We start from the raw sequence: 55,124 nt of genomic DNA, 5'->3' as shown, positions 1-55,124 counted from the left end.
GCGATGACGATCCAGAGTATAACTTTCAGCACCTCGGCGTGTACCTCTCCCGTGCGGTCGTAACCGAAGTAGAACGCTGCCATCCCGCTGATCGGCAATGCGAAAAGAAGCAGGTAAAGCGTCGCGTGGGCGCCTTTGGCTGCAAAGGTCAGGACGTAAGGTTCCTCGGCGGGCGCGGAAGGCGTTCCCTGAATGAAGCGCAGCACGAGGCGGATACTGATCAGCAACAGTATCGAAATTCCGACATACGCATGGAGATCGGCGCCTGCCAATTGCGCATCAGTTGCCGAACCGGTGTGTTCGATCGCCCGCTGCCACTCGCTCATGCCGTCAGGCAAAAGCAGATTGTAGAAGACGAGCAGCGCCGACAGCCAATGAAGGATGCGTTGCGGCAAGGAGTACGCCGTCGGGTTTTGTGTCAATTTCTTCATCGTCGTCTCCCTGCCACTGATTCTGCTTATACTTATCTTTGACGGGGAAGCCCCTATTTCGTGACGGTCAACATCGCATGCATGCCGGCCTCATAGTGGCCCTTGATATTGCACAGAAGGAGATAGGAGCCAGCAGTGAGGTTCGCCTTCAACTGCCCGTCAGCGCCAGGCTTGAGCTCGGAGACCTCCCCCATGCTCTTCAACTGCTTTTCATCGACGCGATGTTTGCCGGCGACAACGTGGACGGTCGCGTCGGGGGACTTCAATTTGACCAAAACCATCTCGTGTTCCTCCGTCACCGCATCATTATGCACCATGAACACGGTATCGCCGGCCTTGATGGTTGGCTGATCAACTGACAGAGTCATCGGACCACCTCCCTCCCCTCCCTCAACGACCCTGACTGTGGTCGCTGCCAAAGCTGGGGTGACAGCGCCGGCCAGTGCGAAAGCCACCAGAACTCCTCGTATAATCTTCACGTCAGTCGCCTCTCGGTGGTTGAACCAGACCCGCCTAGCCAGTGAATCTGACGCCTTCCTGAACGTCATTGCTTAATCACCGACCCGCGGTACCTGCCCCACGCCAACGCCAGTTCAGTATCTCCGGCATGTCCTCCCCATGGTCTCGCACATATGCGCGGTGCCGGGCGAGTTTTTCATGCAGAAAGGCGACGGCTTGAGGGTGTTTCTCGGCTAGACCAGGAACTCGCGCGATGGCTTCAAGGGCCAAATTACCTTGCTAAGTATCTGGAAAGATTGGTTGCGGGGGCAGGATTTGAACCTGCGGTCGTCAGGTTATGAGCAAAGAGATCCGCTCTAATGGAACACCCTGATCGAGAAGCCGTTTCTCCAAGCTGGTAAAGTCGCCAGCGAGAGAATGGCAGGTTCCTGTGAGCGTCGTTGAGTCCAGAGATGAAGATGCCTCCACGCTCCCTGATCGGGCCGATCACGCCCAAGTCTGCAACCCTCCGCCGGGTGTCGTAGCGACTAGGCTGGCTGCAGCTTTACAAAGCTTCGAGCTCCCCCTGTGCTATGTGGCACTAAGCGAAGGCGCGGCTGCCAGAATTGCTGAGGCACTCAGTGCGCTGGTTCCTGAGATCGAGGTGATCGTTTTTCCGCCTTGGGACTGCCTGCCCTATGACCGGGTGCCACCATCGGCACATTGTATGGGCCTGCGAATGGATGCTCTACGCATTTGGAGCACGCGGAGCGGCGGGCCGCGGCTGTTTTTGACCTCGTTGGACGCAACACTCCAACGTATTCCGCCAGCGACCGTCATCTCGAAAAGCCATATCGAGCTTGTAGTGGGAAAGCCGTTCGATCGTGATGCGTTTTCCGACTTCGTCCAGCGGGCCAACTATCAGGAAGAAGGTGTCGCGGACGACCCAGGCGAGCTGGCGGTTAGAGAAGGCGTCATCGACATCTACCCTGCCGGCGCGCCCGGTCCGATGCGCATCGTTCTGTCGGAGGATGAGAAGGTCGAGGAACTCAGAGGTTTTGACCGGATAACGCAGCGGACAGAAAGCTATCTCGACCAAGTGACGTTCGGTCCGGCATCCGAAGCCATTTATTATGATCGTTTTACAGAAGACAATGCTCCGGCTCTGGAGACGATGGAACAACTGCTGCTGCGCCTTTATCGAGACATGCCGACCGTGTTTGACGTACTCGGCGATGCCACTTTCCTTCTGGCTCCCGGCGCAACCGAACGTGTGGAACGCCACCTCGAGATTATCGAAGATGCTCGCCAGTCCCGCGAGGCGTTCGACGATAAGGAGCACCCCTCCTCCCGTTCTCTCTATCTGGATAGGGACGAGTGGAAACGGCTCTCCACCAACGTTTTCACAAACGGATTTGATCTCGGAAAGGGACATAAGGTTCCAAAAGAAATATCACGCGCAGACCAGCGCAAAGCCTTGGTCGAATTCGCGCAAGGTCATCTGCACAACGGGCTGAAGGTTTTGATTGCTGGGCAGGGCAAAACGGCCGAAGCGATCGGTCGGCGTTTGGCAAAATCAGCCGGGAAAGCGCCAAGGTCCGTCGACACATGGGAGGCGGTCTTGGAGGCACAGCCTGGCACCCTCTTAAGCTTGGCCTGCGACTTAGAGCAAGGTTTTGTCGACGTCGGGCAGAATGTCGTCGTCATTGCCGCAACCGATAGAGCGGGTGGGATAGCGAATTCGAGTGCCGTTCTGGCGGCAGCAGAGCTTCGAATAGGCGACGTTGTCGTTCACGAAGACCATGGCATCGGCGTCCTGAAAAATTTGGAAAACATCACCGTGGACGACGTCTCTCGGGACGCGGCTCGCTTGGAATATCGCGATGGCGGCTCTCTCCTCGTGCCGATGGAGGAGTTTGGAAAATTATGGCGTTACGGCGCCGAGCCCGAAGCAATCACACTCGATCGCCTCCGCACGGACGTCTGGCAGAGGAGACGCGACGAAATCCAGGCAGACATTCAGTCTACCGCGCGTCATTTTATGACGGTTGCGAAACAGAGGCAGGCTGCGCAAGCAGAAAGATTTGTGCCACCGCGTCTCGAATTTTCTGCCTTCGCCCGTCGTTTTCCATTTTCCGAAACTCCTGATCAGGCCGACGCCATCCAGGCTGTCCTCTCCGATCTCGCCTCCGGACAAGCCATGAACCGGCTCGTTTGCGGAGATGTCGGCTTCGGCAAGACCGAAGTCGCGTTACGCGCAGCAGCAGCGGTCGCACTTTGCGGTGGACAGGTGGCTGTCATTGCACCAACCACAGTGCTCGCTCGACAACACTTTGCCACCTTCAAACATCGGTTCGCGGGGACCGGCATCGCGGTCGGCATGCTGTCTCGACTGCTCAAGCCAAGTGAGGCGAAAAAGACCAGGGCTGCACTTGCCGAGGGCGAGATCCGCATCATCATCGCGACCCAGGCGATCCTTTCGAAAGAGGTTCGTTTCGCACGTCTTTCCCTGGTGATCGTGGACGAGGAGCACCGGTTTGGCCTGAAAGAAAAGCGGGCGATGAACAGCCTCGCGCCATCTCTTCACACTCTGTCCATGTCGGCCACGCCGATCCCGCGGACATTGCAATTGGCGATGGTGGGCGTTCAAGAGGTCAGCCTGCTGACCACGCCACCATCTAGGCGCAGGCCCGTCCGCACGTCAATTGCGCCGTTCGACCCGGCGTCCTTGCGGACAGGCCTGATGAGGGAATACCGGCGCCGCGGCCAGAGCTTTGTCGTAGTGCCGCGTATCGAGGACATAGAACAGGTCGAAATACTGTTGCAGAAGATCGTTCCGGGACTTTCGGTCAAGGTCGCGCACGGCAAGATGCCGGCAGCGGCTATGGATGAAGCAATAGTCGGTTTTGCGCAAGGCGATGGCGACGTCCTTCTCGCCACGAACATCATTGAAAATGGCCTCGATGTCCCGCGCGCCAACACGATGTTTATCTGGCAAGCCGATCGGTTCGGCCTCGCTCAGCTCCATCAGTTGCGCGGACGTGTCGGGCGCGGAGCGGTCCAGGGCATCGTTACTCTTTTCACCCAACAGGACGCTGAGCTGGCTGAGGAAACGCGCTTACGGCTTTCAACCTTGGTCGAAAACGACCGACTGGGCGCTGGGGTCGCAATCAGCCTCCGCGATCTCGATCTTCGCGGCGGCGGCGATATCGCTGGCGAAGATCAGGCGGGCCATATGAAAGCGATCGGTATCGAGCTCTATCAAAAGCTGCTTGCAGACGCCGTCGCAAGATTTCGCTGGCAGCCGTCAGGCGTGCAACAGCGCGCGATCGTCAACCTAGGAAACGTCGGGACAATCCCGTCGGACTATGTGTCGGATCCAGCAGTCAGACTTAACCTCTACGCCAAACTGCTGCGGGCATCCGCGGTCAGTGAATTGAACGATCTCGCAGACGAATTCGAAGATAGGTTTGGCCAACCGCCGCACGACGTACTGCTTCTCTTGAGGACGGCAAGACTGCAGCTTATCGCGGGACGGTTGGGTGTTGCCAAGCTTGAAGCCGGGCCAAAAGCGCTTGCAATGACCTTGACAGAGAAGACGTCGGCGAAGCTTGTGGCAGCGTCGACGAAAGCCGGGGCGGTTCGGCGAGAGGAGCGGCTGATATTCGACACCTCAAGCCTGGCCGGCGAGGACCCCTCCCATTTCTTCGACCGGGTTCTATCGGCAGTAACAGGATAGGGGTTGCAAGAAACATCGAAACAGAAAGACTCAGAAGAGCGGACCGCTCTTGACGGGAGGCGAACCGGCAGCCCCGCTGTCAAGCTACTTTTGCGCGCGCGGTGGAGGCCATTCGTCCTCGCCTCTAAGCAAATATCGTACGTAGTCAGCGCTCGTCAGCCAAGACTGACACCAGTGATCTCGGCAAGCCTCATTATCAGGCGATCTTGATAACCGACGTCGCCAACGGCGGCCGAGGGCGGTTGCAGTTGGCGATGGTACCAATATTGACCGCTCACCTTGGCCCTTGCGTCGTCGCTGACGGACAGCCATACCTGCGTGCGATGGCCGTCCTCGAGATCGCCAGGCGCGCCTGCTCCGCCCATCTTCGTCGGAACCCAGCCTGGATCAACCGCGCTGCTGACGACGCCAGGCCGATATCTCGCGACTGCTGCAGCGAGGGTTGCAACATGAAGCTTGCTCTCGGAATAAGCGGTGACTGGGCTCCATGCGCGCCTCTTCCAATCGATATCGTCCAGCGAGGTCCCGGCGTTTCTGTGCATGCCGCTGCTAAGGTAGATCAGCCGCGTAGGGCGGCCGATCAGTGCTGTCAGGATGTACGGCGCAAGTACGTTGACTGCGAGCATCGTCGGGTGGCCTTCGGAAGTCGGATTGCGGCTTGCTTGGTGATAGACGCCCGCATTGTGAATCACCGCATCAGCACCGCCGATAGCATTGACCTGATCGGCGATTGAACGGGTCTGGCCAGCGCTCGAAAGGTCACCAATGACGATGTCCGCCAAGTTTCCAGTTATTGAGGCCAATACGGCCGCGCGTTCTTTCGAGCGGGCATGCAGGATTACGCGGTGCCCGGCGTCCATCAAGGTTTCAGCTGCGGCGCGCCCCAGCCCATCAGTGGATCCGGTGACAAAAATGCAACTCATACGGTTTCCATGTTTACGTCATCCCAGTCGGCCGATCGGGTGTCTGAAGCCATTGGACAGCGCTTTCGAGTTGCGATGTCAAGCAGTCGTGACATCCCAGCCAGAAGCACAACGGCAAAGCAGCAATATACGCCTGGGGATGATGCTAAGCGAGGGATACTCATTTTTGAAAATCCTGATATGATCCGGGGCAGTTGTGGGAGTAGGTGGTATGAAGAGTCTAGTACCTGAGGCTTTCTATTGGGCTCGTTCCGACAGGCACACCGACGGCAAGACGACCATCGTTCAAGTGTCCTCGGTCTTCGGCGAGGATCCGGATTATTGGACCATCGCAATTCTGGGTTCCGACCAACATTGCATGATAAGCGACTTTGAGATCATCGCGCTTGTCGAACCGTTGGACGGTTATCCACTTCAACATGCGGCCGAATAATTCCGCTCTTGAAGGGCGGAGAAAAGGCACACAACTTCAACTCCGGTATCAGGATTGAAATGCTCAACATTACGTCGCCGGACGAGGTTCCGTCTAATTTCTGACCGTAATTGTCCGCTCCAGTGCTGCCCCCCGAGCATAGCCTACCTTGGTTGGACATGACAAACTCGACGAAATCTTGTCAATGTCTTGGAACCGCGGGCCCCGCGAAGCTTCAGAAGTATGCATGATGACTGTAAAATCCGCGCGCGCTCCGTGCAGGTTGACATCGAACTTCGCCGGCGGATCAGGGAAGGCGCAAGCTCATCGGAGTGTCTAAGAACACTCTTGAAGCACAGCTGGGGATCACATCCACACATTCAAAAATTTGAGAAGGCCAAAATTGCGTTAGGTCAAGTCGCGTATGGGCAATCGCGCAGATTTTGAGAACGTCGTCCTGCCCTTTTCGGACAATGCGGCGGCCAGGATGCCGCCATCGTTTGAAGTCAATGCCATCGAACAGTTGGACGGGTGTCCTGACCGGCTGAACCTGAAAAGGGTTCTCGCGAAAATCCGCGATGAAACGGCCCATGGATCGATCATCGCGCTCGTGACGGCGCTCTCAGAAGGCCAAGTGTCGAGTGCTGAGCGCCGCTAGAATTTTTCAGATGTCGCGATACAGCGTTTGCTATTTGCCGAGCCAGTGGTACTCGGCGATCGAGGCTTTACCGGTCTTCTTGTCGTAAAGGCAGATGAGACTGACGTTCACCTTCGACTTGCCCTTGCCTGTCTGCCCTCGCATGAGCAGAGCAATCTTGCCAGCTGCATCATCGAAGACAACAGGGGCAGATGCCTCTGGAGTGTTCAGGCCCGACTGACCAATACATGTCCCGTTTACCTTGGCAAAAAGCGCGTTCCAGGCCGCATCGCTGGACGCATATGCTGCCTGTGATAGGTAAAGCGCGAAGCCTGCCGCGGCAAGCGTTAGTCTAATCATAGTAAGGTCCTTTCTGCGAATTTGAATCAGGTGTTTCCAATGCTTCGTCGCTGGTCAACGAGGCCAAACCAAGGCGGTCCCCGGGCGGTCGGGATGTCAGTTCGAAACTCTGTGATGCATCTGCGGCTGTTGGCGAGCCCTAACCAACGGGTCCGAGCTGAGGAGATCGGTGCGTCTGCAGGCGGGGTGTGATCCTCAATCGATCGGATCCTGCGCATGGATCAATTTTCTGGTCTCTCCACCCGAGGCACTTTCAGGGTTCTGACCGTTTCTGCTGCACTCAACAACGCTGTGGACCACCCAGGCAAACGAGAATAATCCACATTAGCTGATGCGTTGAATAGCGCGATGATCTGATCGTTTCGTGTGCCGGGCCGGCAATTCCGAGCGCTCCGCGCAGGCCACTAATTTCGACAATTGCACGAGTGAGCTGCTGACTTCTAGGTGCAGCAGTTTCTCGATCTCGTTAGCTGCCTTTGCCAACCGGGCAATGAAGCTTGTGGTCATGTGATGCCGGTCACCCTGATGCCTGGTCGCTGCCGACGTCTTCCTGGTCGTCGATCATGTGGTGCCAGTAAGCTCACCTACCTCTTCGCAATCGTCTCCCAAGCGTCAGCTTTTGAACCGTTCGAAAGCAGTCATATATCTCACCGGCGGGTCGGCTTCTTCCCATCCATAGATTTCAGCGCGCAGGTAGTTGATCTCATCCTGGACCCTGTGCTCCTCGATTTCGATCCACCAGGATTTCGGCCCGCCGTCGCTTCCATCTGACCACCGGTAGCCGCGCATCTTCAATTGATCCTTCATCTCGAAGGGACTGTGTTCGGCAAAAATGCGCGCACGGTTCTGCTGGCTCGACAGATAAAGTTCCGAGAACGGCGAGCTGGCGCTATCGCCATGACCGCGATCGAGGATTTCCAGTAGCGCGAAACAGTCATCGACCGCGCGATGCGCCTCATGAAAGTAGCCAGCCTGGCCGATCAGATATCCAAGCTTGTTGCCTTCGAATCCGCGTGCGGCCCAATCGATTTCCGAAACCGAGCAGGCCCAGGCTTTGCGATCGAACAAAGGTGAAAATGCTTCGAAAAACGGCCGGTCGAACCTGGCGTAGTGGGCGATGACCAGATCCGCGGGTTCGACCAGCGATCGCAATTGCTGCGGGTCGATCATATGGCCGGCCACCATTTCGTCAGTAATCCCGGTCAGCCGCGTGATTTCCTCCGGAATCGGCCTGGTCGGCTGGTGTAGCGCGCTGTAGACGCCAGTCACGTCGCCAATCGCCCCCTGCTCGTCAAAGGAGAAGGCGACAATACCGATCTCGATGATTTCGTCTTCTCGATGGTTCAATCCGGTCGTCTCTGCATCAACGAGGACGCCTCTCCGGAGAAAGCCGGGACGTGGAAACGGCACGATCGGCCGGGGCTCAAGCTTGGTGAGGACGCGATAGCGGCCGGTTGCCTCCAGCTGCCGAACAAGCCCGCCTTCGCTATCAGCGGTGACCACTTGCTTGACGCTACGCCGTCGCCGTGGGCCAAGTGCCGGTGCCTCAGCCTCATCATCATCTGTAAAGAAATCGAACTGCTGCGTCACGTGCCCGTCTCGGATTGATTTCCGGTCAGTCAGCTTTAGTCGATTCCCTTGCGCAGATCAGGTGAAAGTGTGCCTAGGGGCCAAATTCGAAATCAACTGGCGCAAAGGTGCCCAAGCAGACCATCATGACGGGTGACGAGGGAGGCGCCTGCTTTGGCTCGCCCAATAGTCCGGATTGGTCATGTTGACTCCGTAAAAAAACAGAACATAATAGGAACATATACGGCGAGTGCGGCCGCCAATCCGACAGTGAGCAATGGAGAGCGAGGATGTTTGCGCGAAGGATGAACCGTGGCAGCAACGATAATAGCGCTGATGGCTTCGACATGTATATGACGCCTGCTGAGGAGGCTTCTGGGCTCGAAATGCATCCTGAGTTGATCCGGATGGTCGGCCTGCGGGTCGCCGGCAGTGTGCGCTTCGCTGTGGCCTGCGCCTTTTGCGTTCCCGACGCCGGCCCCTTTGGCGAGATCGAAATTGCAATAGACGAAGACACAGGACAGGCTTGCGGCTTGCATCGTCTACGCAATCCCGATCGGATCGTCAAAGCGCTCTGGTTTGACTGGAGCGGGACGGTCGATGATGCCGTTGGTGGTGTCTACGATCGCATCATCGCGCATTACCGCCATCAGGAGATGCTCTGATGCCGGAGGCGACCGCTGCACCTATCCTGCTCGTCTCCGCAAGCGAAGACGTTCGCGCAGCGCTTTCATGGCACGACGGTGACGCCTTGGCAACGATCGCTACCCTGATTGAGGATTGCCGTCATCTGAGGGAGCAACTGGCGCATGCCGAAGCTTCGATGAGCGTCGGCTTTGCCCGGGGATAGACGCCCGTATATGAGCGGAGCACCTGACATGCTCGACAAGGTAGCGCCGCGCAAGGCGCTTTTTCGCGCTGCGTTTCGCGACTGGTGGGATGCACAGCTTCCGTCGTTTCGCGAGCGGACCGACTATAGCAGTGCAAGGTTGATCTTCCGCGCAGGCTATGCGTCGGGCCGCAACCGTGATCTCTCGAGATATACTTTCAAAGCGGGCCGGTTTCGTATCACGGTCTGGGCGGACGGACCTGCCGAGGCCAAGCAGAAAGCCAGAGAAGAGGCTGATTTTCGCGCCACCCGCAAAGGATGGAGTGCTCCGAAGGGCGGCTGGAACCTGGAGGAATTAAAGTGAGCGATATCGATAGACCGGTCCTGCAGCGCGCGCCTGTCCTTGTGGCACGACGCTGCCATTGCGGCGACTGGGCGGGTTTTCCCTTCGGCAAAGGTGAGAACCAGGGGTGCTGGAAACATTATCCCTACAAGACATCTTCGCGCCTTGAGGCCGCGAAAGTGGCAGCGATGCTTGAGCGACACGTAGCGTGATGTGTTGTATCGCCTTTAAGGCAATTGAAGCCGAAGGGACGAGCAACGATGATTGTCGTGCCCGCCGAAACATTGCTCGACGCGGCGATGGGGCAAGGAATGGGGCTCGCCAAAAAGATTGCGTTGAAGACGGCCGATGCAGATCAGGTGAAAAAACTCTCTGGGCCAGAGGCTCTACTGCTCTTTGCGGAAGCCATTCAGCTACATGAACGGGCCATGCATCCGAAAAGTAAGGTGAAAAGAATGGCAGCCGTTTCGGCTTGCTTCTCGCCATCGCGGTCCCCTTCAGATGAGTGGGGTGCCTCGACATGGCGATCCGGGTCGGCGTCCTGTCCGTCGCGATCCACAGCGCTCTGGATCGATCAGGTTTCTCGAACTTCGGCAAGCCTCTTGACTGCGTAGTCGTCGCGCCAGCAGACGGCGGCTTCCCAGGCAGCTGCTGCCTGAGCGGCAATATCATACGCGTCGTCGTCGAGGGCGGCGGCGTTTTCGGGCAGCGCCAGATCAAGATCTGCGGCATCGACATGCGCTTCATCCCAGTCGATCAGCGCGACATTGTTTCCGAAAACGCGGATGTTGCGGCGATTGTTCGGGTTGCCGTGAACAACACATGCGTTGATCAGTGACGGAACAGATAATGGAGATTTGAGTCCCCAAAATGTCAGTTCCTATGCGTGGCTGCCCTTGTCAATGGAAGTTCCGACTTTTCACTTTGAGCGTGTCGATATGCAAGTCTGGAATGTAGATATCCCTGACTTTGGGTATAGGCGCCCGATCGCGTGAATCCGGACTACCAGGCGATCCATGAGCGAACTCGTCGCCCCTGCCCGTCGGCAATTTGAAATCGACATGGCGATCGGCCAAACCCGTTAGATCGCTGGAAAGGTCAAACAGCTGCTGGGCGACTAGGTGAACCACGTCGCCTTCCCGCTGTATCCTGCCGTTGATCGCCATCATCGATGACCCCAATACCACCTGACGCCTCTTCTCAAATAGCGACGGCCAGACGACCACATTCGCTGGCCCGGTCTCGTCTTCGATCGTGATGAACATGACGCCCTTGGCGCTCCCAGGCTTCTGCCGGACGAGCACAAGCCCTGCCGTCATCAGCCAGCGACCGTCGCAGGCATTCATGGCATCCGAACAAGTCACGATGTTCCGTTTTTCGAGGTCGTGTCTCAGGAAGCTGATCGGGTGGCCACGGAGTGTCAGCCCGACATGGCCGTAGTCCTGGATGACGTTGTGGCCGTCGGTCATTTGCCGTAGGTGGACCTCCGGCTCCTGTTGCTCGGCGATGACTGCAGCTTCGCGCTCAGCGGCCGCCGCAAACAACGGCAAGGGTTCATCGCGTAGCGCCTTGATCGCCCACAGCGCGTCACGCCGCTCCAGTTCAAGGGAGGGTAGGAAGGCGTCGGCCTCGGCCAACTGGACGAGCGCCTCCGTTGGGACGTTGGATCGCCGCCAGGCGTCGTCGACGCTTTCAAACACGCGGTTCATGCGCGCCGCAATAATGCGCGCGGCGTCGGCGACGGCCAACCCTTTCACCATTCGCATCCCAAGCCGGACGGCATGCCGCCCGGTGTCGCCGATCTCCTCGAGAGTGCAGTCCCACCGGGATCGGTTGATGCAGACGGGCCGGACTTCCACGCAGTGGTTTCGGGCGTCTCCGACGATCTGGGCAGGCGCGTAGAAACCCATCGGCTGGGAGTTCAAAAGCGCAGCGCAGAAGACGTCCGGGAAGTGACACTTCACGTAGTTGGACGCGTAGGCAATAAGGGCGAAAGAGGCGGCGTGGCTTTCCGGGAAACCGTAACTTCCGAAGCCCTCCAGCTGACTGAATGTTTTCTCAGCGAATTCAGCGGAATATCCGTTTGTGATCATACCGGACACGAGCTTGTCCTTGAACCGGGAGACGCCACCTGTGAACTTGAACGTCGCCATCGACTTGCGGAGTTGATCCGCCTCACCCCCACTGAAGCCGGCGCAGACCATGGCAACTTTCATGGCGCTTTCCTGGAACAGCGGGACGCCAAGCGTTTTGCCGAGGACGGCCTCTAGTTCCGGCGTCGGATACTCGATCTTCTCTTTCCCCTCTCGCCTGCGCAGATAAGGATGCACCATATCCCCCTGAATGGGACCCGGGCGGACAATCGCCACCTGGATGACGAGGTCGTAGAATGTCTGCGGCTTCAGTCGTGGCAACATCGCCATTTGTGCGCGGCTTTCGACCTGGAAGGTTCCAAGTGTGTCGGCTTTGCGGATCATCGCGTAGGTCGCAGGGTCTTCCTGCGGTATCGAGGCAAGATCGAGCGGCTCATGTTTGTGGTCGCGGATAAGAACGAACGCCTTCTGCATGCAGGTCAGCATGCCAAGTGCCAAGACGTCCACCTTCATGAACTTGAGAGCTTCGACGTCATCCTTGTCCCACTCGATGATCTGGCGATCGGCCATGCTCGCGGGTTCGATGGGGACGAGGTCATCGAGGCGGTCATGTGTCAGGACGAAACCGCCCGGGTGCTGGCCGAGGTGACGCGGCGCTCCCATCAGCTGCTGGGCCAGCTTCAACGTCAGTGCCAGACGACGGTCTGCGGGGTTCAAACCTTGTGTCTTCAGTCGGTCATCGCTGATCAGTTCCTCGGACCAGTGCCACATCCCCGACGACAAGGCTTTGATGATGTCCTCCGGTAGACCCAGAGCCTTGCCGACATCCCGGATCGCGCCCCGGGCGCGGTATCGGGTGACCGTCGAGCAGAGGGCGGCCTTCTCCTTGCCGTAGGTTTTGTAAATCCACTGGATGACCTGCTCGCGCCGTTCGTGCTCGAAGTCGACATCGATGTCAGGCGGCTCGTCGCGCTCCTTTGAAACGAAGCGCTCAAAGAGGAGATCATTGGTTTCCGGGTCGATGCTGGTGATCCCGAGGATATAGCAGATAGCCGAGTTTGCCGCCGATCCGCGCCCCTGACACAGGATACCTTGGCTTCTGGCGAACTTGACGATGCTGAACACGGTCAGGAAGTACGGCGCGTAGCGCATCTCCTTGATGAGATCGAGCTCGTGCCGGATAGAACGCAAAACCTTCCGTGGGAGGCCTTCGGGATATCGCTGCGGGATGTATTCCCGTACGTAATGCTCAAGGGATTGCTGGGCATCCATGCCGGGCACAATCGCCTCCTCAGGATACTGGTATGTCAGCTCCTCCAGCGAGAATTTGCAGCGCTCGACGATATCCATTGTGCGTGCAAGTGCATCTGGATAGCGCTGGAACAGCCGCTCCATTTCTTGCGGTGGCTTGAGGTAGCGGTCAGCATGCCGTTCGCGCTCGAAGCCGACCTCATCGATCGTGGTGTTGTTGCGAATGCAGGTGACGATATCCTGCAATTGTCGTCGTCCCGGTTCGTGGAAGAGGACGTCGTTGGTGACAACAGTGCGCACACGATGCCTGGCCGCCAGATTGGAAATCTCATGTAGCCGCAGCTGGTCGTTCGGCCGCCGGCGCAGCGCGAGCGAGACATAGGCACGATTACCGAAGATCTCGGCCATCTTCCGGAGTTGGACGGCACAGGTTTCATCCGGGAGATCGGGGACGAGGACCGCGATGAGACCCTCTGCGTAGGCCCCGACGTCATCGAGGTGGAGAATGCAGTTGTCCTTCCCTCCCCGGCTCTTTCCAAGCGTGATCAGCCTCGTCAGGCGGGAGTACGCAGCTCTGTCCATTGGGTAAACGAGCATCGACATGCCGTCGTGAAGATCGAGGCGGCAACCGACGACAAGTCTGATGCCGGTGGCACGGGACGCTTCAAGCGCGCGGACGATGCCAGCAAGTGAGTTCCGGTCCACGACGCCCAAGGCTTCGATGCCCAATTGCTTGGCGGTGGCAAACAGCTCGTCTGCCGAGGATGCCCCCCGTAAGAAACTGAAGTGGGTCGTGACCTGAAGCTCGGCGTAGCTCATGCGAATATCCCGTGCACGAACCACTCGCGCGAGCCGGTGGCAGGGTCAACGCCGTCGCCGCGCCGGAAAATCCATAGGCGCTCGCCGCCCTCGCCTTCGATGACGAAGTAATCCCGAACGGCGTCGAATTCACCGTCGCGCCGCCACCACTCTCCAAATACCCGTTCAGGACCGTCAGCGCGGATGACCTTCATCTTTCGTCCGCGCCATGTGATGCTCGCAGGCGGATAGTCCGGCATGAGCGCAATCGCTTCGATCCGGTCGGGTTGTGCCAGCAGTCGGACCGGCCGAGGCCAGTGATGCACCCAGGTCTCGTCCGAGATTGAGGCTGCCGCCGCGATCCGCGCGACACTTCGCTCGGGAACGTCGGAGGCAACAGGAGCGACGCGATAGACCCGCTGGCCGCGATTGCCGAAGATGTCAATCAGCGGCGTGATATCGGGCGTCTCCTCCTCGACCAGTGCGGAGACCTTTTGAAACTCTTCGAAAGGTTCTGCCCTGACGGCCACCAGGGTCAGCTTCTCAATTCCGAAACCCGGCTCGATTGTCTCAGTGCGGTCGCGAAAGAGCTTCTTCAGCCAAACGACATCACGCGACGGCTTTGCCGTTCCGGAACGAACGGCTTGGCGAGTGCCGTCGATCTTTTCGATAATCAGGTCGGCGCGGCGAACACCAAGGCCATGGCGCTGAAGTTCAGCCACCAGGCGGATGATCAAATAGCCGACGTATTTGTCGATCGTCTCGGCGGCCCCGATGGGCTCGGCAAACACACGGCTGACCTCGATCAGCTCAGCGGCTCGGATAGGCTCGATTGGCTCTGCGATGCGTCCGAACATCTGGTCGAGCCGGCGGCCGATCTCAGGACTGAAACGAAGGGCGAGCGGCGCACGAGGTGTTGCCGACAGCTCTCCGATCGTCTTGAAGCCAAGCGTGTGAAGGTCGCCGACGATCTTGGACGAGAGCCGCAGCATTGAGAGCGGCAGCTTCTCGACGGCACGTACGGTCTCGCCCACTGGTACGATCACGCTCTCCTGCCGAGTTGCCCGGGCGCAGGCGTGTGCTGCCCCCCACGTGTCGGCAATAGCAACGCGGGCCGACAGCTTTTTGGCGCGGAAACGGTTGGCGATCCCGGAGACCATCAACGGCTCCCCGCCCTGAAGATGATCGGCCCCCTCGGTGTCCATGATGATCCCGTCAGGGGCATCGACAGCGACGAGCGGCGAATACTGGCCCAAGGCCCAGAGGGTGATCCGTTCGAGTGCCGCTGCATCGGCCACCGGATCGGCGTCGACCAGCATCAACCCATGAAAGATCGCCTGGGCCTTGGCAGCAGGCATACCGACACGGACGCCCGATTTCCTGGCTGCAGCATCGGCGCCCGATACCCACCTTTTCGACCCACTGCGGGCGATCACGGCGATGGCCTGCTCAACGGGAATAGAAGGATCGGATCGCCTGATCCTGTCCGTCGCCAGCTCCGGAAGATAGATTGATACGACCCTTGGCATCACACGCTCCTACGAAATACTCAGCGCACTCGCCCGCTTTCACTCTTATAAGCTCTAACCGCCACTGTGCTCGACCGACGCCTTGCACAGGAAGCTCCTCGCTCGGAGTGACACTCACCCGCCACCGCGTGGCCGAAGCCGTCGGCTGGCCGAAGTCCCTGGCTTCTGTCTGTCGCCGCCAGCGCCTGACGATCAGCCCCATGGTTCCAGACTTCTCCGCGGCAAGCTGAAGGCGACGCGACTTGGTCATCGGCAACCGCACCAGCTCGCCGACCACGGCACCCAGACCGCCATAGCCCAGGGCCTCCTCCATGTTGGCGATGACGTCGTCCTCGCTGGCGGACTCGACAAAAACGACCCGCTTCGGATGGAGGCCCGCCTGCGCCAGCGCAGGGAAAAACAGGTCCGGTCTTGCAAGGCACCAGACAATCTGGCCCGTGGTGCGGGCAGCAATGCCAGCTACGAAAAGTGCCGCCGCCGCGCCGTCGACAGTTCCCGCGCCGCCGCCGGCAAATTCATGCAGAGCGCCATAGGCCAAGCCTCCGCCTGGCAGGCGATCATCGATGTCGGGTATGTCGAAGGGTAGGACCCGCTTCGGACGCGAAGATGGACCTTCGAGATGCTGAATGCGTTCCCGAAGCTCGGAGATCACGAGATTTGCGGCACCGTGCGCCAAAATTGACCTCTGTCAAAAGCGGGTTTCCATTCTGCACAAAAGCAAGTATGTTCCTTGTTTGTTCCTGATTGGCATTTGAGTCAATCGTCATGTTTGGGCAGATACTCGTGGTCCAACATTCGTCCACAGCGGCTCGACGCGCGATCAGGAAGCAAAATCAATGCGGTAGAAAGAGCTCGTCCACAGATAGGCAAAATGACAAAGATAAGAAAAAATTCCTTTAAAGATGGGATTATTCTCCGGCAGGTTCGATGCAAGGTTCTCATTGTCGCATGCCGGGCATGTGGTCGCAGCGACGAGATGAATCGCAAGGCAGTTGTGCAGCGGCATGGCGCGGCAATCCCGATACGTAACTTGCGTCGCCGGCTGGCATTGGGATGCGAGAGAATGAATGCCGCCGACGGGATAGACAGGTGCCAGCTCGATGTGGCGGCGAAGCCGGAAACCAGGGAGGCCTGATGCGACCCGGTGGTGGATGGCGCATGATGTGGAATGAGAGATGAGTGCCGAACCGGACAGCCCCGCACCAGAGCGAGTGCGCAAGATCATTCACGTTGACATGGATGCCTTCTATGCATCTGTAGAACAGCGCGACAATCCCGAACTTCGCGGAAAGCCGATCGCCGTTGGTGGCGCTGAGGCCCGCGGCGTCGTCGCAGCCGCAAGCTATGAGGCACGCGCGTTCGGCGTGCGTTCGGCAATGCCATCCGTGACGGCCAAGCGAAAATGCCCGGATCTGATTTTCGTCAAGCCGCGATTTGACGTCTACAAGTCGGTCTCCCTCGATATCAGGGCGATCTTTTCCGAGTACACGCCGCTGGTCGAGCCACTGTCACTGGATGAGGCTTATCTCGACGTCACCGAAAATCTCAAGGGAATAGAGATCGCAACCGAGATCGCGCTCGAAATCCGTGAAAAGATCAAGGCGGTGACAGGGCTCAATGCGTCAGCCGGCATTTCCTACAACAAATTCCTGGCTAAGATGGCGAGCGACCTCAACAAGCCAAACGGACAGGCAGTTATCACGCCGAAGAATGGTCCGGGATTTGTGGCAGCGCTGCCAGTGAAGAAGTTCCACGGCGTCGGACCGGCGACAGCCGAGAAAATGCTGCGCCTCGGCATTGAGACCGGTGCAGATCTTAGAGGCAAGGATCTTGCGTTTCTCGTCAGTCATTTCGGAAAATCAGGACCCTACTACTACGGGATTGCCCGCGGCATCGACGACCGCCAGGTCAAGCCTGATCGGGTTCGCAAATCTGTGGGCGCCGAGGACACGTTCGCGTCCGATATTCATGCCTATGGCCCGGCGATGGATGGCATGATGCCGCTCATTGCCAAAGTCTGGCGCTATTGCGAAGCAAACAGCATTGCCGCAAAGACCGTAACGCTCAAGGTCAAATATTCCGACTTCACGCAGATCACGCGCTCCCGAACGCTGGAAAAAGGATTAAGTTCGGAAGGCGCGATCGAAGACGGCATCCGCCTTCTGCTCGAAGGAGTCTTTCCGGTGTCAAAAGGCATCCGGCTTCTCGGCGTGACGCTCTCGTCCCTGGAGCCTAGGACGCAGCCGTGCACCGAACAACTCTCGCTGACCTGGTAGATCCTTGCATAGTAAGCCACAAGTCTCATTCGGCGACAGATGGCGCGGCCTTGCGGACTTGCTGCTTCGAAGGAGTTCCGTGCTTGACTGAGGTAACGATTTTATTGGCAGGTGCAGCCGCATCGGCTACCGTCGAGGAAATCGGAGGCGGGGATCGATGTGTACGCTCTATCGCATGGAAGACAAGGACTGGGTTACGAAATGGGCTCAGGACGCCGAGAGCCTGATTAACCCGATGCCCGCCTACCAGATCTATACCGACCAGCTTGCGCCAGTCATCAGGAACGTAGCTGACGGTCGCAGGCAGGTCGCAAATTGCCGTTGGGGCCTTCCAGCGCCTTTCTACCTGCAAAAAGCAGCGGCGGAGGCGCGTGCTGCAAAAGCCAGGGCAAAGGGTCTAACTGTCGACATGGAGGAGTTGATCCGCATGGAGCCAGACCGCGGGACACCAAACGTGCGCAAATTGAATCTGCCGCATTGGAAGCGATGGTTCGGTATCGAACACCGGTGTCTGGTGCCGGTAACGTCATTTGCCGAACCCGATCCAAAAAGCAAGACTGGCAAAGAGGCGACACCCAACGCATGGTTTTCTGCCGCTCCCGAAAAGCCGCTGATGTTTTTTGCTGGACTGTGGGTGGCGCAATGGAAAAGTGTCAGAAAGGTCAAAGACGGTCTGACAACTGATGATCTTTTTGGCTTCCTGACCACGGATCCCAATAACGCCGTCCGGCCCGTGCACGAGAAAGCGATGCCTGTGCTCCTGCGCACACGCGAGGAAACTGAACTGTGGATGACGGCACCCTGGGACGAAGCAAAGGTGCTCGCCCGCCCACTGCCGGACGATGCCATCATGATCACTTCGCGTGAGCCCTACCAATACAGCATCGTCTCGAAAACGGGTGAGCGACTTGCCGAGCCAGCTCTACCGTAAAAATCGTGGCCCAGTCGCACGCGAAATCCGGCATCGGGGAAATTCGGACCTGACACTTTGGCGGGCAAGCGTGCAGTGTATCGCTGGCCCCGCTTACGACATCCATTCCTCCACGCTGATCCCGCCATTAGCGGCAATGCCGGTGCAGAGGAAATGAGAAAGCCTGTCATGGCGAATGACGGCGGCGCTGAGCCTGCCCGTCCGGTAGGCGGCGGTGTCGAGCGCAATGCGATTTTGGTAGATTTCGGGCCACAGAGAGTTCGTGATGGTGTGGCCATGCACGACGATATGGTCGAACTGATCGACGTGATCGAGAAATCCCGCACGGATCCATCGCAAGTCGTAATCGGTCTGTGCGGCGAGAGGGACGCCGGGGCGCACACCTGCATGCACAAAGCAGAAGCTGCCGGCAACCTCATGGGTCACCGCGCCGTTCAGGAGGCCGATATGATGTGGAAAACGCTCGCGTATCTCGGTTAGGTACCGGCTGGCGTGAATAAGCGCTGACGGTCGCAACGCCGCCCCAATCCATCCAATTGGTTGCATCGTCCTCAGCGAGCTCGTCGCGTAGCAGCGAGCGCAGGTAATGATCATGGTTTCCCAATACGAGCCGCGAGCCGGGATAGCGATCGAGAGCGGAAGAAACGAGATCAAGAACCTCTGGGCTGCGCGGACCCCGGTCGATGAGATCGCCAAGAAACATGATGACGGGCTGCGAGCTACCAGCGCGCTGAATGGCGGCGATATGGCCGAGGAGCGCCTCAAGAAGATCGGCGCGTCCGTGAATGTCGCCGATTGCGTAAATATCGGACAATGAAGACTGGCTCCTGATTGCGATTTTCTGGCGGTAGGTCGCGCTCGATTGGGATGGACAAGAATTTTTCACCGGAGCCGACCTGCTCCGGTTACCTTGCGGGTGGGCGTCAGCGCAAGCACTTCTTGGGGCGATGACCCTTGCAGCCGATGGATTGGTGTCTGCTGCATTTTACCGCGTTCGGTGGGCGATGATCCCGACGCCAATTGCAATCTCTGATCGGTCGGCTATCGAGATTATCGACTTTCCCAGTGTATAGAGGTCACGGTACCCCATCGTGGCACTCTTGCAAGGTCCCGGCGATCCTCTCCGCCGAGGGTTTTTCCGGAGCCGGCCCACGGATCAGGCCTTGGTTGCCGCCTTAGGCTTGCCGAGCAGATCCTGCGCAAATGCCTCAACAAGGCCGTAGGGCGCGTCTTCGGCAAACATCAGCTGGACCAGTTCTGCGGCTTCGATCGCAGCCGAATGGCTGCGCGGGAAGAGTTGCTGTTCGTAGCAAGCAAGTGCCGTCTCGATATCGCCAGGGCTGGCTGCAATGCTTTTGCCAAGCTCGGCGCCATCGAGCATGGCGAGATTGGCCCCTTCACCGGACGGGATCATCAGATGGGCCGCATCACCAAGCAAGGTGACGCCTGAAACCCGTTCCCATCGGTGGTCTTGCGGAAGCGTATGAAGGACGCGCGCGACCAGGTTACGCTCGCAATCGGTGATCAGGGCGGTCAGTTCTGGCGCCCAGCCTTTAAACTCCGCTGCGATCATGGTCTTCGCGCTGGCGGGATCGGAGAAGTCAATGGCATCGATCCAATGCTTCGGCCGATTTAACGCGACATAGGCATGGAGCACGGCATTGGGTTCCCGGTGTGCCATGATTCCCTTGCCGGGCGCGAGACCAAACATCGAGCCGCCGCCAACGGCCGCTGCAGTTGCGGGGTGGCGAGTGTCTGCGTCGTGAAGCCAGGTTTCAACAAACGTCGTTCCCGAATAGACGGGCTTGGCGCCCGAGACGAGGGAGCGAACTTTCGACCACGCGCCGTCGGCGCCAACCAGCAGGTCGGCCACGGCAGTCGAACCGTTGTCAAACGAAAGAAAATGCCTTCCTCTCCCGAGACGTTCGGCGGTCCTCAGTTTATGTCCCCATAATACCGTGCCGGGCGGAAGAGAATCCAGAAGGATCCGCCGCAGTTCGCCACGCTGAACTTCAGGACGGCCGCCAGTGCCATCGTCAGGATTGTCCATCAGGACGTTGCCGTGCATGTCGAGCTCGCGCGACTGCTGCCCTCCAGGATGCACAAGGGCCAGAAACTGTTCATAGAGGTCGGCGTCGCGCAACGCCAGCTGGCCGTTGAAATCGTGGATGTCGAGCATCCCGCCCTGAGGCCGGGCATCGCGATCGGCATCCGCTTCATAGACGGTTGCGGCAATGCCGTGGATATGGAGGACGCGGGCAAGCGTGAGGCCGCCTAGCCCTGCGCCGATAATTGAAACGTTCACGAACAATCTCCTTGAATGGAATGTCATTCCATAGTTGGAATGACATTCCATTCGTGTCAATATCAACTATGAAAAAAGACAGCAGACGACGGTCCGATTCGCTGACGAGGCAACGCATTATCGAGGCGGCGATAGAGCTGCTTGACATCGCCGGCACACGCGGCCTGACCTTCCCGACGCTGGCCGCACACCTCACCACCGGGGCCGGAGCGATATATTATCATGTTGCCCACAAGGCAGATCTCCTGATCGCGGCCTGCGACGCAGCTGTCGAAGCCGTCTTGGCGCCGACCTGCGGAGCATCACCGTTTTTGGAAATCCGTGAAGTTTCGCTCGCTCTCTTCGATGAGGTCGATAAAAGGCCCTGGATAGCTACGGCCCTTGCCCAGGCACCAGGATCGATGCCATCGATCCGGATCCTCGAACGGTTCGGGCAGCAGATCCGAAAGATGGGGATTGATCCGGCGGTCGAGTGGTCGGTCGTGGCCGCCCTATTGAACTATGTTCTGGGTGTTGGGGGGCAGAATGCTGCCAATGCCGAGATGGCCCGCGACCTCGGCCTCGATCGAGAATTATTCCTCCGCGCAATGGCAAAGGACTGGTCTAACCTCAATGCCGCTGCGTTTCCGTTCACCCGCAGTGTGGCGGCTCATCTGCCGGCACACGATGATAGGGCAGATTTCCTGACCGGGCTCGATCTCATCCTGGCGGGTATTAGTGAGCTTGCGACATGGCAGGGACCAGACGGCAGATCACACCTTTAACAACGGCTCATCGGCGTTGGGCCCTCCTCCAAATCTGTGCCTGCCCTAGTTCTTGATTGCACGACCACTTTCGCGCCACCAAATGCCAGACCGGAGTTTGCAGATGGAATTGAACCGCGTTGAATGGAGCCATCCGAAGACAGCGACTGCCTACAGCCTGGAACACCACAATTTCGAGTTCTCGCTACGCCGGAACAAGGGCGGCAAGAATCTGGAGACGCTGCAGTTCGGCACAGACGACAATTTCGAAAGCGCTCCCTTCCCTATCAACGAGAAGTCGGTGTTGGATTACTTCCATGCCCACGAAGAACGGCTGAAGGCACTGTTCACCTTTTCCTTCAAAACCGACGAGGCGTTCCAAGATCGGGCAAATGACTGGGGAAGCGAATTTCCCGAAGCCGAGATTTTCGTCATCTGGGCCGATTCAAATATGGCCGCGTCTCGCTGGGTGGCGGTCGGTTTCGAAAAGGCCGAAGACGCGGAGGTCTTCAAGCACAAATATGTCGACCACCCAGCCAATGCCGAGTTCGAATACAAGAGCACGATGAGCAAGAATGAATGACCTGGCAGGCGTTCTCTGCGGGCATCAGCCCCGATTGAGTGCGCGGCCGAGTGCATTCTGGACCGCGATGTCCTGCGTCGCGATGGCATCCATCAACAAACGCATCCGTTCGCGCAGACTGTGGAGCTGGTCGACAAGATCAATGACCACGTCGATGCCTGCATCATTGACCCCCATGCTTCCGATCAGGTCTAGAATCAAGCGACCCCTTGCCACGTCGGCATCCTCGTAGGAAAAAGCGTCGGGAGATCCAACCGGGATGATCCATCGCTCCTCGACCCACATCTGAAGGGTTGACGTTTCAATCCTCAGGGTACGGCAATATTCAAGCTCGTCCATCGCCTCCTCCTATGTACGCCGCGGATCATGTGACTTGCCCGCTTCCCAGTTGGTCATGAATTCGTTCAACTCTGCGTCCGGCGTGCCCTGCAACACGATCTTCAGGACGACGTATTGATCGCCATGGCCACCATGCTTGTTTGGAAAACCCTTGCCCTTGAGACGAAGCGTCTTGCCGGTGCTGGAATTTGGTGGAACCGAAAGGAACACCGCGCCGGACAGGGTCGGGACCTCCACCTTTGCGCCGAGAACCGCCTCGCGGATTGAAATAGGGACTTCGGTCCTGACGTCATCGCCCTCAAGGGAGAACTGCCTGTCAGGCAGAACGTGGATTTCGATGAGGGCGTCGCCGGCCGGTCCGTCATTATGGCCCGGTGCGCCTTTTCCACGAAGGCGCAGGATCTGGCCGTCCCGGACACCAGCCGGGATCTTGAGCTCCAGGGTTCCGCCTTCGGGAAGCGAAACCGTCCTCTTGCCACCGTTCGCCGCCTCGCGAAGACTGACCTCCAGTCGATACTGCAGGTCGCCACCTTGGTAAGACGCATTGCCCCTGCTCCTTGCTCCGGAAAAGAAGCTCGAAAAGATGTCGTCTCTGTCACCGAAATCGGCAAAACCGCCTGCATTATGATAACGGGCGCCGCTGGCCTGATCCGCAGCATAGTCACGATAGTAGCTCCGCTGTTGCTGCCCTGCGCCCGTCTCGTCGATCTCACCCCTGTCAAATTTGGCGCGCTTGTCTTCGTCACCCAAGATTGCGTAGGCGGCTGACGCTGCCTTGAATTTCTCCTCCGATGCAGCGTCTCCAGGATTGAGGTCTGGATGCAGTTTCTTGGCAAGCTTGCGGTATGCGGTCTGAATTTCCTTCTGCGATGCGCCTTTTGCCACACCCAGTGTTTCGTAGGGGTTCGCCATGAGTATCCCGCCATGCACCTTTGTTACATAAGAGATAGTGCTGGCGACTTTGCCTGCAAGAACCTTGCGGCGTAACACCAGGGGGCTGTCAGGGCGTGCATGAAACGGCTTACATAACGACGGGTGCGCGACCATCGCAGTTGATCTGCACATGGATCGCCAGGTTTCCCGCACCTCTTGCCCGGTTGGCGCTCAATTGCTGTTGGCTGTCCGGATTACCTTGATCCGGTTGGCCGTGTGAAAGCCGTGCCGGCGACGCGAGCCTAACGAGTGAACGCTCTTGAGGGCGGTTCAGCAAGCGTGATGCGGTTGCCGTCTGGATCGGAAATCTGTGCAATCCGGCCATAGTCACCCTGGGCTTCACCCACAAGCTGCACACCGATCTTCCGAAGGGCATTTCTGGCATCGGCCATATCAGGCACGACTATCGTCAATCGGCCGGAACCGGCCGTATCACGATCCTCGAATACCTGAATGTTCGCTCCGGCAACATCGCGCCATTGGATCAATCGCGCCATCGGGCGATCGTCGGCTTCCCGACCGAATAGATAGCTGTAAAATTCTTCTGCCTTCTTGATGTCGGTGGTCGCGAGTGCGGCGTAGACCCCTTGGATTTGCATCTGCCTAGCTCCGCTCGAATCCATTCACTCCTGAAATGATCGAACGCCGCGAAGCGTTCCATTTGCCATGAGAGGGCAGCGTTGCGCCTTGATTTCACGGTCGCGGTCTCCTGATTGCCCGAACCACGGATTGCGTTCCGCCACCGGCAAAGAAGCGATCCTTCCCGTCAGATTCCAAGCCGGAAACGCCGATCCCTTCGGGCATCTCGAGGCGTACCAGAACCTCGCCTGTCCCCGGATCAATACGGCGTACATCGCTGACGTCGCCTTCCCACGTCCCATGCCACAGTTCACCGTCGACCCAGGTGACGCCGGTCACGACCCGATCGGATTCGATGGTCCGCTTGATGGCGCCGGTATCCGGATCGATCTCATGGATTTTGCGGCCGCGATGCTGGCCGACCCAAAGGCTGCCTTCACACCAGGCGAGCCCGGAATCGCCACCGTTTCCGGGCGCCGGAATGGTCGACAGGACCGTGCCGGTCTGAGGGTCGATTTTGATGATCCGATCCTCGGCGATCTGGTAGAGAGAGCGGCCGTCGAATGCGGTCCCTGCATGCGATGCAACATGGATCGTGCTTACCTCGCTACCTGTTTCCGGATCCAGCGCATGGAGCTTCTCGCCGGAAGCGAACCAGATATGCTGCCCGTCGAAGGTCACGCCGTTGACCCTTTGGGCACTATCGAAAGGACCGTATTCACGGATGATCTCGGCTGCGGATCGCTTCATGCCTATTCCTCCATCATTATTTTCGCGACGCTAGCCGCTCGGGAGCGGTCCCGGGAGTAACAATGTTGTCGGGAAACCGATTGCCGGCGTGCTGATCCAGCGCCGCGCCGGTCCATTGCCTACGCTTTCGACCTTGCCCGACGCAGCAAGTGTTTCAAGTGCGCGCTGGACCGTGCGCGTGCTGATCCCGAGCGCGATCGATAAAGCCGAACTCGACCAGCTTTCACCGTCGGCAAGGAGGGCGAGCACAGTACCGTTCTCATTATCGATCGGCGGTGCCAGCACCGCGACATCGGCGCCGTTGGCAGGCAGGAGAACGAAGCCGTCCTGTGTGGCCTCGATGGTCACAAGCCCTTCTAGCGCGGCGCGCAGCCGCCCGACTTCGACCCGCAGACGGGCACGATGGGATTCGTCTACATGGCGCGCACCGAAGGCACGGGCGAGCAGAACGCCGCGCGGCAAGTCATCCGGTGCAGCCTCGGCCAACGCGCGCGCCAGTGAAAACAACACTGGCCTTCCAGCCAAGGAAACGATTCGGGAGCCACGACGGATGGTGAAGCGGCAGGCATCAATGATAAGGCCATCAGAGGAAAGGAGTGCCTCGACCTCATCGAGGTAAAGGGTGCGTTCGTCGCCGTGGACAATTCTTCGGCCCGCGGGCTCATCGAGAACATGAGCTGCGTTTTGCACTTCCGCAACAAGAGCCGGAATATCGGCGTCCCTTGCCGCAGATGCCGCGCGCGCAAAAGCCGCGCGGGCGATCTGGATCTTTAGCCGGCGGACTGCAATGCCGGCGACGGTCAGCTCCAGGCTTGCTCTTGCGGCGGGCGGCAATGGCGATGGATCGAGCATCGCAAGCAGCGTCTCCGCTTCTTCGAGGCGGCCGACAAGCAGCAGGCGGCGAATCTGCAGATTTCGGGCATGGGCTGCATTCGGCCTGTCGCCGTGCCGCTCGAGCGTCTGGCGCGCCATCTCCAGAGCCTTTTCAGGCCAGCTGAGGTCGCGGCTCACAAGGGCGATCTCACCTTCCGCCAGCTTGCAGCGGGCGCGAGCCAGCTCTTCGCGGGAGGTGAAGGCGCGGTGAGCGTTTTTCAGGAGCGCCTTGGCCCGCTCGAAATCACCGAGCTGGGCAAGTGCAATTCCTCTGAGAGCGAGCGCCGGAGCATCGCCACGCAGCGCGACGCGTTTCATAGCGCCGAGCACATCGCCGGCCGCGAGCGCTTGCGCCGCAGCCGTGATCATCGAGTCCATTGAAATCCCGTCACACTTGTAACTCCCACCCTCCGGTCAATCAGACCTAGGGTAACGCCGATCTGCCGGCTACGTGAAGCGCCTGCAGAATTTTGATGAGGAGAAAGATGATGACGACCACTGTGACTGGCACGCGCGAGGCATGGCTTTCAGCCCGGCTTGCCCTTCTTGAAGAAGAAAAAGAGCTGACAAGGCGCAGCGACGAAATCGCGGAGCACCGCCGCCAGCTCCCCTGGGTGAAGATCGACAAACAATATCAGTTGCAGACAGATGCGGGCATCGTGCCTCTTTCGGCGCTCTTCCGGGGGCGCTCGCAGCTCCTCGTCTACCACTTCATGTTCGGCACGGACTATACAGCGGGCTGCCCCTCCTGTTCATCGATAGCTGACGGGTTCAACGGCATTTTCGTACATCTGGAAAACCATGACGTCGCCTTCTGGGCCGTTTCGCGCGGACCACTCGTCAAACTGCAGCAATTCAAGAAGCGTATGGGATGGACCTTCGACTGGGCGTCTTCAGCGGAAAGTGATTTCAATCACGACTTCAATGTCTGGTTCACGCCGGAGGAGCAGGTGAACGGTGGCATCGAGTACAACTATCGCCGTGAGCCACCGATGCCCGAACCGCTCGCCGAGACGGTGCAACAATGGGAGCTCAAGGGCAGCGAGGGGCCCGTCGCGCAGATCGCTTCGATGACGGGCACTGATGTAGCAACCTATACACGCGACCGGCCAGGTGTGAGCTCCTTTGCCTTGCATGGCGGCGAGATTTATCACACCTATTCATCCTACGCCCGCGGGCTGGATGGCCTCTGGGGCATGTATCAATGGCTCGACCGGGCACCACTCGGGCGCAATGAGGAAGGCGTCTGGTGGCGCCATCACGATCGCTACGGAGTCTAGCGCCGTGCGCAGATCGTTCATTCACAACGGCATGGCCGGCGCTTCCGCCGGCCGATATCGGACCACGGCGATCAGCCGCTTTCTACACCTTGCCGCCGCTCCTGTCTTTGTCGTCATGGCTTTCCTGAATGCTGGCGATCGATCAACAATGACGATCTGTGCCAGCGACGGCGGCTCGATGCTAAGCGGGATGGTGCTGATGTATGTGCTGATGGCGATTGCCCATCTTGTCCCGTGGGTGCATCTGCTCGGCAAGCGGCACAACCGTGACACCTGATCAGGTGTTGAATGGGAATGCTGAAGGATCCCGGGCGTTTCGCCACCTTTCCCAACGACGCCGCAGTTCGCCTTTTCGCAAGCCGATAGGCTCTTCAAGAACTTCGGCGGCAATCATCCTATCGGTACGAAAATGGCGGAAATCGCTTCGGGTCTCACACCATGCGATCAGCATCCGATAGGCTTCAGCATAACCGAGAATGACTGGCCAAACGATCCGCTCCGTGTGCTCCCCACGCTCGCTGTGATAGCGGAGCCTGATCTTCATACCGGTGCGGATGGCGCTGCGAAGCTGCCTTGCGTCGACGATCTCTGCGGCATCGCCGGCTTTCGGCTTGGTGCCAATGCTCGGTTCAGCAATGTGGGGGCGCAGTCTTTCCGGTATGGCATCAGCGATTTTGGCAATCAGATCGCGGGCAGCAGCTGCAAGCGATGGGTCGGAATGCTGTGCAACCCACTGGGCGCCAAGCACGGCCGCCTCGATCTCATCAGGTGTGAGCATGAGGGGCGGCATGTCGTAGTCTGAATCGAGAATATAGCCCAAGCCCGCTTCGCCAGCGATCGGGACACGTTGACCAATCAAATCGGCCATGTCCCGATAGACTGTGCGGATCGAGATCTCCAGCTCGCCGGCAAGCATGGTTGCCGTTACCGGACGCGACGAGCGACGAAGGATCTGGATGATTTGGAAAAGACGGTCGGCACGACGCATGGCTCACTCCTGCTGCCACCATGCTGTCAGGAGGCTTCGCTTACAAGGTCTCAATGCCGACCAAGCGGCGTTATTGGAGAGATAGATCATGAGACTTGCATCCACCCGCCTTATCGTCAGCGACATCACCGCCGCCGTTTCGTTTTACGAACTGGTGACGGATACCGCCGCTGACTGGCTGGCGCCGGTCTTTGCCGAGATAGTGACGCCTGGCGCGACATTGGCGATCGGCGCAGCCGAGACCGTGGGTCTCTTCATGGCCGGAACCGCCACGCCGGGCGCCAACCGGTCCGCGATACTCGAATTTTTGGTCGATGATATCGATGCGGAGTTCTCACGCCTTAAGAGCAATGTCGAAGTGGTGCACGAGCCAAAACTGCTACCTTGGGGCAATCGCACCTTCCAGTTCAGAGACCCTGAGGGCACGCTAGTATCGTTCTTCATGCCCGCGACGGAAGAAGCAAGAGCTCGGTTTGGCAGCCGCTGATGGCGCTCCAGACGCGAGCATTGTCAACGTTCGTGAAGCAAGAAGCGGTGCCGGATGCATATGTACGGCCAGGAAAATGCTTCACACGAAGAAGTTCTCATTTGGAAGGGAGCTGCGTCTTTTCATCGAAAAGATCTATGAAAACAATATCTATCCTAGACGCCGCGATATCGGTCGCCGAGCCTTGCTCGGGAAGGTCGACCGGATGGCCCGGTAAAAACTATCGCTGCGCGAAGGTAGGTCTTGAATGGTTCAGAATAGGCAGAATGGTGCGAAGATTCCTGTTGACCGTCGATTGCCACCATGCGGCGCTGGGGTAAGGTTGGTTCGCGCATCATCCAGGAGACGCCATGTCAGACCCATTTTCTACGCTGATAGGCCGTGTTCTCGGTGACCCGATCTCTCAGTTCGTGACCCTTGTGGTCTTGATTCTGACAGCGAGAGTCTTTGCAAGAGGACGGCCCGCGCTGCGGTTTTCCGCTCACGTCGTGTTTTTCGTGATGCTGACGGTCCTGCTGATCGCCAACGGTGTCGCGCCATGGTCGACCGATATGACGGCCGAGGATCTGACACACCGTTTGTTTCTCGGCCTTGCGAAAACGACGTGGTGGATCGGCACTGCAATGGTCCTTGTCGCTTCGGTTCGGCTGTTTCTGATTTTCGAGCGAAATCCGAGAGAGGGCCGGCTGATACAGGATCTGCTTGTGGGCATCATCTACGTCGGCGCGGCTCTCTCGATTATTGCCTTCGTGTTCAGTCTGCCGGTCGGCACCCTGATCGCCACATCCGGCGTTTTCGCAATCGTCCTTGGTCTGGCACTGCAAAGTACCCTCAACGACGTTTTTTCCGGCATCGCACTGAATCTCGGCCGGCCCTATAATGTCGGCGATTGGATTGTGCTTGACGACAATGTTCAGGGCCGGGTGGTGGAGACGAACTGGCGCTCCACTCACCTGCTGAGCGGCACCAACGATCTGATCATCGTGCCGAACAGCGCGCTTGCGAAGGCTCGTCTGACGAACCTCACCGCTCCCGACGAGGTCCATGGCGCTACCGTGACGGTTCGAATGCTTCCAACCCGCAGCCCGGCAACGATTGAACAGGCAATGCAGGCGGTCTTGCTCAGCGCCAATTCCATTCTCAAATCTCCGCCTCCATCCGTTTCGATTGTCGGCATGGATGCATCAGGCGTTGATGTTGAGCTCTCCTTCCGCGTGTCGGGGATTTCGAAGATCGCAGCGGCACGAAATGAGATCTACGACCTTGCCTACAGGCATGCCAAAGCGGCTGGAATACAGCTCGGTCCACCGGCCAACGCATCGGCCGGCATAATTCAGGTTCAGGATGCGACATCCAAACACCCGGGAACTCCCTGGAGGCTCCTGAGCTCGATAGGGTTGTTCTCCACTCTGACAGAGGACGAAAGGGAGAACCTTGCGCAGGAGATGAAGCGGCTGACCTTCAAACAGGATGTCGTCATCGCTGCCCAGGACGCTGCTTTGACGTCCCTGATGATCGTGCGAAGCGGGGTGGTCGTCGTCGAGCGTGAGATTGAAGGGGTCATGAGCGAGATCACGAGATTGGCGCCTGGCGACCTGTTTGGCGAACGTGGGGTCCTCATGGGTGCGGTCGAACCGGCCAGAATGCGCGCGCTCACCTTTGTCGTCGTCTACGAAATCTCTAAAGAGGTCCTGGCTGGCGTCATGCGAGACCGTCCTGGACTTGCAGAAGAGCTCGGACTGCTATTGACGCGACGCGTCGAAAGCGAGATTCACCTTTCAAACGACTTGAGGCAATCAGCAGATCAGCACCCGACCTCGATTACAGCAAGAATCCGTCATCTTTTTCAGGTTCCGCATTCGGGGCATTGAGGCCGCCTCCACCGCGACCTCCGATTTGACCGCGATGGACAACAATGCCATTCTTCAAAACCTGAAAGCAGGTGAAGCATCCCCAGCACCACTTGTCGTCGCATCACAATCGATTTCCAGCATCACAGAAAAACTGAAACGACGGAGAGTTTTTCATGCCGGGCTCGCAGCATTCCGCCCTCGGATCCCTCGTGCTGATCAGTGCAGTCGTGGGCTTCAGCGTCGGCGCCTTTGCATACACTGCCGGATGGCTCACACCCGGACGCCTAACACCCATGGAGCTTGTCGCCGCTCTGGCGCCTCCTGGCGGACCCGCGCTGGGGCATCGGAGAAATCATGCGAAGGGGGTGTGCTTCACGGGCAACTTCGAAGCCAATGGCAACGCTGTCGCGCTTTCGAAGGCACCGTTGTTCATCGCGGGACGATATCCGGTTCTCGGACGTTTCAACCTCGCAACGCCTGATCCCAACGCAGCAGATCCTACCGTGCGCGTGCGCGGCATCGGTGTGCAAATTTCAGCTCCGGACGGTAACGTCTGGCGCATGGCGCTGATTGACCCGCCCGTCTTCGCGGTTTCGACGCCGCAGGGATTTTATGACCTGCTCGAGGCTTCAAAGAGCAAGAACCCTGATGCCATGAAGGGCTTTGTGGCAGCACATCCCGAATTTGCCGCATTCGGCGAGTGGGCAAGCAAGGCCCCTTGGACAGCCAGCTATGCCGAGGTGACCTTCAATAGCCTGAATGCATTCATCTTTACGAATGGTGACGGGGCCAAGAACGCGGTGCGTTGGTCACTGCGGCCCGAAACTCAGCCTGTGACGATCGCAGTTGAGGATTTCGCAAAGTTGGGCCCCAATCATCTTGAAGAGGACATCATCGACCGTGTATCCAAGTCGCCCCAGCGCTGGACCCTTGTTCTGACAGTCGCCGACCCTTCAGATCCAACATCCGATCCGACAAAGGCCTGGCCGCCTGAACGAAGGACGGTGGAAGCTGGAACGCTTGTGGTGGAAAAAATCGAGCAAGAGGCGGACGGCCCGTGCCGGGATATCAATTTCGACCCGACAGTTCTGCCGGACGGCATCGAAGTTTCCGATGATCCATTTCCTGCAGCACGATCGGCTGCCTATGCCAGATCCTATGATCTTCGAACCAGTGAAGCGAGCCAGTATCCCCGAACAGCAGCGAGCGCGAAACCATGACCGGCATCACAACACGTTTCTCTTCCGCCCAGCGTCTGTTGCACTGGCTGATGGCTGTCGGAATTCTGGCCATGCTATTCATCGGCGTCGGGATGGTCTCGACGATCGGTCAGCGGTACGTTGCGTTGCTGGTGACACACAAGACTCTGGGAATCCTCATCCTCGTTCTCGCCGTGGTTCGTCTTGTGGTCCGTTTCATATCGGGTGCCCCGGCTCTGCCACCAGATCTACCGCTGCCGATGAAACTCGCTGCCCATCTGTCGCATCTTGCATTATACCTGCTGATGATCGCCATGCCGCTCATTGGTTGGGCGATGATGTCGGCAGCGGCCTATCCGATTGTGCTCTATGGCGGTGTCCGTCTTCCCCCGATCCTGCCGCAGAGCGCGAGCCTGCACGCTGTACTCTGGAGCGCACATTTCTATCTGGCCTTCGCGTTTTTCGCACTCGTCGTGATGCATCTCGCGGCCGCACTGTTTCACGGGTTGGTTCGCCGCGACGGGGTTCTTCAGACAATGTTGCCAGGCAAATAGTGCCTTTGCTTGGACGGCGTTATCTCACGAGATGTGAATAAGAACGCGTACGTGCCTCGCAGAAACGCCGATCGGACCAAGCCGTTTCATTCGCGGTCAGCCGCTAACGTTTCGCAAGGTATCCGGTGTGCTCGGGCTATCTGGATGCCACCTCGCTAGGCGCACGCGGACCCTCGCAAGCCCTTCGCGGGCCGTCATAGGGCTGGTAGGTGTTGTCCTCGACACGGTATGACTGGTAACGGGCAGAGCACCATGAGGCGGCCGCGGCCGTCACGGACGTAGGCTGGACACTTTCAGCAGCCGTAACGGTGGTCGAAGGACCGCTTTCATAAGGCGAGTAGCAGGTACGAGTCTGGCCGCTGAACGAGCGGTAAGTATTGGTCTTCTCATCGAAGGAGCGATAGCGGTCAATGCACCAGCTCAAATGCTGGCTCGACATTGCCGTGTTCACGACTGGTGCGGCGACTGTGGCCGGGCCTTTGGCAAGACCCGTATTCGCAGATGGTTGCGCGAGGGCGTATGTCGAAAACTGAGCCGGAACCCTTTCGAACGACTGAGCCGACCGATCAATCCTGACTGGCGCTGTAGTCCACAGGTCCGATGCGGTTTCGCTTGGGAATGTATGGCGTTCGGGCGCTGCCATAATGATGGACGCGATCGAAGCTGCCGCAATGCAGGAGCCGACTGCGCAGGTGATTCCAGAACCCAACAATGCAATGGTCTTCATGACGTCCCCGAGGCAAAATAAACTTGTCGGATCAGAGAACGCGAGACACTGAAAATCGTTCACTATCGGGAGGGATAATCGTTGACGATCGAGACCGACAGTAAGTGCTGCAATGCGGTTGTCAGTTTCAAAACAGCTGGCGGACCTGCAGATTATTCCATTCTCCAATGTGAAAATAGATCTCCCCGGGAAACCTGCATGCCTACAATCAAGATTGCTGAACTCGATGGCGAATACGCGATAGTTCAATTGGACGCCACCGCAGAGTTGCCCGGATGGTGGTCCGGACCAGGCTTTGGATCTGTAAGCCGCGGGGACGACGAACTATCGATCGTATGCCTGGCTGACCGTGTGCCTGACGGCGTTTCCAAAGACGGCGGGTGGACGGCTTTCAAGTTCATTGGCCCGTTCGCGTTCGGGGAGACGGGCATCGTCCTGTCGGTCATACGTCCACTTTCGGAAAATGGTGTCGGTATATTCCTGGTATCCACCTTCAATGGCGACTACCTATTGCTGAAGCAGTACGACGTTGAGCGGTCACGAGGTCTGTTGTTGGAAGCAGGACACGAGCTCGTCTCGCTGGCACCCGCTTTCTAAAGTCTCACCCGAGGCCCCCGGCAGAGCCGAGCATCCCGGTCGACAATTCACAGCCTCCGATTCCGCAAACTGGGGATTCTCAAAACCATCCCCGCCGCCAGAACCAGACCAGAGGCGCGATGGCGCTCAGGATGATGGCCGTCCAGGCAAAGGGGTAACCCCACTCCCAGCCCAACTCCGGCATGAACTTGAAATTCATGCCCCATATGCCGGCCAACAGGGTCGGTGGCACACCAACCACCGAGGCGATCGTCAGCACTTTGAAGATGTCGTTCTGCTCGATGGTGATGAAGCCGAGGACTGCGTCCAGGAGAAATTGGGTCTTGTCCGAAAGATGCGTTTCGTAATCGCTCAACGAGGAGACGTCCTTGGTCACAGCGTGCAGCTGGTCGCGGAATTCGTCCGAGAGCATCTCGTGACACACATCCAGGGTAAATGAGGCCATCCTGCCAACGCCGAGGAGGACATCGCGGGCCTTCGAGGATCGATCGCCGAGCGCGCCGACTTTAGAAAGCGCGCGTCGCAGCGTAAAGTTGGCACTGCGGGGAGAGGCCGAACCTTTGAGGTTTCCTTTGAAGACCGTCCGGGACACCTGGTCTACTGCGGCGGCCAGATGCTCAAGAACATCAGCACCACGGTCGACGATGGCCTCCAGTAGCGCCACGAAAACACCCATGCCGCTGGCAAGCGTTTCATCGTGTTTTATCCGTTCCGCAACAGCATCGAAAGCCGGCAAGTCGTCGAAGCGGATGGTCACCAGAAAGTCAGGGCCGACGATAAAGCCTGCCGGCGAGAGCTCGGCGTGCTCGGTTGTAGCATGACCAACGACGGGTGCGCTCAGGTAAAGCCGGTCCCCCTCTTTGGAAAGCCTGCTCGATACCTCAATTTCGCTCAGGGCATCGCGTGTTGGAACTCTTACCCTTGCACGCCGCTCGACGAATGCGATCTCCTCTTCGTCGGGATCGAGGAGGTCCATCCAGATGACGTGACCAGGCAATGAGTCATCGGCTGCACCTGCCCTGACGGCTCCGTCAATGTCGCGATAGATTTTCAGCAAAGTCGGCTCCTGGGGGCGGCGATAGCAGGGATAGATACGATGTCGTTGCCTCAGCCGCGAGGTGCCAAAAGGTCGCCGGGTCTATTTTGGGGGCCGTCAGTCAGCGTCGTCGGTTGCCTTCGGAAACAGCTGGGTCACGTTGGAACCGGTCGTCTTGTTGACCTGACGCGCCGTCCGTGTGCTTTGCCGGCTTTCCCCCGAGCTTTGCAGGACGCGGACAAAGCCCTCCCCCTGCCGATAATAATCAGGCTTGTCGGGCATACGTAGCGCGTACTCGCTGACCAGACGGTCGATCAGGTCCATCGCTTGCGCCGCAAGGACTGTAGCCTTCCCGCCGGCGCTCGAAGAAGCCATCAAAATTTCGAGCCGAGAGATCGAGCGCATCAAGGGCACGTCCCAAGTTAAGGACGCGATTGCCAAGCCACATGATTTCATCGGCAATTTCCTCATCAAAGAGCTCCAAGCGATCCGGCGATGGCAACGCCAGGACCGGATCGGGAGTGTGGAAGACGAACTCGCCCTCGTTCATCGGATTGAATTCCGGGGTGTCGTGAACGGCTCAAAAGCTCGACCCCACGAAGTCGTCCAAAGCCAGAACCGCCTGCATGGCCGCGCTTCGTTCATCAGAGGCTGACCGCCTGCGGGAAAGGACGGACGTAAAAGTGGGAATCAGCGCCCCAAGTGTGACGCAACCTGCCCCAAGGATCGCTCCAATTGCCAGCAGGCCCTGTGAAGTCTCGAAAAATTGCTGCACTGATCACCTCGTTACTCAAGGAGCTTGGCGGCAGAGATCCAAAATCGAATCGTCTCCAGTCTCCCCATCGTGCGCCGCGATCGTTGCGGCACAAAGCTCAAAGGTGAGATGCCCACAAGCGGCCGGACCACCGCGACCGTTGCCTCCAGCCTGAGACACACTGAAGGTCATATGGCACTCTGTTCGCGACTTTCTGCGGGAGGGCATTGACCAACCCGTTGCCGAGCACGATTTATTCGGCACTAGGAGCCCGTCGTCATGCTTGTCACCGTCTCTATCTTTATTTTTACTGTACTCGGCGTGCTGGCCGCTCGCTACCTCGTCGTCGCAACGAAACTGACGGAAAAGTCTATCGACGATGCGATTTCGCGAAGAATGCGGACTTCACCGGCGATGTTGGAAATGCGCAATCTCCACGAAATGAATGGCGTCATGCGCAATCTCCTGATCGATCTTGTTGAAACCGATGAGCTCGCATCCCGGGCCGGCGGCACAGATGTGACGCCTGGTGACAAGAGGCGGCTGTTGGCGCTTCGAGAAGCTCGCAGGCGCGAGGTCTGCGCTGAAACCATTGTGTTCTTGAAGCAGACGGGAGGTCTTCCGGCTTCAACGAAAACAAGCAAGACCAAGGGTTGATCGCGTCGCCGGAGGCGATGCGTCAAGGAGCCAACGTGTTGGCCACAGATCGTGGGCCATACGACGGTCGAGCTCTTCTGCCGATCCCCGACCGTCGCATATCGATTACGCCGCGACCTGTTTTTTGATTATCAAGAAGTGACGGACGGCAGGGGTATCATGCCCGTTTACTAGGCGAGAACTTGTCTTGGAGATCCGCCGGTCATTGACCATCGTTCACAGCCGGACTGGTCGGATCAGGCGCACCATCAAAGAACAGGTAAACGGCGGCGATCCGGCCATCTCTTACGACGATGAAGTCGGTGCCCGCATAGGCAGGCGGTTCACCCGGCACCCCCGACACCCAGCGCAAGCGTCCCGCCTTATCATGCAGCACGTCAGCACGCCCGAGCGTCGAGTATCGGAATGTCGGATGCAAGGCTCGGATGATCCCAGCTATCCGGACGATTTCGTCTCGTCCGCGATAAATCCCGTGTGGTTCGACGAACACGGCATCGTCATGAAAGATTTCTTCGGCGACCTTTCGGCGCAGGGTATCGTCCCCCTCCCCGAAAATGCCCTGAAGGTTGCGCTCAAGAAGCGTGGCGATATCAGCCATGATGGTTCTCCCTTGCGGCGGTGAGCCTAGATCTGTGCCTGGCCGCCATCGACGAACAGCTCGACACCGTTGATGAAGGAAGCGTCGTCCGAGGCCAGGAACAGCACGGCCTTAGCGATCTCTTCGGGCTGACCAACGCGGCCTGCCGGAATGAGGCCGGCAAGGTAGTTCTTGGTGTTCTCGGCGCTTTGGCCGTTGCCGAACAACTCGTTGAGGCCAGCTGTATCGGTCACGCCCGGGGAGATCGCGTTGACGCGGATATGGCGATCTTTCAGATCGAGGATCCAATTGCGCGCGAAATTGCGCACCGCCGCCTTTGTCGCGGAGTAGACGCTGAAGGCCGGCGTGCCGGAAATGCTGGTCGTCGATGAGGTGAGGATGATCGAGGCCCCGTCGCGCAGAAGCGGCAGTGCCTTCTGAACAGTGAACAACGTGCCCTTCACGTTGGTATCGAAGGTTTTCTGATAGTGCTCCTCGCTGATTGCGCCGAGCGGCGCCATCTCGCCGCCTCCGGCATTGGCGAAGACGACGTCGATATGGCCATGCTTCTGCTGGACGGCGTCGTAGAGGCGGTCGATATCGACGAGCTTGCTCATGTCGGCCTGCACGCCGGTGACGCGGCCGCCTATCGTCTTGACGGCTGCATCAAGCGCATCTTTGCGCCGGCCGGTGATGAAAACCGATGCGCCTGCCTGCGAAAATGCCTGTGCTGTCGCAAGTCCGATGCCGCTTGTGCCGCCCGTGACGATTACAACCTTGTTTTCAAAAGTTCTCATTGTGTTGCTCCTTGTGGACGGCCTAGTGCCGTTGAAAAGAACATGACAGCGGAACGATTATGCAAATAGCCGTCAAATCTGTTACCCATCGTTCCAAACGGAGAACGATGATGCGGTACGATCTGAATGACCTTGTCTATTTTGCGGAAGTGGTCGCCCACGGCGGGTTCGCGGCGGCGGGCCGCGCACTGCGCGAACCCAAGTCGAAACTCAGTCGCCGGGTGGCAGGACTGGAGGCTCGCCTTGGTGTCCGTCTTATCGAACGCTCAAGCCGGCGTTTCCGCGTAACCGATGTTGGCAAGTCCTTCTACGAGCGTTGCAGGGCCATGATGACGGAAGCCGAACGTGCTGAGGCGCTCGTTGCCGAAGCGCAATCGGAGCCGCATGGGATGATCCGCATGAGTTGTCCGACCGGGCTCGTCGAGGCGATCTCTCCGCTCGTCACGCGCTTCCTTGTTCAATACCCAAAAGTTCGCTTGCAGCTGGTGGCTATCGACCGCCCGGTGGATCTCATCGAGGAGCGGATCGACGTGGCCTTGCGCGTGCGCACCTCACTGGAAGGCGATGCCTCGTTGACGATGCGCTCACTTGGAAACTCGACCCGAATCCTCGTGGCCAGCCCGCAGATCGCAAGCCGCATTGGCTCGGTCGAGGACCTTGCTGCTCAACCAACGCTATCGACCACCGACGATCAGGGCGAAGTAAACTGGTTCCTGGAGACCGACGAGGGCCGGATGCATACGTTGCGACACGAACCGAGGATTGGCTGCGCCGACTTCACTGCCGTCCGCACGGCAGCCCTTGCCGGCCTCGGCGTGGCACTACTTCCAGATCATAGCTGCAGACAGGCACTGGGCGAAGGCAAGCTGGTGCGTGTTCTTCCCGCTTGGCGCGGCATGAAAGGGCTTGTCCATCTGGTTTTCACGACAAGGCGCGGCCTGCCGCCAGCGGTGCGCAAATTTATCGATGGGCTTGCGGCGGGATTCCCGAAAGACGCCCTGGCTGAGTGACGATCGAGATGCGTTTTTAGCTCTGCGCCGCTAACAACTCGGAAGCTTGCGTCCGAGCGCGAGGAAGCTCGCATCGGCCCATTGAGACCGACCGACTGAGCGCTTTCATATAGATCTCTGTGCTCCTAAAACTCGCTTCTCATTGGACACTGGCCAGGAAACTAGAAACGCAGCATTGCCGATATTGTGCTGTAGCGTCTGCTCATATTTCCGAACCTTCGAGGGTCTTTCATCGTCAGGATTTTCCATGCAATGTAAGATAGTCTTCCCGTCGTGGTCCTTGCATCAAACGGACGGCAAGACAGCGCGGGTCAATGTGCGACATGTTGCGATTTTCCTTTGCACTTGGTTGAAGCGAAATCTGCCAGCTGCCTCTCGCTCCTGGAGGGATGCGTCCCTTCCGGATTGAGCGCCAGGAAAAGTCACAATACACGATCGTTCGATATCACTCCTCGTCATCGCTCGCGAAACGCCGGATGGGCTTCTGTGTTTCCGCCACCGGTTCTGTCCAGATCCTTTCGTTGGCGCTGGATGATAAGGCCAACGGCCATCAACTTCGCTTTACAGACAGCGATTATTCCTCCTGTTTCGATGAAGGCTCGTATTCGTTTGCTTTCTTCGCTCTAGAAGCGCAGGGTTCTTCCTTCAGTAAGCCATGTCCAGGGCGCTGCTGCTTAAGGGTCATCACGCCCTAGCCCCGACCGAAAGGAGGACACAATGTCTTCCGCACTTTCGCCTCACCTTCTAACAGTCGCCGATATCAACTTTCTTCAAAATGTGCTGAAAGATGCGGGCTACTCAAGCCACGAGCTGACAGGCACGCGCGTGACACCCGCAGGGAAACTACTGATCAAATCGTTTCAGGCAGGGATGGAACATCCGGTGGATCTTCAAACCGAGCTCGAAAATCACTTTGGTCGTTACGAAATGAAAACCCGCGTATCGAGTAAAGCGCTACATCCGTTCGCAATCCCAGGCTTACCGCACCGCGACACGACTGCCACGTAACAACGCCGCTCGCCAGCAAACTGCGGAAGTCAGTTGGTCGCTTGATTGGCGTCATTGGTTTGCGCCCTAAAACTGCGAAAATTAAAGGTCGGACCAAGATGGCGCTAGTGTTTCCCAACCGAAGCCGAAGTTTCGACGAAATAAAGAACGGCGTACGCTTCACCGGATACGACGGCATGTTTGAAGTCAAATTCCTGGTTGAGGCGTCAGCGTTGAAGCAGAGGACGGCGGCGCGGTGCCTCAGCGCATTCGACAGCGACCGGGCATCAGTGCTGGAAGCGGCAGCCAAACTCTATGAGCGACGCCGAAGCAATAACCTGACACTCAGTCTCCAGGATATGGCTTGAACTGCCTGATAACGCAACCGCCGGCATTGGCAGATTTCAACGGCAGCCTTTCACGGAGAACAACATGATCAGGTTCAGATCGTCAGACGGCAATGAAGCGAGATCGATGGAAATCGCACTAGAGCTGAAAAAACTGGATGCCGAGATGGCGTCCCCCAATATCAAGGAATCCAGACATGCGGAGCTTAATGCCCTCTATCGAAAGTTGAGCGCAGAGCGAGATGTGCTGACGACACGGTGAGTGTATGCCGTCATGTATTCCGGAAACGTGCGCTACGTCACCACCGAACAGTTGAGCTTGATCGCAGAACTTCTGGGGGATGCTGGCCACAGCACAAATGTATGGGCCAATGCGCCTCCCAATGTCGCTGCAAGATTGCTGATCAGACTTGTCCAGGGAGGTATGACCGACCCAATCGATCTTGCTTGCGAGCTTGAATTGAAGGTGGGAGGGAGGCGAGAGCCCGTTGCACTCCTCAGATCAATCCGGCAACTGACAGACCGTGGTTTCTCGATTCACTTCGGCCCCGAACAACCGTAGCTCTCGCGGTTCTTTCTTATGTTGGCCCTCAACCTCTTGTTTAAAGGCTTTCTGGCAGCGGGTCGTAGCGCCGGGGCCGATAGAAATGGACGATACCGGACAGACTATAGAGCGTTTTTGCTGAACGTCAGGCCTACACGCGAAGTTTCCAACGTCCGATAAAGTGCACAGGGCTGCCGGCCAATTGTCGGTCAAGATAATCCGACATAAACGAATTGTCGGAGACTAGGCTCTGATCATCGGTTGCAATCAATCTGACGCACCGACTTTGAGACCCGATTGCTCTTGCCTCACGAGGACGAGCAATGCCGGAGATTGCAAAATTAGTTTTCCGAAATAATCTCTTAGCCAAGTTGGCGAGGAGCGATCTCGATAGAGTTCGCCCGTTCTTGGAGAAGGTTGATCTCCCGCGTAATGCAAGTCTAGCCGAGCCTGGTACCATCAGCGACTACACCTATTTTCCAGAAACGGGTATCGGCTCGATCGTTGTGGGTCCTCCTGATGGGCGCAAATCTGAAATCGCGCTGTTCGGACGAGAAGGCTTGGCGCCCACCTCCGGAATCGCGGGGACTTCGTCCTTGCCCTATCATGTCTTTATGCACGTTGACGGTTGGGGCTTCCGAATCGCAAATGTTCATCTCCAGGCGGCGATGGCCGAGAGCGTCTCGCTTCGGAATTTTCTGACAAGATACCTTCAGGCAGCGTCGGTCCAAATTGCCTATACAGCGTACACAAATGCCGCTCATCAGCTCGAAGCACGTTTAGCGCGCTGGCTCCTGATGTGTCACGATCGTTCCAACGGGGACCAGATCCATCTCACCCACAAACTTATGAGCATCATGCTGGCGGTGCGCCGCCAAAGCGTTACAGAAATGCTCCATATTCTTGAGGGAAAGCACCTTATCGCAGCGGCGAGAACCTATGTAACCATACGGGACCGAGCGGGGCTCCTCGCAGTGGCGGGCGACGCCTACGGGGTGCCGGAACGAGAATACATGGCAAATATCGGCGGTCTGGACCCGACAGCCTAGCTTTATTGGTTCAGGTCTTTTTAGACCTTGGGGCGTTCCGTATCGCTTCCGCTTCGTCTGCTGCCGTTTGCCTGGCGAATATTTCAGCGACAATCTCTACAACATCTGATGTTGACGTGCCCTTCGCCATCTCAGCTCGAATTCTTGCCATCACTAGTTTTTTGTTATCTATCAACGCTTACTCGCCTTCGAGGCAGACTTGCTAGGATGGTGCAGACCGGGTTCAGCTGTGAAGACGGCCACGCTCCACCTACGCGCCGGGCATACTGTGTTTCTTGATCGTGCTTCCGACTGCGCGCAAACCGGAACATCGCTGGCCGCTCGCGAAAGTGTAAGTTGCCGACGGACTTTGTTCCAGGAGATTGCTCAGGGTGGCTGATGCGCCTTACCATCGGCCATCCAATCCGAATCGCAAGGGCGCCGGCGATCTCGATAAGGACTTGAGCCTATAAGCAATTGTTGCCTAACGCCTAAAATGCACGTTACCGGACATTTATGCAAGCCAGTGGCAAATCTTTCTCAAAGGTGAACAAACCAGAAATACGACTATGTCCAATTATTAATTTGCGCTGAGAATTAACGTGAACATATCATACATATCCACAGAACATACCCAAGGAATTGTTGGTATGGAACGCACTTACTCGATTAATTCGTTATGAGCAATGCTTGTGGCCGCGTCGCGATAAATGCACGCTTGAAGACATTGTTCGATGGTCCGCGATCAGCACTCGCTGCCAACCGGTCGAAATTCGTCCGTGATTTCCCGGTGGCCCCGTTTTATGGTTTCAACCGTGAACGCGCAGCTGTGCAGGAAGCGGTGATCCAGAACTGGTGGTGGCAGGGCTCGATAGGCGCCGCAAAAGCACACTAGGGCGGCATCAAGGCTTTTCTGAAACGGACCAGACCGAAGATCTCAGTCGATATCGGTCTCCACTTTGGTACTGCACGATGAAGACGATCAGATAGTCCCACTCGCCGATGCTGCGTGCAAGTCAATCAAGCTTCTAAGGAGTGGCATCACCAAGACCTGTCCGGCCTTTTCGCACGGCATGCTCACGGTCAATGCCGATGTCTTGAATGCTGACTTGCTGGCGTTCCTTCAGATCTAACGGACAATCGCGATGTTGCGCGAGCAGAACTGCGAATAGCTGGCAGCGTCATGGACGCCCACGGGCAACTGCCGTGACCAACTCAGCGTCTAGGCAGCTCCCACAACCGCATCAATTCAAGAGGCGCTGAAATGTTGGTCGCGAGCACGAAGGGGTCTTTGATGCGCTGGGCGCCGCCGCGCGATTTGATGGGGAGACCATGGGCCATGCCTGCGATCGAATACAAAGAAACTGCGGACCCATTGGCAGCCTTCCACGAATGCAGGTGGCCCCAGGTCTTTGTTTGGACGTCACCTGATCGGCGATCGATGTTCATGGCTCCCAGCCATTGGTCGATGCTGGTATCTGCGTTCGCCGGGTTGACGACGCGATCAGCCGTTCCGTGCCAGATGGTAATTGGGGGCCACAACCGCGGTTTAGGCGAGATGGTCGTGATCCTGCGACCCCATCCCTCAGTGGGCGCGGCAGCGCCAGATTTCATCGCACGAAGAGCCGACATCGCGTCGCGAACGGCCCCAACCGGCATTCCGGCGACGATCGCCGCACCCGCAAAAAGATCCGGATAGGTTGCCAACAGGACTGCGGTCATGGCCGCACCGGCTGGAAGCCCGACGATGAAAACGCGGTTCGCGTTGATCTTATGCCGGCTACTGGCATATTCGATCATCTGCTTGATGGAGAGCAACTCGCCGCGGTCGCGGGCGATGGCGCTGGGGCGAAACCAGTTGAAGCATAACTGCGAATTATTGCTTCTCGTCTGCTCTGGATAGAGAATAACAAAGCCCTTCTTCCTTGCCAGCCGCGAGAAGCCGGAAGCGGCATCCAGACTTTCGGGTGTCTGCCCGCATCCGTGCAAAACAACCACCAGCGCCGGCTTTTTCGGCAGGTTGACAGGTAAAAAGGATTTCATGACGAGCCGCCCGGGATTGGTGCCGAACCCCACCGTTGTCACGAGCCGCGGCGAGGCGCTTCGTCTCCGCTTGCGCGCCGGCGGCTGCAGAACGGCTTCCAAGATCTCTGCGACTTTCTTTTGCGAGCGGATTGCCCTCGACAGCGATTTAGCAAAGCTGAACGTCAACGGCCCATGGCTTCCAGCTTTTCGAGCAAGGCCTGAAGGCCCGGCTGGACGGCGTCACGAACGGCGGCCTTCAGTGTAAACCACTTCTGTTTCCGCACCGCTTTCTCGGGGAAGTCTGCCGACAGTCTGGAAACCTCAAGGAGATGGACGGCAACCTGGTAGCGAAGCGGTGAGCTATCCTTTGTATAGCTGAACGTACCGAAAACTTCTCTGTCGACCGCGCCAACCACACCGGCCTCTTCGAAAGATTCCCGTCCCGCGGCGAGATAACTGGTCTCACCGGGATCGAGGTGCCCTTTTGGAACGCCCCAGCGACCGTTCCTGCGACTGCCAACGAGAAGGATGCTGAATTCTCCCTTTTCATTGCGACGATAGCAGATCGCCCCGGCCTGCTGGATGTAACGAGCTGACGTCGTGGTCAAAGAGAACGAGGGGTCATCCGAGAGCATATTGATTTTCGATTTTTTTCTAACTTTCATCAAAGCGCTGTACCACTGAACTATGACAGCTAGGTCGGCGTTTGAGAGCGTCCACTACGAACTGGAGTCGATCGTGTCATCCGAGACCGAAATTAAGCTCGACCTTTCAGATGAAGCGACAGAGAGCCTTCTCGGTTCCCACCTGCTTGGCGAACCCACGAAGATTTTGAAGCAACGATCGACCTACTTCGATACGAGGGATCGAGCGCTTTGGCAGGAAGGGTACACGCTGCGCATACGAAAGGTTGGTGATGCGCGCGTGCAGACTGTGAAAGCCACCGGCCCAGCCCGGTCGCTTTTTGCGCGATCGGAATGGGAAGCGCCGATCGGGGAGGATGAACCCGTCCTCGACCACACTAGCCCACTTATCGGCAAGTTTGGCACCAAACTGAAGCTGGAGCCGGTCTTTGACGTTTTGATCGAACGACGCCAATGGGACCTTGAGGAAAACGGCTCGCGCATCGAAGTTGTCATCGACCGGGGTGAAATCATATCGGGCGACCGTCGTTTCCCCATACGCGAAGCCGAAATCGAACTGAAGGATGGAAAGATCAGCGACCTTTTCGTTTGCGCGAGAAAGATAGAGGGCGTCGCAGGCTTTCGGTTCGGCATGCGCTCCAAAGCTGAACGGGGCTTCGCGCTGATTGAGGCGCAAAAACAGGCTTTCAAGGCCGAGCGCGTCGATCTCGAACCGGACATGAATGCGGCCTGCGCGTTCCAGGCGATTGCCTTATCCTGCGTCCGGCAATTTCGGCTAAACGAGGACATACTTCTCCAGAAGCGGAACCCAGAGGCTCTGCATCAGGCGCGCGTCGCTCTTCGCCGGCTGAGGTCTGCCTTCTCGCTGTTCAAGATGTTCATCCCCGGCAGCGAACCGGAGCGGCTGAAAGAGGAGCTTCGATGGATTGCCGCGGTCCTGGGCGAGGCTCGGAACGTCGATGTGCTCCTTGTAAAAGCCACCAATGCCGATATCGTCTCCAGGCTGAAAGCGGCCAAAGAGGCCGCTTATCGTGACGCGATTGAAGCCTTGGGTTCATCGAGAGCGAGAGCGCTGATGCTCGACCTCTTCGAATGGCTCGAATGTGGCGAATACCTCTCGGGAATGGGGAGCGCAAAGGCGGATATACCGAGTGCTCAGGAGTTTACGGTGCGTGTGTTGGACAAACAGCGCAAGCGGATAAAGAAGGCCGGGCACAATCTGATGAAGGTCGATGACGAGCATCGCCATGAGGTTCGCAAGGACGCAAAGAAGCTTCGCTATACCACCGAATTCTTCGTTTCGCTGTTCGACAACAAGCGCGCAGCGCGCCGGCACAGGAAATTTCTTGCCGCGATGGAAGCGCTCCAGGATGACCTCGGCGCCTTGAACGATCTGGCTACCGGGCATGAAGTGCTTGAGAAGCATGGCCTCGCTGAGCATCCCGCAAGAGCGTCCGTGGTTTCGCATGCCGACAAGGAGGCGCTGATCAAAAAGGCGCAAGCATCGGTCGATGATCTTCTCGACGCGAAGCGGTTCTGGCGGTAACTGGCGAGCGTCATGTCATTTGCCACGGGGAGAGCACCCGGTCTAACGAGGCGGCACCAGCTATCGACCTATCATCCAGGGTGGTCGCTTCCTGTCAATCAAGCCGAAATCCAGTATGAAATACTCTCGATCTGCAATCGGCGAAGGCGTAAAGCGTCGGAACTTTCTCATCCCGCGCCACCACGGACCGAGACGATAGCCCTCGATATGTAAAGGAGAGTTGCCTTTTAACGGATCGCTTCCGCCAAGCTGATGCCAGAGGGTTCGCCCACCCCTCGTGTGCGGGCGAACCCTATCCCCTACGCGCCGTCGGGGCGGGGCATTTCGATATGCCCGTGTCGCTTAGATCAGCTGGACAGGCCTCAGGATACTGACCCAATAGAGCTACTGCACGGTATCGGACCCCCCGATCAGCAGTCTGGGACTTTGCCGTGACTGTCACCGCCAAGAATTCGTTTGCTATTGTTTGTCGTTGAGAGCAGGTTGACTGCCTTGGCAGCCATTGAACGGGCGCTGCCGATTGAGGCTGTCAAGCTTCGCCCCGACCGAAAGGAGGACTTGATGTCTTCCGAAATCAGCACTTCCCATCTGGAAACAGAAGACCTGACGATGCTTCAGGGCATCCTTGTAAGCTGCGGCTATACAGGAAATATCTCGGTACACTCAGACGGCCATATGAACGCTGCAGCCAAGCTTTTAATCAAGCTCTTCCGTGAAGGTGTGAAAGATCCGGCTCAGCTTGCTAACGCGCTGCACCGAAATTTCGACATGACCGATACGGGATCCAAAATCCTGCCGTTTTCGGGCCCGCATAGATATGCCGTTCACGGCGTAACGCCTCAAGGGCGTCGCGTTCACTAACAAGGCTACATAGCTGCTTTTTCGAAACGAGTACGCGCGCGACTGGACTACGGTATTCGCATTGGCAGGTCGTGCGTCCTTCAGAAATAGAGGACTTGAGAATGAGCCACATATCTGAAGGTCAGAGACTGCTGAGGCTCATCTTGAAACGAGCGAATTACGCGACGTCCGATATCCGAGCCGACCCCGGTGAACCGCATTTGGCAGAAATCGAGATCATCCGCCGAATTGAAGGCGCGACCATAGCTGCTGAGAATTATCCGGCGTCTCGACGGCAGCGCTTGAACTCTGATCCTGCTGCCCTGGCCGCCTGGGAGAACGAGGGGGGTGCGGTGCGTTCCAAGCAAAGCCGGCCCAGGCGATTTCATCATTTCGCCCCTCAGAACGATCCCATCGATTGAAGCATCGATCCGTCAAGTTCAGCGCGCGGATCAAAAGGATATTGGCTGAGAGAGAATGGCATAGCCAGCCAAGGGGACTGCGTCCATTATAGTCCCGTGGTTTTGTTCAATTGATCAAAACTGTTGTTTGAAGGTGGCAACACCTCGGCGCGTAGTATCGCATTTACAAAGTTTTCCGGATCCACGCGGTGGCAGTGAATGTCCAATCGATCTTCAGTTGAAGTGTTAGGAAAAGGCATAGTCGAGGACGAGCGCCACATCGCCGGAGGTCATCGTCCCTTAAAGCCAACAGCGGCAAACAATGAAAGACATCACTGGGCCCCCAATTGCGATAGCTGTGCCTTCAAGAGCACTCGTTTCGCGCTAGCAACGTCCCGAGATGCCGCCTACCTCACGAGCGGGCTCGACACGAGCCCGATCCCAAGGAAACGGATCAATGCCATGAAGACAACTGTTAAAAGCATTTCCATCACTCGGCCCTTCCAACTAGCTGGGATGGCCAAGCCACACCCGGCGGGGACCTTTGACCTTCGGATTGATGAAGAGCCGATTGACGTGATGTGGGAAGCCTATCATCGGACGATGACGCTTATTTTGAAATCGAATGGTCTCATCGAGGCTTGGCCTATATCCGAAGAAGATCTGGAAAAGGTGCTGGCCGTTAGTTAACGGCATTGATCCGCTTTCTTTGACGGCCGCGGCGTCGAGACAGCAATCAGCGAATTGCAGCCGGGACGAGGTCCACACTGTGCTAGTGGCCCACACAAAGGTGGGCCAACTTGATTTCTGGCACTGGCCCAAGCCGGCTTGGGTATTGTTGACGAAATCAATCCGGAGCGACACTGGATGGCGGCCTGTCGATCGGCAACGCCTTTTTTCTATTTTTGCGGTTGAATTCATCGGAGGCGTGTTGGTTGGCTTCAGTGACCGCGGCTGCCTCCTCTTCGGTCTTCTCATGCTGCTCTTCCGCCCGACGCCAGTGGTCGTCATGCTGGCCGTCTGGGCGGCCTTCTTCCTCCCAGATCTTGTAGGCGCGCTCACGTTGGTCTTGATCTCTATCCATCGACGTTCTCCTGTTGGCGACTGATAATCGCGAAGTCCGTCCAATGTTCCTGGAAGCGCGTCGAAGATTTCCCGATGGAACGAAACTCTCCGTGAAGGGCGGCATTCGCCGGAAACACGAGCTGGCCACCCCAAGAGGATCGAATGACGAAACACACTGACGACTACAACCAGGTGGGGGCCGATTTCGGTAATGCCGTGAACATGGCGCGATCGGAACAGGACCAGTGACTACACACCGACGGAAGCCGTGAGAGGGGCTAGATAAAAGGATGGTGGCGCGGGAACGTTCGGTCACCCGGAAGCCGGCTCTTACAGCGGAACGGTCATCGAGATGACCAAACGCTGCGCCATCACCATGCTTGCAATCAGGAATGAAGACCCCGACTTGTTGCGTGCCATAGTCAGAGGGCGCGGCCGTCGGTTCGAAATCTATGGCGGCGTTATCCGCGAGGGAGTAGTTTCGGTCACTGTAGTGGTCTACGTGGCTTCCCTGGAGCCGTCGAACTGAAACAACCGCTCGTCCCTGCTGATTGAGGCTAGGATGGCGCGCGCCACTCGCTTCCCGAGTTCATGCGAGCTGGTGATTCCCTGGACGAAGGGAAGCTTGTGAAGGAGAAACGGTACGGAGACGCAGTAGAGATGATTGGTCAGGTCTGGTCCGACGCGCGGCCGAAAGTCTTCATCGATGTCGATGCCCCCGGTCCTACGGAAAGAAGCGTTGGCCTTGTCCAATTCCCGAATTGTGGTCTGTGCGTCCTTCAAGACGTCGGCGCGCCGCAGGCTCGGGAACGGAAGGTCCGATGCCGACAGTGCATGCTGGCCGGTGGCGTCAATGAACGCCGAAAAGCTCATACTCTGGGTGTCCGTGCTGACGATGGTACCAGGTTCGTCGTCGGTGCGTTGGATATCGTAATCGTCGCCTAAGGCGCGCACATGAAGTTTGCCGACATTGTGCAGGGCCAGTAGGCGCTCGACGGATTGGTGGGGGACGGTAGCATAGTCGTCAACGAACACCGTTTTGAAGTGCTCGTGGAAACGCTTTAGGTCGCTGTCATTAAAGTGGGGCACAGCGAGGGCGACGACCTCATGCATGCGCAGGATCGCATAGCGCCATTCTACTGTCGAGCGAGTTGCCTTGTTAGCTTTTGCCTCAGAGAGATTTCTCGCCGCCCACACGAACGGGTCTGCCTCTTCACGGACCCGGAAATACCTGTCGGCGATATCCTCGACCGTCGACAGTCCCAGTCCTATCCTTGCGGCATAGTCCGGATCGTTCAGGACAATCTCCTGTTTGAAGAGTTCGAAGACCTCGTCCAGGAGACGATCGGGAACGTCGGAAATCAGTCTTTCGACAGCGCTCTTCGTGCACACGTCTAGAGGCCTGTAGGGAATTGGACAGTAGAAATCCGCTTCCGGAAGCAATCCCTTGCGTGACATCATGGTGAGGTGAAAACCCTCGCTGTCGGGCTCTGGTTGATAGTGGAGCGTATCATCCTCGTCACGAAGGAACATGCCATGGGCTGTGGCCACGGAAACGACGGCGTCGATTCCGCTCAGCGAGGTCCCGAGGACACCCACCTCGACTGGCCCAATCCGCCGGATCGCGTCGGCGGGCCATGGAGACGAGAAATAGCCTGGTGCGACCTCGGTGTTTTCCGGCCAGTCATGACCTGTGGCCATTATGACGTGACCGAATTGGGCTTCGCCAGCCTCGCCGCCGCGACGTGCGAATGACAGGGAGATATCGTCTCTCCCGAGCTTGATATCGAGGATTTTGTGACCGGCTTTCACGTCGATGGCGTGACGCGCCGCAATCCCGCGCTTCACAAGCATCCAAAACTGGTCTGCAAAATAGTCCCCAAGCACGACGCGGGGATAGAACTCACGGTCACCAATCGCTCGTCGTTCTATGCCCAGTACGCGCAGCTCATCGTCAGTTCTGGAGCTAAGCCAATCGACAAGGCTCTCGCAGATCGGCGGGATCTCGATACTAGCAATGTTGGCCAGCATCGCGCGGTCGTTTACGGCCGGATGGTACGGCGTGCCCTTCCCGGCATCTGGCGTCTCCTCGAAGATCGTAATGGAAAGCGGCCTCTCCGACGCGATGAGGCCCTTCAACGCATAAATGCCGGTTGGACCCGATCCGATAATAGCTATCCGTGTCATAAAGTCTTTCGATAATCGCGCCAGAACGGGCGGAGGAAGTTGGGGAGTAAGGAACGTGGGCTGATCCACATGGTTCCGATGTCTCCTGATCCGACTGTGAACACGTTCTCTCACAGACCCCCGGAATCGCGTCAAGTACTCGGAAATTCGCGGAACCAAATCAAGGCTTCCGCATTTTTCTCCGCCTGTGCAAACGGGGGCAGCAGCAGTCCTCGCTGACCGCTTTTGGATTTCCGGCACACATGCCCACTTCACGCTTGCGAGACCTAGCTATGGATCAAAATAGAAACGATTGGACCGCCGCACGTGCCTATGCTCTTTGGGAGCAAGCTGGACGTCCCTTTGGGCAGGACGATAAACACTGGGCACAGGCCGTGCTCGAACGTGATCTGCTTGAGCTGACACGCGCCTCGAAGGATGGTGCAGAGGTAATCTCACGCGCACGCCCAAACACGCCGGACCGTTTCGCAATGAGCCACAGCGTCCTCATCGTTGAGGACGAGCCCCAGCTCCGCTACAACTTTGTCGATTTCCTTGATGAGGCAGGACATAGTACGTTTGAAGCAGCGAACGCCGACGAAGCCCTTATTCACCTCAGAAATAACAAGATCGATATTCTCTTCACGGACGTCGATATGCCCGGAAGTGTGGACGGCCTAGGTCTGGCTGCGACGGTTCGCACTCGCTGGCCTCAAATCAGAATCATCGTCACGTCCGGATTGATCACGCTTGCCCATCACGATGACGAACTTGGCATTTCGTTTCTCGCAAAGCCGGCATCGGGATTTGAACTGCTCGGACTGATTGCTTCCGGCGGTTAGCCAGCGCGGAAACTTCCCTAGAAGTTGCTCAACGATCGATCCCGAGCCGTCGGAGTGACGCCACTCGACCAACGGCAAAACCATCCCACGATGGAAGCTTGATAGACGCGGCCGCTTGGTCGGAAGTTCTGCGCCTCAATTGAGAGGAGCTGCCGTGACCTCTGTCGCGTCCCCAAGCCATTCGATCGGCGAACCTGACGCCAGTGGTTGGAGTCGTTCGGTGATCCTCGACGCTATAGGACAACAATGGTGGGGTCTGGTCAGGTCGCTCGGTTGCGGACAGGTTCGTGCGTCCACTTCACGAGCGAAGGCATGCGGCGATCGGGAACTCGTTCTGATTGACCAGTCGACACGGGAGCAGCTGAGGAAACGAGGGCGCTACGGCGTTCCTGTAAGAAAAGCCCCGCATAGGCTGCGAGGCTTCCCCTTTTTGTGTTGATGTGGTTACAGACGATTGTCACGATACCGGTCGCGTTCAGCGGCGATCTGCGCCGGCGTGTAGGGATCCGCAGCTTCGTCGAAGCGTGTCCAACCCTGCTCGGTGTAGCTCGCACGGCGAGCGGCGACATCGACGCGCGACGAGTTGAGGATCGCCTCGGCAGGTGCACGTTGGTCATCTTCGACACGGGCTGTCACGACGGAGCCGCCACGACGAACACTCTCTGCGTAGAAGTTCGCGTCCTCCTCCGGCACGCCGGAATCAATCATTGCGCCGACAATACCGCCAACTGCGCCGCCCGCAACCGCACCAGCAACCGCACCGGCTGCAGCCGCAGCAAGCCAGCCAGCAGCAACGACGGGGCCGACGCCGGGAATCGCAAGCATGCCGAGGCCTGTCAGGAGGCCACCTGCGCCCCCCGCGACTGCGCCGATACCGGCGCCGGTGCCTGCACCTTCGCCCGCTCGGTTGCCCTGCCCCTGGATATCGGGGTCGCCATTGGCCTTATTGGTGACAATGCTGATATCGTCCGAGGGGACGCCGGCCTCTTCGAGCGCCTTCACGGCTGCCTTGGCGTCGTCGTAATGGTCGTAAAGTCCTGTGATCGTGGTTTTCATGGGAATTTCTCCGTTATGTTTTATTTGGCGAGCGTGACGTTGCCCTGGAAGTCCAAAGAGACCATTGCTGGCTTGCCATCCTTGGAAGCGGTCGCGCGCCAAACGCCCTGGTCGTCCAGCTTCAGGCCGGATACATCCTTGTAACCGGCTTCTTCGATCCGCGATTTTGCCTGATCTTCGGTGAAGCTGTTTTTGCCAGCGACTGGGGCGCCAGGGTTCTGCTCGGTGTTGACCGCAGGCGTCGTCTGCGAGGTGGTTGGCGTCTGGCTCTGTGCGAAAGCGGCAGATGCTACAAGCACAAGGCTCGCGGTGAGAAGGGTGATTTTCTTCATTGGTGTTACCTCCTGTTGGGTGGAACGGAAACACGTTGAAAACCTAGAAGTTCCAATGATTTATTTGTTCGCGAGGCTGTTGCAACTCGTTTCTTGAACACTATGCGAGATGGACGCGCTTTCAAGCAGTTCGAAACCGTCGCGCTTGACGTCAACAGCGTTCCGAGCAGAGTTGCCCAAGGCCGGGCGTGGACGGCTCGCAGAGGTGGCTCGCCGCAGGGCGACATGCGACAGGGGTCTCTGCAGATTTTTGAGCGAACTTCGGCGCACCCTGCCCTTCTCGACGTAGGCTACCGGTTTTATTTCGCCGACAGTCGAAAGTGTGGGCCCGATCCCTGCAAAGCGCGTGGCGCACCATGCCGCGTCGCCGGTTAGCACGCCCCGAACTTTGACTAGCGATACTTCCGGCAGAGACTGTCGTCCCCGTCACCCCGACCTATGAATCGCCCACTGTCACATTGAGTCATCGAGGCTCCTCCTCACCAGAGACGAAGAGCTCACGGGTGGCCGGCCGATGCCCTCGACGTTGACGACCTGATCGTACTCTGCAGAGTGCCGTTTCTGAGCGAAACCTCTACACCGTAGCCGGTCGCGGCGACGGTGCCGGAATCGTCGAAGCTTAACGTCACACTTCAGCCCCCTTCCTGACGAGTTTTGTTGAAGATCAAACCGGCTGTGCATGCAGTGTGGTCAGATCCATCAGCCGGAGCATCAAAAGGAGTGCCTGATGGAACAATCTCTTGAGACTGCCGTTGACATACCACTGATACAATTCCGTTTCTGAAAAGGAGAATTCGATGGGCAGCACAGCTGACAAGGTTTCCGGTAAGGCGAACGAACTCGCAGGCAAAGCCCGTCAGGGTGTCGGCAAAGCCACTGGCGACCGCGAGATGCAAGCCAACGGTATTGCGCAGGAAGCCAAGGGCGACGCGCAGCAGGCCAAAGGCGAAGCCAAGGATGCAGTCAAGAAGGTTGTCGACAAAGCGTAAGCTTCTGTTGGCGTGAAGAAGGCCCACCAGAGGTGCTACCCGGTGGGCCTTTTTTGTTACCGTCCGCGTGCGAGACTGTCGGCATAGTGGTTGCCTGCGTTGCTGCCAACGGTCCTCCTTCCAGCGATGGACACTCGAATGACCTGACGTTCGATATGCTATACGGCTATCGTCTTTCCTCTACTTAGTCGCTTCATCGCCTGTTCGAGGGAGCGCTGACTATCACAGTAACCCTCCCACGCGCTGCTGTTCGATAAATGCCCCGGCACGGTACGGATGGTATATCGCTTTGGGTCGAGACCTGCCTTCACCTGTGTCCAGTTCAGCGGCATCGACACGGTCGCACCAGGACGAGCGCGCGGCGAAAGCGGTGCGACTGCGGTCGAAGTTCGATCATTGCGCAGGTAGTCCAGGAAGATGCGGCCATTCCTCTGAGCCTTGGACATCTTAATGAGGTAAAGGTCCGGACTATCCCTTGCCATCTCCTGGCAGACATCATGTGCAAACGCCTTACCTTCATCCCATGACAGCTTCTTGCCCTTCGGCACCAATAGCGGCGTCACCACATGGAGGCCCTTTCCTCCAGTCGTCTTGCAAAAACTGACGAGGCCCAGTTCCTCCAACCGGTCCCGAATTTCCCGTGCCCCTTCAACGACGGTCGAGAAATCGACGTCAGGACCGGGATCGAGGTCGAACACCAGGCGACCCGGTACTTCCGGCTGGCCTGGCTCACAATTCCATGGATGAAGCTCGGTGCCACCAATCTGCGCGATTGCTGCCAACCCTTCAACGCGGTCGATCTGCAGGTAGGGTGCCTTGTCGCCCTTGACCTTCACTTGTTCGATGAGGTTGGAGGTCCCCTGCATGGCATGGCGCTGGAAGAATTGCTCTCCGCCAATCCCATCCGGCGTCCGGATGATCGAGCATGGCCGTCCCTTGATGTGTTCGATGAGCCATGGGCCAACGGCTTCGTAATACTTCGCCAGATCGACCTTCGTAACCGGGTCGTCATCGAGAGCGTCAGGCCACAGGGCTTTGTCTGGGCTAGAGATCAAAACGCCCATGACGTCGACTTTCGCACCCTTCCGATATTTTGATGGCTTCGGTGTCGTCGGCTTGTCGGTTGTCGGGTCCGGGACATCGGTCGCCGCCGGTTTTGCTGGCTTCTCAGCCTCCACCTCGCGTGCTGGCTTGTCCTCACGCAGCCCTTTGAACGCTGCTTGCCTGACCTGTCCATCAGCGGTCCAGCCGGCAAACTCGATTTCCGCCACCAGTTCTGGCTTAAGCCACACAATATCCGGGGTCTTCTTCGGTGCGCCAATCCCGGTGAACGGGGACCTTGATGCTTCCATTTTCTTGAGGCGCGACAGCAGCTCGGCGACGACGCTGGCCTTGTAGCCCGTTCCCACCCGACCCACGTAGACGAAATGACTACCGCGATTGACACCGACGAGCAGCGACCGGAACTTACCGCTCGTGGTCGCGTATGCTCCGATGACGACCTCGTGCCCTGCCCGGCATTTGGACTTAGCCCAGGTTTTCGTCCTCCCTGATTCATAGGCGGCGTCGGCCTTCTTCGAGACGATCCCTTCAAGAGAAAGCTTGCATGCTGACCGCAAAACAGCGTCTCCGCCGGTCTCGAAGTGTTCGACGAACCTCAGGCGCGGATCATCACCAGCGTCGGACAACAATGTCGCCAACCTCTCCTTGCGCCCTGACAACGGAAGCTCGCGGAGGTCTTCGGCACCTTCAAACATCAGATCGAAAGCGAAGTAGACAAGGTCATCGGTCTTGCCTTCCGAAAGGGCGGCCTGCAGCGCCGCAAAATCCGGAGCGCCATGCTCATCAAGGGCGCAAATCTCTCCGTCAATGATCGCGTCGGGTAGATTTGATCCCGAATGAGCGATAGCAGGATACTTGGATGTCCAGTCCAATCCCTTCCGAGTCTTCAGAGCCACCTCGCCGTCCTGAATGCGCATCTGTATGCGGTATCCGTCGAACTTGATCTCGTGAATCCAGCCGGAGGACGTTGGCGGCCGCTCCAATGTTTCACACAGCTGCGGCTCCACAAACTCAGGCATGTCAGAGACGGCAGCTTTGCGATCTGCTTTAGCCTTGGTGTTCGTTCCGGC

Annotated in this window: 58 protein-coding genes and 4 pseudogenes (2 of these 62 only partly in view); 30 read left to right on the top strand and 32 right to left on the bottom strand. The window is 57.9% G+C overall.

Annotated features, from left to right (window positions below):
• The 3 genes and pseudogenes from AB4Z25_RS14240 to AB4Z25_RS14230 form a co-directional block, all read right to left on the bottom strand.
• Positions 1–431, bottom strand: partial view of a cytochrome b gene (locus AB4Z25_RS14240; protein ID WP_112386538.1) — the 5' portion only. 76 nt of this gene lie to the left of the window's left edge; 431 of the gene's 507 nt are visible here — the first part of the coding sequence; its start codon is at positions 429–431; its stop codon lies beyond the left edge, outside the window.
• Between the two features lie 53 nt (positions 432–484).
• Positions 485–886, bottom strand: a complete 402-nt coding sequence (locus AB4Z25_RS14235; protein WP_442208270.1) for a sulfocyanin-like copper-binding protein — start codon at positions 884–886, stop codon at positions 485–487.
• 100 nt (positions 887–986) lie between these two features.
• Positions 987–1,163: pseudogene (locus AB4Z25_RS14230) on the bottom strand (hypothetical protein); the annotation flags it as partial.
• 157 nt (positions 1,164–1,320) lie between these two features.
• Between AB4Z25_RS14230 and AB4Z25_RS14225 the strand changes: the two are divergent.
• The gene (locus AB4Z25_RS14225; RefSeq protein WP_442208269.1) at positions 1,321–4,608 is read left to right on the top strand and encodes a DEAD/DEAH box helicase; all 3,288 of its coding nucleotides are present in this window, start codon (positions 1,321–1,323) and stop codon (positions 4,606–4,608) included.
• Positions 4,609–4,763: 155 nt separating this feature from the next.
• Here AB4Z25_RS14225 and AB4Z25_RS14220 read toward each other — a convergent pair whose 3' ends face one another.
• Positions 4,764–5,531, bottom strand: coding sequence for an SDR family NAD(P)-dependent oxidoreductase (locus tag AB4Z25_RS14220; protein WP_442208268.1), 768 nt, complete (start codon positions 5,529–5,531; stop codon positions 4,764–4,766).
• A gap of 211 nt (positions 5,532–5,742) precedes the next feature.
• Here AB4Z25_RS14220 and AB4Z25_RS14215 point away from each other — a divergent pair, with 211 nt between their 5' ends.
• Positions 5,743–5,964 (top strand): hypothetical protein, encoded by a 222-nt coding sequence (locus AB4Z25_RS14215; RefSeq protein ID WP_442208267.1) that lies wholly within the window; start codon positions 5,743–5,745, stop codon positions 5,962–5,964.
• Positions 5,965–6,367: 403 nt separating this feature from the next.
• On the top strand, positions 6,368–6,601 hold the full coding sequence (locus AB4Z25_RS14210; RefSeq protein ID WP_442208266.1) for a hypothetical protein: 234 nt from the start codon (positions 6,368–6,370) through the stop codon (positions 6,599–6,601).
• 30 nt (positions 6,602–6,631) lie between these two features.
• Here the strand turns inward: AB4Z25_RS14210 and AB4Z25_RS14205 are convergent, their stop codons facing one another.
• Positions 6,632–6,940, bottom strand: a complete 309-nt coding sequence (locus AB4Z25_RS14205) for a hypothetical protein (protein WP_442208265.1) — start codon at positions 6,938–6,940, stop codon at positions 6,632–6,634.
• A 612-nt stretch (positions 6,941–7,552) separates the two neighbouring features.
• Positions 7,553–8,530: a 3'-5' exonuclease gene (locus AB4Z25_RS14200; RefSeq protein WP_442208264.1), complete on the bottom strand. Its 978-nt coding sequence runs from the start codon at positions 8,528–8,530 to the stop codon at positions 7,553–7,555.
• Positions 8,531–8,814: 284 nt separating this feature from the next.
• Between AB4Z25_RS14200 and AB4Z25_RS14195 the strand changes: the two genes are divergently transcribed.
• From AB4Z25_RS14195 to AB4Z25_RS14185, 3 genes are read left to right on the top strand one after another with little or no spacing between them, the layout of a single operon-like run.
• Positions 8,815–9,174, top strand: a complete 360-nt coding sequence (locus AB4Z25_RS14195) for a hypothetical protein (protein WP_442208263.1) — start codon at positions 8,815–8,817, stop codon at positions 9,172–9,174.
• A complete protein-coding gene (locus tag AB4Z25_RS14190; protein WP_442208262.1) occupies positions 9,174–9,359 on the top strand; it encodes a hypothetical protein in 186 nt (61 codons plus the stop codon). The genes AB4Z25_RS14195 and AB4Z25_RS14190 overlap by 1 nt, the downstream gene beginning before the upstream one ends.
• A gap of 28 nt (positions 9,360–9,387) precedes the next feature.
• Positions 9,388–9,702 carry a hypothetical protein gene (locus tag AB4Z25_RS14185; protein ID WP_442208261.1) on the top strand — a complete coding sequence of 105 codons (315 nt, stop codon included), beginning with the start codon at positions 9,388–9,390 and terminating at the stop codon, positions 9,700–9,702.
• 553 nt (positions 9,703–10,255) lie between these two features.
• Here AB4Z25_RS14185 and AB4Z25_RS14180 read toward each other — a convergent pair.
• The 5 genes and pseudogenes from AB4Z25_RS14180 to AB4Z25_RS14160 all read right to left on the bottom strand — a co-directional run.
• Positions 10,256–10,504 (bottom strand): annotated as a pseudogene (locus AB4Z25_RS14180) (aminoglycoside phosphotransferase); the annotation flags it as partial.
• A gap of 76 nt (positions 10,505–10,580) precedes the next feature.
• Positions 10,581–13,844 carry an error-prone DNA polymerase gene (locus AB4Z25_RS14175; RefSeq protein ID WP_442208260.1) on the bottom strand — a complete coding sequence of 1,088 codons (3,264 nt, stop codon included), beginning with the start codon at positions 13,842–13,844 and terminating at the stop codon, positions 10,581–10,583.
• On the bottom strand, positions 13,841–15,352 hold the full coding sequence (locus AB4Z25_RS14170; RefSeq protein WP_442208259.1) for a Y-family DNA polymerase: 1,512 nt from the start codon (positions 15,350–15,352) through the stop codon (positions 13,841–13,843). The genes AB4Z25_RS14175 and AB4Z25_RS14170 overlap by 4 nt, the downstream gene beginning before the upstream one ends.
• A complete protein-coding gene (locus AB4Z25_RS14165) occupies positions 15,273–16,028 on the bottom strand; it encodes an ImuA family protein (RefSeq protein ID WP_112386550.1) in 756 nt (251 codons plus the stop codon). The genes AB4Z25_RS14170 and AB4Z25_RS14165 overlap by 80 nt, the downstream gene beginning before the upstream one ends.
• 144 nt (positions 16,029–16,172) lie before the next feature.
• Entirely contained in the window at positions 16,173–16,358 is a 186-nt protein-coding gene (locus AB4Z25_RS14160; RefSeq protein ID WP_112386551.1) for a hypothetical protein, read from the bottom strand.
• Positions 16,359–16,527: 169 nt separating this feature from the next.
• Here AB4Z25_RS14160 and dinB point away from each other — a divergent pair, with 169 nt between their 5' ends.
• Both dinB and AB4Z25_RS14150 read left to right on the top strand, forming a co-directional pair.
• Complete coding sequence (dinB, locus tag AB4Z25_RS14155; protein ID WP_310295880.1) at positions 16,528–17,628, top strand: DNA polymerase IV; 1,101 nt, start codon at positions 16,528–16,530, stop codon at positions 17,626–17,628.
• Between the two features lie 157 nt (positions 17,629–17,785).
• On the top strand, positions 17,786–18,559 hold the full coding sequence (locus AB4Z25_RS14150; protein ID WP_310295878.1) for an SOS response-associated peptidase: 774 nt from the start codon (positions 17,786–17,788) through the stop codon (positions 18,557–18,559).
• A 93-nt stretch (positions 18,560–18,652) separates the two neighbouring features.
• Here the strand turns inward: AB4Z25_RS14150 and AB4Z25_RS14145 are convergent, their stop codons facing one another.
• The 3 genes and pseudogenes from AB4Z25_RS14145 to AB4Z25_RS14135 all read right to left on the bottom strand — a co-directional run bounded on the left by AB4Z25_RS14145 (position 18,653) and on the right by AB4Z25_RS14135 (position 20,915).
• Positions 18,653–19,153: a hypothetical protein gene (locus AB4Z25_RS14145; RefSeq protein ID WP_442208365.1), complete on the bottom strand. Its 501-nt coding sequence runs from the start codon at positions 19,151–19,153 to the stop codon at positions 18,653–18,655.
• A gap of 25 nt (positions 19,154–19,178) precedes the next feature.
• Positions 19,179–19,445: pseudogene (locus AB4Z25_RS14140) on the bottom strand (metallophosphoesterase); the annotation flags it as partial.
• Between the two features lie 270 nt (positions 19,446–19,715).
• Positions 19,716–20,915, bottom strand: a complete 1,200-nt coding sequence (locus AB4Z25_RS14135) for an FAD-dependent oxidoreductase (protein WP_442208258.1) — start codon at positions 20,913–20,915, stop codon at positions 19,716–19,718.
• A 17-nt stretch (positions 20,916–20,932) separates the two neighbouring features.
• Between AB4Z25_RS14135 and AB4Z25_RS14130 the strand changes: the two genes are divergently transcribed.
• A complete protein-coding gene (locus tag AB4Z25_RS14130; RefSeq protein ID WP_310295871.1) occupies positions 20,933–21,628 on the top strand; it encodes a TetR/AcrR family transcriptional regulator in 696 nt (231 codons plus the stop codon).
• Positions 21,629–21,731: 103 nt separating this feature from the next.
• Entirely contained in the window at positions 21,732–22,190 is a 459-nt protein-coding gene (locus tag AB4Z25_RS14125) for a hypothetical protein (protein WP_112386556.1), read from the top strand.
• Positions 22,191–22,214: 24 nt separating this feature from the next.
• On the opposite strand, the gene AB4Z25_RS14120 is transcribed toward AB4Z25_RS14125, so the two are convergent.
• The 5 genes from AB4Z25_RS14120 to AB4Z25_RS14100 form a co-directional block, all read right to left on the bottom strand.
• Positions 22,215–22,529 (bottom strand): chaperone modulator CbpM, encoded by a 315-nt coding sequence (locus AB4Z25_RS14120; protein WP_112386557.1) that lies wholly within the window; start codon positions 22,527–22,529, stop codon positions 22,215–22,217.
• Between the two features lie 9 nt (positions 22,530–22,538).
• Positions 22,539–23,441, bottom strand: a complete 903-nt coding sequence (locus tag AB4Z25_RS14115) for a DnaJ C-terminal domain-containing protein (RefSeq protein WP_112386558.1) — start codon at positions 23,439–23,441, stop codon at positions 22,539–22,541.
• Between the two features lie 263 nt (positions 23,442–23,704).
• Entirely contained in the window at positions 23,705–24,061 is a 357-nt protein-coding gene (locus AB4Z25_RS14110; protein WP_112386559.1) for a VOC family protein, read from the bottom strand.
• 94 nt (positions 24,062–24,155) lie between these two features.
• Entirely contained in the window at positions 24,156–24,791 is a 636-nt protein-coding gene (locus AB4Z25_RS14105; RefSeq protein WP_310295868.1) for a Vgb family protein, read from the bottom strand.
• A gap of 30 nt (positions 24,792–24,821) precedes the next feature.
• The gene (locus AB4Z25_RS14100; RefSeq protein ID WP_112446092.1) at positions 24,822–26,042 is read right to left on the bottom strand and encodes an HTH domain-containing protein; all 1,221 of its coding nucleotides are present in this window, start codon (positions 26,040–26,042) and stop codon (positions 24,822–24,824) included.
• A gap of 110 nt (positions 26,043–26,152) precedes the next feature.
• Between AB4Z25_RS14100 and AB4Z25_RS14095 the strand changes: the two genes are divergently transcribed.
• Positions 26,153–26,944, top strand: a complete 792-nt coding sequence (locus AB4Z25_RS14095; protein ID WP_112386562.1) for a DUF899 domain-containing protein — start codon at positions 26,153–26,155, stop codon at positions 26,942–26,944.
• A 4-nt stretch (positions 26,945–26,948) separates the two neighbouring features.
• Positions 26,949–27,221 (top strand): hypothetical protein, encoded by a 273-nt coding sequence (locus AB4Z25_RS14090; protein WP_442208256.1) that lies wholly within the window; start codon positions 26,949–26,951, stop codon positions 27,219–27,221.
• Here AB4Z25_RS14090 and AB4Z25_RS14085 read toward each other — a convergent pair whose 3' ends face one another.
• Positions 27,222–27,932: a helix-turn-helix transcriptional regulator gene (locus AB4Z25_RS14085; protein WP_112386564.1), complete on the bottom strand. Its 711-nt coding sequence runs from the start codon at positions 27,930–27,932 to the stop codon at positions 27,222–27,224. It lies immediately after the preceding gene.
• An 88-nt stretch (positions 27,933–28,020) separates the two neighbouring features.
• On the opposite strand from AB4Z25_RS14085, the gene AB4Z25_RS14080 reads away from it, so the two are divergent.
• The 4 genes from AB4Z25_RS14080 to AB4Z25_RS14065 all read left to right on the top strand — a co-directional run bounded on the left by AB4Z25_RS14080 (position 28,021) and on the right by AB4Z25_RS14065 (position 32,025).
• On the top strand, positions 28,021–28,419 hold the full coding sequence (locus AB4Z25_RS14080; protein ID WP_112386565.1) for a VOC family protein: 399 nt from the start codon (positions 28,021–28,023) through the stop codon (positions 28,417–28,419).
• A 350-nt stretch (positions 28,420–28,769) separates the two neighbouring features.
• Entirely contained in the window at positions 28,770–30,290 is a 1,521-nt protein-coding gene (locus tag AB4Z25_RS14075; protein ID WP_310295858.1) for a mechanosensitive ion channel family protein, read from the top strand.
• Between the two features lie 155 nt (positions 30,291–30,445).
• Positions 30,446–31,492 carry a catalase family peroxidase gene (locus AB4Z25_RS14070; protein WP_310295857.1) on the top strand — a complete coding sequence of 349 codons (1,047 nt, stop codon included), beginning with the start codon at positions 30,446–30,448 and terminating at the stop codon, positions 31,490–31,492.
• On the top strand, positions 31,489–32,025 hold the full coding sequence (locus AB4Z25_RS14065; protein WP_442208255.1) for a cytochrome b: 537 nt from the start codon (positions 31,489–31,491) through the stop codon (positions 32,023–32,025). The genes AB4Z25_RS14070 and AB4Z25_RS14065 overlap by 4 nt, the downstream gene beginning before the upstream one ends.
• A 136-nt stretch (positions 32,026–32,161) precedes the next feature.
• Here AB4Z25_RS14065 and AB4Z25_RS14060 read toward each other — a convergent pair whose 3' ends face one another.
• Complete coding sequence (locus AB4Z25_RS14060) at positions 32,162–32,464, bottom strand: BA14K family protein (protein ID WP_310296031.1); 303 nt, start codon at positions 32,462–32,464, stop codon at positions 32,162–32,164.
• A gap of 369 nt (positions 32,465–32,833) precedes the next feature.
• Between AB4Z25_RS14060 and AB4Z25_RS14055 the strand changes: the two genes are divergently transcribed.
• Positions 32,834–33,349 (top strand): ACT domain-containing protein, encoded by a 516-nt coding sequence (locus AB4Z25_RS14055; protein WP_442208254.1) that lies wholly within the window; start codon positions 32,834–32,836, stop codon positions 33,347–33,349.
• A gap of 79 nt (positions 33,350–33,428) precedes the next feature.
• Here AB4Z25_RS14055 and AB4Z25_RS14050 read toward each other — a convergent pair whose 3' ends face one another.
• Together AB4Z25_RS14050 and AB4Z25_RS14045 are read right to left on the bottom strand one after the other, a co-directional pair.
• Positions 33,429–34,406 (bottom strand): magnesium transporter CorA family protein, encoded by a 978-nt coding sequence (locus AB4Z25_RS14050; protein ID WP_442208253.1) that lies wholly within the window; start codon positions 34,404–34,406, stop codon positions 33,429–33,431.
• A gap of 96 nt (positions 34,407–34,502) precedes the next feature.
• Positions 34,503–34,793 carry a hypothetical protein gene (locus AB4Z25_RS14045; protein ID WP_442208252.1) on the bottom strand — a complete coding sequence of 97 codons (291 nt, stop codon included), beginning with the start codon at positions 34,791–34,793 and terminating at the stop codon, positions 34,503–34,505.
• 625 nt (positions 34,794–35,418) lie between these two features.
• Between AB4Z25_RS14045 and AB4Z25_RS14040 the strand changes: the two genes are divergently transcribed.
• On the top strand, positions 35,419–35,796 hold the full coding sequence (locus tag AB4Z25_RS14040) for a hypothetical protein (protein WP_442208251.1): 378 nt from the start codon (positions 35,419–35,421) through the stop codon (positions 35,794–35,796).
• Positions 35,797–35,998: 202 nt separating this feature from the next.
• Here the strand turns inward: AB4Z25_RS14040 and AB4Z25_RS14035 are convergent, their stop codons facing one another.
• Entirely contained in the window at positions 35,999–36,394 is a 396-nt protein-coding gene (locus tag AB4Z25_RS14035; protein WP_442208250.1) for a nuclear transport factor 2 family protein, read from the bottom strand.
• A gap of 26 nt (positions 36,395–36,420) precedes the next feature.
• On the bottom strand, positions 36,421–37,170 hold the full coding sequence (locus tag AB4Z25_RS14030; RefSeq protein ID WP_112386573.1) for a glucose 1-dehydrogenase: 750 nt from the start codon (positions 37,168–37,170) through the stop codon (positions 36,421–36,423).
• A gap of 107 nt (positions 37,171–37,277) precedes the next feature.
• Here AB4Z25_RS14030 and AB4Z25_RS14025 point away from each other — a divergent pair, with 107 nt between their 5' ends.
• From AB4Z25_RS14025 to AB4Z25_RS14000, 6 genes and pseudogenes are all read left to right on the top strand, one after another.
• The gene (locus AB4Z25_RS14025; RefSeq protein WP_442208350.1) at positions 37,278–38,180 is read left to right on the top strand and encodes a LysR family transcriptional regulator; all 903 of its coding nucleotides are present in this window, start codon (positions 37,278–37,280) and stop codon (positions 38,178–38,180) included.
• A gap of 717 nt (positions 38,181–38,897) precedes the next feature.
• Positions 38,898–39,188 (top strand): hypothetical protein, encoded by a 291-nt coding sequence (locus AB4Z25_RS14020; protein WP_112538803.1) that lies wholly within the window; start codon positions 38,898–38,900, stop codon positions 39,186–39,188.
• A 98-nt stretch (positions 39,189–39,286) separates the two neighbouring features.
• The gene (locus AB4Z25_RS14015) at positions 39,287–39,535 is read left to right on the top strand and encodes a DUF1488 domain-containing protein (protein ID WP_442208349.1); all 249 of its coding nucleotides are present in this window, start codon (positions 39,287–39,289) and stop codon (positions 39,533–39,535) included.
• 64 nt (positions 39,536–39,599) lie between these two features.
• The gene (locus AB4Z25_RS14010) at positions 39,600–39,776 is read left to right on the top strand and encodes a hypothetical protein (RefSeq protein WP_162702756.1); all 177 of its coding nucleotides are present in this window, start codon (positions 39,600–39,602) and stop codon (positions 39,774–39,776) included.
• A gap of 605 nt (positions 39,777–40,381) precedes the next feature.
• Positions 40,382–41,107 carry a Crp/Fnr family transcriptional regulator gene (locus tag AB4Z25_RS14005; protein ID WP_112517558.1) on the top strand — a complete coding sequence of 242 codons (726 nt, stop codon included), beginning with the start codon at positions 40,382–40,384 and terminating at the stop codon, positions 41,105–41,107.
• Between the two features lie 706 nt (positions 41,108–41,813).
• Positions 41,814–42,219 (top strand): annotated as a pseudogene (locus tag AB4Z25_RS14000) (alpha/beta fold hydrolase); the annotation flags it as partial.
• An 82-nt stretch (positions 42,220–42,301) separates the two neighbouring features.
• Here the strand turns inward: AB4Z25_RS14000 and AB4Z25_RS13995 are convergent.
• Together AB4Z25_RS13995 and AB4Z25_RS13990 are read right to left on the bottom strand one after the other, a co-directional pair.
• The gene (locus AB4Z25_RS13995; protein ID WP_442208249.1) at positions 42,302–43,297 is read right to left on the bottom strand and encodes an extracellular catalytic domain type 1 short-chain-length polyhydroxyalkanoate depolymerase; all 996 of its coding nucleotides are present in this window, start codon (positions 43,295–43,297) and stop codon (positions 42,302–42,304) included.
• Positions 43,294–43,776: an NUDIX hydrolase gene (locus AB4Z25_RS13990; RefSeq protein WP_442208248.1), complete on the bottom strand. Its 483-nt coding sequence runs from the start codon at positions 43,774–43,776 to the stop codon at positions 43,294–43,296. Before AB4Z25_RS13990 ends, AB4Z25_RS13995 begins: the two co-directional genes overlap by 4 nt.
• A gap of 73 nt (positions 43,777–43,849) precedes the next feature.
• Here AB4Z25_RS13990 and AB4Z25_RS13985 point away from each other — a divergent pair, with 73 nt between their 5' ends.
• From AB4Z25_RS13985 to AB4Z25_RS13970, 4 genes are all read left to right on the top strand, one after another.
• On the top strand, positions 43,850–45,301 hold the full coding sequence (locus AB4Z25_RS13985) for a CYTH and CHAD domain-containing protein (protein ID WP_442208247.1): 1,452 nt from the start codon (positions 43,850–43,852) through the stop codon (positions 45,299–45,301).
• Between the two features lie 561 nt (positions 45,302–45,862).
• Entirely contained in the window at positions 45,863–46,162 is a 300-nt protein-coding gene (locus AB4Z25_RS13980; protein ID WP_310295833.1) for a hypothetical protein, read from the top strand.
• A 101-nt stretch (positions 46,163–46,263) separates the two neighbouring features.
• Positions 46,264–46,563, top strand: coding sequence for a hypothetical protein (locus AB4Z25_RS13975; protein WP_310295831.1), 300 nt, complete (start codon positions 46,264–46,266; stop codon positions 46,561–46,563).
• 198 nt (positions 46,564–46,761) lie between these two features.
• Positions 46,762–47,232, top strand: a complete 471-nt coding sequence (locus AB4Z25_RS13970) for a hypothetical protein (RefSeq protein ID WP_442208246.1) — start codon at positions 46,762–46,764, stop codon at positions 47,230–47,232.
• Between the two features lie 157 nt (positions 47,233–47,389).
• Here AB4Z25_RS13970 and AB4Z25_RS13965 read toward each other — a convergent pair whose 3' ends face one another.
• On the bottom strand, positions 47,390–47,626 hold the full coding sequence (locus AB4Z25_RS13965) for a DUF2934 domain-containing protein (protein ID WP_442208245.1): 237 nt from the start codon (positions 47,624–47,626) through the stop codon (positions 47,390–47,392).
• Between the two features lie 479 nt (positions 47,627–48,105).
• Positions 48,106–49,794 carry an FAD/NAD(P)-binding protein gene (locus AB4Z25_RS13960; RefSeq protein WP_442208244.1) on the bottom strand — a complete coding sequence of 563 codons (1,689 nt, stop codon included), beginning with the start codon at positions 49,792–49,794 and terminating at the stop codon, positions 48,106–48,108.
• A 272-nt stretch (positions 49,795–50,066) separates the two neighbouring features.
• On the opposite strand from AB4Z25_RS13960, the gene AB4Z25_RS13955 reads away from it, so the two are divergent.
• A complete protein-coding gene (locus AB4Z25_RS13955) occupies positions 50,067–50,615 on the top strand; it encodes a response regulator (RefSeq protein ID WP_112386587.1) in 549 nt (182 codons plus the stop codon).
• A gap of 444 nt (positions 50,616–51,059) precedes the next feature.
• On the opposite strand, the gene AB4Z25_RS13950 is transcribed toward AB4Z25_RS13955, so the two are convergent.
• Together AB4Z25_RS13950 and AB4Z25_RS13945 are read right to left on the bottom strand one after the other, a co-directional pair.
• Entirely contained in the window at positions 51,060–51,671 is a 612-nt protein-coding gene (locus tag AB4Z25_RS13950) for a general stress protein (RefSeq protein WP_310295823.1), read from the bottom strand.
• Between the two features lie 20 nt (positions 51,672–51,691).
• Positions 51,692–52,003: a PepSY domain-containing protein gene (locus AB4Z25_RS13945; RefSeq protein WP_112386589.1), complete on the bottom strand. Its 312-nt coding sequence runs from the start codon at positions 52,001–52,003 to the stop codon at positions 51,692–51,694.
• 797 nt (positions 52,004–52,800) lie between these two features.
• On the opposite strand from AB4Z25_RS13945, the gene AB4Z25_RS13940 reads away from it, so the two are divergent.
• Positions 52,801–52,992: a CsbD family protein gene (locus tag AB4Z25_RS13940; protein ID WP_112386590.1), complete on the top strand. Its 192-nt coding sequence runs from the start codon at positions 52,801–52,803 to the stop codon at positions 52,990–52,992.
• A 158-nt stretch (positions 52,993–53,150) separates the two neighbouring features.
• On the opposite strand, the gene ligD is transcribed toward AB4Z25_RS13940, so the two are convergent.
• Positions 53,151–55,124, bottom strand: the 3' portion of a protein-coding gene (gene ligD, locus AB4Z25_RS13935) for a DNA ligase D (RefSeq protein WP_442208243.1). It continues 681 nt past the right edge of the window; the window shows 1,974 of its 2,655 coding nt (coding positions 682–2,655); the start codon falls outside the window, past its right edge; its stop codon occupies positions 53,151–53,153.

It is taken from the genome of Rhizobium sp. RAF36, assembly GCF_052114105.1.
GTDB lineage: Bacteria > Pseudomonadota > Alphaproteobacteria > Rhizobiales > Rhizobiaceae > Rhizobium.
Note: the sequence above shows the minus strand (reverse complement) of the source record. Positions and strands in the feature narration are given on the sequence as shown.

Excerpts from the sequence above, each read along its gene's own strand:
- AB4Z25_RS14195 (WP_442208263.1), top strand. The coding sequence starts at position 8,815 with ATGAACCGTGGCAGCAACGATAATAGCGCTGATGGCTTCGACATGTAT.
- AB4Z25_RS14085 (WP_112386564.1), bottom strand. The coding sequence starts at position 27,932 with ATGCGTCGTGCCGACCGTCTTTTCCAAATCATCCAGATCCTTCGTCGC.
- AB4Z25_RS14105 (WP_310295868.1), bottom strand. The coding sequence starts at position 24,791 with ATGAAGCGATCCGCAGCCGAGATCATCCGTGAATACGGTCCTTTCGAT.
- AB4Z25_RS14020 (WP_112538803.1), top strand. The coding sequence starts at position 38,898 with ATGTCTTCCGCACTTTCGCCTCACCTTCTAACAGTCGCCGATATCAAC.
- AB4Z25_RS14025 (WP_442208350.1), top strand. The coding sequence starts at position 37,278 with ATGATGCGGTACGATCTGAATGACCTTGTCTATTTTGCGGAAGTGGTC.
- AB4Z25_RS14065 (WP_442208255.1), top strand. The coding sequence starts at position 31,489 with ATGACCGGCATCACAACACGTTTCTCTTCCGCCCAGCGTCTGTTGCAC.
- AB4Z25_RS14120 (WP_112386557.1), bottom strand. The coding sequence starts at position 22,529 with ATGGACGAGCTTGAATATTGCCGTACCCTGAGGATTGAAACGTCAACC.
- dinB (WP_310295880.1), top strand. The coding sequence starts at position 16,528 with ATGAGTGCCGAACCGGACAGCCCCGCACCAGAGCGAGTGCGCAAGATC.
- AB4Z25_RS14030 (WP_112386573.1), bottom strand. The coding sequence starts at position 37,170 with ATGAGAACTTTTGAAAACAAGGTTGTAATCGTCACGGGCGGCACAAGC.
- AB4Z25_RS14135 (WP_442208258.1), bottom strand. The coding sequence starts at position 20,915 with ATGGAATGTCATTCCAACTATGGAATGACATTCCATTCAAGGAGATTG.
- AB4Z25_RS14005 (WP_112517558.1), top strand. The coding sequence starts at position 40,382 with ATGCCGGAGATTGCAAAATTAGTTTTCCGAAATAATCTCTTAGCCAAG.
- AB4Z25_RS14095 (WP_112386562.1), top strand. The coding sequence starts at position 26,153 with ATGACGACCACTGTGACTGGCACGCGCGAGGCATGGCTTTCAGCCCGG.
- AB4Z25_RS14075 (WP_310295858.1), top strand. The coding sequence starts at position 28,770 with ATGTCAGACCCATTTTCTACGCTGATAGGCCGTGTTCTCGGTGACCCG.
- AB4Z25_RS13945 (WP_112386589.1), bottom strand. The coding sequence starts at position 52,003 with ATGAAGAAAATCACCCTTCTCACCGCGAGCCTTGTGCTTGTAGCATCT.
- AB4Z25_RS14170 (WP_442208259.1), bottom strand. The coding sequence starts at position 15,352 with ATGCCAAGGGTCGTATCAATCTATCTTCCGGAGCTGGCGACGGACAGG.
- AB4Z25_RS14150 (WP_310295878.1), top strand. The coding sequence starts at position 17,786 with ATGTGTACGCTCTATCGCATGGAAGACAAGGACTGGGTTACGAAATGG.
- AB4Z25_RS13970 (WP_442208246.1), top strand. The coding sequence starts at position 46,762 with ATGTCCAATCGATCTTCAGTTGAAGTGTTAGGAAAAGGCATAGTCGAG.
- AB4Z25_RS14010 (WP_162702756.1), top strand. The coding sequence starts at position 39,600 with ATGATCAGGTTCAGATCGTCAGACGGCAATGAAGCGAGATCGATGGAA.
- AB4Z25_RS14080 (WP_112386565.1), top strand. The coding sequence starts at position 28,021 with ATGAGACTTGCATCCACCCGCCTTATCGTCAGCGACATCACCGCCGCC.
- AB4Z25_RS13980 (WP_310295833.1), top strand. The coding sequence starts at position 45,863 with ATGTCTTCCGAAATCAGCACTTCCCATCTGGAAACAGAAGACCTGACG.
- AB4Z25_RS14215 (WP_442208267.1), top strand. The coding sequence starts at position 5,743 with ATGAAGAGTCTAGTACCTGAGGCTTTCTATTGGGCTCGTTCCGACAGG.
- AB4Z25_RS14110 (WP_112386559.1), bottom strand. The coding sequence starts at position 24,061 with ATGCAAATCCAAGGGGTCTACGCCGCACTCGCGACCACCGACATCAAG.
- AB4Z25_RS13965 (WP_442208245.1), bottom strand. The coding sequence starts at position 47,626 with ATGGATAGAGATCAAGACCAACGTGAGCGCGCCTACAAGATCTGGGAG.
- AB4Z25_RS14185 (WP_442208261.1), top strand. The coding sequence starts at position 9,388 with ATGCTCGACAAGGTAGCGCCGCGCAAGGCGCTTTTTCGCGCTGCGTTT.
- AB4Z25_RS13940 (WP_112386590.1), top strand. The coding sequence starts at position 52,801 with ATGGGCAGCACAGCTGACAAGGTTTCCGGTAAGGCGAACGAACTCGCA.
- AB4Z25_RS14205 (WP_442208265.1), bottom strand. The coding sequence starts at position 6,940 with ATGATTAGACTAACGCTTGCCGCGGCAGGCTTCGCGCTTTACCTATCA.
- AB4Z25_RS14060 (WP_310296031.1), bottom strand. The coding sequence starts at position 32,464 with ATGTCGAGCCAGCATTTGAGCTGGTGCATTGACCGCTATCGCTCCTTC.
- AB4Z25_RS14125 (WP_112386556.1), top strand. The coding sequence starts at position 21,732 with ATGGAATTGAACCGCGTTGAATGGAGCCATCCGAAGACAGCGACTGCC.
- AB4Z25_RS14100 (WP_112446092.1), bottom strand. The coding sequence starts at position 26,042 with ATGGACTCGATGATCACGGCTGCGGCGCAAGCGCTCGCGGCCGGCGAT.
- AB4Z25_RS14015 (WP_442208349.1), top strand. The coding sequence starts at position 39,287 with ATGGCGCTAGTGTTTCCCAACCGAAGCCGAAGTTTCGACGAAATAAAG.
- AB4Z25_RS13960 (WP_442208244.1), bottom strand. The coding sequence starts at position 49,794 with ATGACACGGATAGCTATTATCGGATCGGGTCCAACCGGCATTTATGCG.
- AB4Z25_RS14160 (WP_112386551.1), bottom strand. The coding sequence starts at position 16,358 with ATGCCGCTGCACAACTGCCTTGCGATTCATCTCGTCGCTGCGACCACA.
- AB4Z25_RS13955 (WP_112386587.1), top strand. The coding sequence starts at position 50,067 with ATGGATCAAAATAGAAACGATTGGACCGCCGCACGTGCCTATGCTCTT.
- AB4Z25_RS14175 (WP_442208260.1), bottom strand. The coding sequence starts at position 13,844 with ATGAGCTACGCCGAGCTTCAGGTCACGACCCACTTCAGTTTCTTACGG.
- AB4Z25_RS14115 (WP_112386558.1), bottom strand. The coding sequence starts at position 23,441 with ATGGCGAACCCCTACGAAACACTGGGTGTGGCAAAAGGCGCATCGCAG.
- AB4Z25_RS14210 (WP_442208266.1), top strand. The coding sequence starts at position 6,368 with ATGGGCAATCGCGCAGATTTTGAGAACGTCGTCCTGCCCTTTTCGGAC.
- AB4Z25_RS14220 (WP_442208268.1), bottom strand. The coding sequence starts at position 5,531 with ATGAGTTGCATTTTTGTCACCGGATCCACTGATGGGCTGGGGCGCGCC.
- AB4Z25_RS14070 (WP_310295857.1), top strand. The coding sequence starts at position 30,446 with ATGCCGGGCTCGCAGCATTCCGCCCTCGGATCCCTCGTGCTGATCAGT.
- AB4Z25_RS13975 (WP_310295831.1), top strand. The coding sequence starts at position 46,264 with ATGAGCCACATATCTGAAGGTCAGAGACTGCTGAGGCTCATCTTGAAA.
- AB4Z25_RS14040 (WP_442208251.1), top strand. The coding sequence starts at position 35,419 with ATGCTTGTCACCGTCTCTATCTTTATTTTTACTGTACTCGGCGTGCTG.
- AB4Z25_RS13950 (WP_310295823.1), bottom strand. The coding sequence starts at position 51,671 with ATGAAAACCACGATCACAGGACTTTACGACCATTACGACGACGCCAAG.
- AB4Z25_RS14145 (WP_442208365.1), bottom strand. The coding sequence starts at position 19,153 with ATGATCATTACCTGCGCTCGCTGCTACGCGACGAGCTCGCTGAGGACG.
- AB4Z25_RS14130 (WP_310295871.1), top strand. The coding sequence starts at position 20,933 with ATGAAAAAAGACAGCAGACGACGGTCCGATTCGCTGACGAGGCAACGC.
- AB4Z25_RS14035 (WP_442208250.1), bottom strand. The coding sequence starts at position 36,394 with ATGGCTGATATCGCCACGCTTCTTGAGCGCAACCTTCAGGGCATTTTC.
- AB4Z25_RS14190 (WP_442208262.1), top strand. The coding sequence starts at position 9,174 with ATGCCGGAGGCGACCGCTGCACCTATCCTGCTCGTCTCCGCAAGCGAA.
- AB4Z25_RS13990 (WP_442208248.1), bottom strand. The coding sequence starts at position 43,776 with ATGAAAGTTAGAAAAAAATCGAAAATCAATATGCTCTCGGATGACCCC.